The sequence below is a fragment of the Pseudomonas sp. P39-UII1 genome (genome assembly GCF_039672635.1).
GTDB lineage: Bacteria > Pseudomonadota > Gammaproteobacteria > Pseudomonadales > Pseudomonadaceae > Aquipseudomonas.
On record NZ_JBDFPP010000013.1, the window covers coordinates 113,272 to 164,028 of the forward strand.

The 50,757-nt window shown below is 62.6% G+C and carries 44 protein-coding genes, 2 tRNA genes and 1 riboswitch (1 of these 47 only partly in view); of the genes, 13 read left to right on the forward strand and 33 right to left on the reverse strand.

The features are described from left to right. On the reverse strand, positions 1 to 1,674 hold the 5' portion of the coding sequence (gene rnr, locus ABEH27_RS17595) for a ribonuclease R (protein ID WP_346614797.1). The gene continues 906 nt to the left of window position 1, outside the view; only the first 1,674 of its 2,580 coding nucleotides appear in the window; it begins with the start codon at positions 1,672 to 1,674; its stop codon lies off the left edge, out of view. Positions 1,675 to 1,945: 271 nt separating this feature from the next. Here rnr and ABEH27_RS17600 point away from each other — a divergent pair. From ABEH27_RS17600 to ABEH27_RS17615, 4 genes are all read left to right on the forward strand, one after another. Further along, a tRNA-Leu gene (locus ABEH27_RS17600) sits at positions 1,946 to 2,032 on the forward strand. Positions 2,033 to 2,120: 88 nt separating this feature from the next. After that, a tRNA-Leu gene (locus tag ABEH27_RS17605) sits at positions 2,121 to 2,207 on the forward strand. 182 nt (positions 2,208 to 2,389) lie between these two features. After that, on the forward strand, positions 2,390 to 3,403 hold the full coding sequence (locus ABEH27_RS17610) for an extracellular solute-binding protein (protein ID WP_346614798.1): 1,014 nt from the start codon (positions 2,390 to 2,392) through the stop codon (positions 3,401 to 3,403). Beyond that, on the forward strand, positions 3,403 to 4,968 hold the full coding sequence (locus tag ABEH27_RS17615) for an iron ABC transporter permease (RefSeq protein WP_346614799.1): 1,566 nt from the start codon (positions 3,403 to 3,405) through the stop codon (positions 4,966 to 4,968). Before ABEH27_RS17610 ends, ABEH27_RS17615 begins: the two co-directional genes overlap by 1 nt. Positions 4,969 to 5,008: 40 nt before the next feature. Here the strand turns inward: ABEH27_RS17615 and ABEH27_RS17620 are convergent, their stop codons facing one another. From ABEH27_RS17620 to ABEH27_RS17695, 16 genes are all read right to left on the reverse strand, one after another. After that, positions 5,009 to 5,383: a hypothetical protein gene (locus ABEH27_RS17620; protein WP_346614800.1), complete on the reverse strand. Its 375-nt coding sequence runs from the start codon at positions 5,381 to 5,383 to the stop codon at positions 5,009 to 5,011. 385 nt (positions 5,384 to 5,768) lie between these two features. Next, positions 5,769 to 6,146, reverse strand: coding sequence for a hypothetical protein (locus tag ABEH27_RS17625; RefSeq protein WP_346614801.1), 378 nt, complete (start codon positions 6,144 to 6,146; stop codon positions 5,769 to 5,771). Next, positions 6,143 to 7,117, reverse strand: coding sequence for a hypothetical protein (locus tag ABEH27_RS17630; RefSeq protein ID WP_346614802.1), 975 nt, complete (start codon positions 7,115 to 7,117; stop codon positions 6,143 to 6,145). Before ABEH27_RS17630 ends, ABEH27_RS17625 begins: the two co-directional genes overlap by 4 nt. Positions 7,118 to 7,126: 9 nt before the next feature. After that, positions 7,127 to 7,615, reverse strand: coding sequence for a type VI secretion system tube protein Hcp (locus tag ABEH27_RS17635; protein ID WP_346614803.1), 489 nt, complete (start codon positions 7,613 to 7,615; stop codon positions 7,127 to 7,129). 522 nt (positions 7,616 to 8,137) lie between these two features. Continuing rightward, positions 8,138 to 10,072 carry a methyl-accepting chemotaxis protein gene (locus tag ABEH27_RS17640; RefSeq protein WP_346614804.1) on the reverse strand — a complete coding sequence of 645 codons (1,935 nt, stop codon included), beginning with the start codon at positions 10,070 to 10,072 and terminating at the stop codon, positions 8,138 to 8,140. Positions 10,073 to 10,259: 187 nt separating this feature from the next. After that, complete coding sequence (locus ABEH27_RS17645) at positions 10,260 to 11,552, reverse strand: adenylosuccinate synthase (RefSeq protein WP_346614805.1); 1,293 nt, start codon at positions 11,550 to 11,552, stop codon at positions 10,260 to 10,262. Between the two features lie 56 nt (positions 11,553 to 11,608). After that, positions 11,609 to 12,796 carry an ATP phosphoribosyltransferase regulatory subunit gene (locus tag ABEH27_RS17650; protein ID WP_346614806.1) on the reverse strand — a complete coding sequence of 396 codons (1,188 nt, stop codon included), beginning with the start codon at positions 12,794 to 12,796 and terminating at the stop codon, positions 11,609 to 11,611. A 290-nt stretch (positions 12,797 to 13,086) separates the two neighbouring features. Beyond that, positions 13,087 to 13,956 carry a protease modulator HflC gene (gene hflC, locus ABEH27_RS17655; RefSeq protein ID WP_346614807.1) on the reverse strand — a complete coding sequence of 290 codons (870 nt, stop codon included), beginning with the start codon at positions 13,954 to 13,956 and terminating at the stop codon, positions 13,087 to 13,089. Further along, positions 13,956 to 15,137, reverse strand: a complete 1,182-nt coding sequence (gene hflK, locus ABEH27_RS17660) for an FtsH protease activity modulator HflK (RefSeq protein ID WP_346614808.1) — start codon at positions 15,135 to 15,137, stop codon at positions 13,956 to 13,958. Before hflK ends, hflC begins: the two co-directional genes overlap by 1 nt. 96 nt (positions 15,138 to 15,233) lie before the next feature. Continuing rightward, on the reverse strand, positions 15,234 to 16,535 hold the full coding sequence (gene hflX / locus ABEH27_RS17665; RefSeq protein ID WP_346614809.1) for a ribosome rescue GTPase HflX: 1,302 nt from the start codon (positions 16,533 to 16,535) through the stop codon (positions 15,234 to 15,236). Positions 16,536 to 16,547: 12 nt separating this feature from the next. Next, entirely contained in the window at positions 16,548 to 16,808 is a 261-nt protein-coding gene (gene hfq / locus ABEH27_RS17670; protein WP_003258160.1) for an RNA chaperone Hfq, read from the reverse strand. 94 nt (positions 16,809 to 16,902) lie between these two features. Beyond that, on the reverse strand, positions 16,903 to 17,874 hold the full coding sequence (miaA, locus tag ABEH27_RS17675) for a tRNA (adenosine(37)-N6)-dimethylallyltransferase MiaA (protein ID WP_346614810.1): 972 nt from the start codon (positions 17,872 to 17,874) through the stop codon (positions 16,903 to 16,905). Between the two features lies 1 nt (position 17,875). After that, complete coding sequence (gene mutL / locus ABEH27_RS17680) at positions 17,876 to 19,774, reverse strand: DNA mismatch repair endonuclease MutL (RefSeq protein ID WP_346614811.1); 1,899 nt, start codon at positions 19,772 to 19,774, stop codon at positions 17,876 to 17,878. Continuing rightward, positions 19,771 to 21,204 carry an N-acetylmuramoyl-L-alanine amidase gene (locus ABEH27_RS17685; protein ID WP_346614812.1) on the reverse strand — a complete coding sequence of 478 codons (1,434 nt, stop codon included), beginning with the start codon at positions 21,202 to 21,204 and terminating at the stop codon, positions 19,771 to 19,773. Before ABEH27_RS17685 ends, mutL begins: the two co-directional genes overlap by 4 nt. Positions 21,205 to 21,215: 11 nt before the next feature. Beyond that, positions 21,216 to 21,689 (reverse strand): tRNA (adenosine(37)-N6)-threonylcarbamoyltransferase complex ATPase subunit type 1 TsaE, encoded by a 474-nt coding sequence (gene tsaE / locus ABEH27_RS17690; RefSeq protein ID WP_346614813.1) that lies wholly within the window; start codon positions 21,687 to 21,689, stop codon positions 21,216 to 21,218. Continuing rightward, complete coding sequence (locus ABEH27_RS17695) at positions 21,677 to 22,537, reverse strand: NAD(P)H-hydrate dehydratase (RefSeq protein WP_346614814.1); 861 nt, start codon at positions 22,535 to 22,537, stop codon at positions 21,677 to 21,679. Before ABEH27_RS17695 ends, tsaE begins: the two co-directional genes overlap by 13 nt. Before the next feature lie 65 nt (positions 22,538 to 22,602). Between ABEH27_RS17695 and queG the strand changes: the two genes are divergently transcribed. Next, positions 22,603 to 23,667 carry a tRNA epoxyqueuosine(34) reductase QueG gene (gene queG / locus ABEH27_RS17700; RefSeq protein WP_346614815.1) on the forward strand — a complete coding sequence of 355 codons (1,065 nt, stop codon included), beginning with the start codon at positions 22,603 to 22,605 and terminating at the stop codon, positions 23,665 to 23,667. 49 nt (positions 23,668 to 23,716) lie between these two features. Here the strand turns inward: queG and ABEH27_RS17705 are convergent, their stop codons facing one another. Next, positions 23,717 to 24,328 (reverse strand): trimeric intracellular cation channel family protein, encoded by a 612-nt coding sequence (locus ABEH27_RS17705; protein WP_003249516.1) that lies wholly within the window; start codon positions 24,326 to 24,328, stop codon positions 23,717 to 23,719. A gap of 91 nt (positions 24,329 to 24,419) precedes the next feature. Continuing rightward, positions 24,420 to 24,962 (reverse strand): oligoribonuclease, encoded by a 543-nt coding sequence (orn, locus tag ABEH27_RS17710; RefSeq protein ID WP_346614816.1) that lies wholly within the window; start codon positions 24,960 to 24,962, stop codon positions 24,420 to 24,422. Positions 24,963 to 25,103: 141 nt separating this feature from the next. On the opposite strand from orn, the gene rsgA reads away from it, so the two are divergent. After that, positions 25,104 to 26,135 carry a small ribosomal subunit biogenesis GTPase RsgA gene (gene rsgA / locus ABEH27_RS17715; RefSeq protein WP_346614817.1) on the forward strand — a complete coding sequence of 344 codons (1,032 nt, stop codon included), beginning with the start codon at positions 25,104 to 25,106 and terminating at the stop codon, positions 26,133 to 26,135. A gap of 113 nt (positions 26,136 to 26,248) precedes the next feature. Further along, the gene (locus tag ABEH27_RS17720) at positions 26,249 to 26,728 is read left to right on the forward strand and encodes a molecular chaperone Tir (protein ID WP_346614818.1); all 480 of its coding nucleotides are present in this window, start codon (positions 26,249 to 26,251) and stop codon (positions 26,726 to 26,728) included. Positions 26,729 to 26,760: 32 nt separating this feature from the next. Here the strand turns inward: ABEH27_RS17720 and motB are convergent, their stop codons facing one another. Next, the gene (gene motB / locus ABEH27_RS17725) at positions 26,761 to 27,804 is read right to left on the reverse strand and encodes a flagellar motor protein MotB (protein ID WP_346614819.1); all 1,044 of its coding nucleotides are present in this window, start codon (positions 27,802 to 27,804) and stop codon (positions 26,761 to 26,763) included. Positions 27,805 to 27,807: 3 nt separating this feature from the next. Then, complete coding sequence (gene motA, locus ABEH27_RS17730; protein ID WP_346614820.1) at positions 27,808 to 28,659, reverse strand: flagellar motor stator protein MotA; 852 nt, start codon at positions 28,657 to 28,659, stop codon at positions 27,808 to 27,810. Positions 28,660 to 28,789: 130 nt separating this feature from the next. Here motA and ABEH27_RS17735 point away from each other — a divergent pair, with 130 nt between their 5' ends. From ABEH27_RS17735 to asd, 3 genes are read left to right on the forward strand one after another with little or no spacing between them, the layout of a single operon-like run. Further along, positions 28,790 to 30,325 carry an HDOD domain-containing protein gene (locus tag ABEH27_RS17735; RefSeq protein ID WP_346614821.1) on the forward strand — a complete coding sequence of 512 codons (1,536 nt, stop codon included), beginning with the start codon at positions 28,790 to 28,792 and terminating at the stop codon, positions 30,323 to 30,325. A gap of 44 nt (positions 30,326 to 30,369) precedes the next feature. After that, positions 30,370 to 31,179, forward strand: coding sequence for a rhodanese-like domain-containing protein (locus ABEH27_RS17740; protein WP_346614822.1), 810 nt, complete (start codon positions 30,370 to 30,372; stop codon positions 31,177 to 31,179). A 9-nt stretch (positions 31,180 to 31,188) separates the two neighbouring features. Next, positions 31,189 to 32,052 (forward strand): archaetidylserine decarboxylase, encoded by an 864-nt coding sequence (asd, locus tag ABEH27_RS17745; protein WP_346614823.1) that lies wholly within the window; start codon positions 31,189 to 31,191, stop codon positions 32,050 to 32,052. A 51-nt stretch (positions 32,053 to 32,103) separates the two neighbouring features. Here the strand turns inward: asd and serB are convergent, their stop codons facing one another. After that, positions 32,104 to 33,318: a phosphoserine phosphatase SerB gene (gene serB / locus ABEH27_RS17750; protein WP_346614824.1), complete on the reverse strand. Its 1,215-nt coding sequence runs from the start codon at positions 33,316 to 33,318 to the stop codon at positions 32,104 to 32,106. A gap of 135 nt (positions 33,319 to 33,453) precedes the next feature. Here serB and ABEH27_RS17755 point away from each other — a divergent pair, with 135 nt between their 5' ends. Beyond that, on the forward strand, positions 33,454 to 34,920 hold the full coding sequence (locus ABEH27_RS17755; RefSeq protein ID WP_346614825.1) for a histidine kinase: 1,467 nt from the start codon (positions 33,454 to 33,456) through the stop codon (positions 34,918 to 34,920). A 151-nt stretch (positions 34,921 to 35,071) separates the two neighbouring features. On the opposite strand, the gene ABEH27_RS17760 is transcribed toward ABEH27_RS17755, so the two are convergent. The 9 genes from ABEH27_RS17760 to ABEH27_RS17800 form a co-directional block, all read right to left on the reverse strand. Continuing rightward, on the reverse strand, positions 35,072 to 35,782 hold the full coding sequence (locus ABEH27_RS17760; protein WP_346614826.1) for an ABC-type transport auxiliary lipoprotein family protein: 711 nt from the start codon (positions 35,780 to 35,782) through the stop codon (positions 35,072 to 35,074). A gap of 175 nt (positions 35,783 to 35,957) precedes the next feature. Continuing rightward, entirely contained in the window at positions 35,958 to 38,216 is a 2,259-nt protein-coding gene (gene parC / locus ABEH27_RS17765; RefSeq protein WP_346614827.1) for a DNA topoisomerase IV subunit A, read from the reverse strand. Positions 38,217 to 38,226: 10 nt separating this feature from the next. Beyond that, positions 38,227 to 38,745: a TIGR02281 family clan AA aspartic protease gene (locus ABEH27_RS17770; RefSeq protein ID WP_346614828.1), complete on the reverse strand. Its 519-nt coding sequence runs from the start codon at positions 38,743 to 38,745 to the stop codon at positions 38,227 to 38,229. Continuing rightward, entirely contained in the window at positions 38,742 to 39,728 is a 987-nt protein-coding gene (locus ABEH27_RS17775) for an esterase-like activity of phytase family protein (protein ID WP_346614829.1), read from the reverse strand. Before ABEH27_RS17775 ends, ABEH27_RS17770 begins: the two co-directional genes overlap by 4 nt. After that, on the reverse strand, positions 39,725 to 41,629 hold the full coding sequence (parE, locus tag ABEH27_RS17780; RefSeq protein ID WP_346614830.1) for a DNA topoisomerase IV subunit B: 1,905 nt from the start codon (positions 41,627 to 41,629) through the stop codon (positions 39,725 to 39,727). Before parE ends, ABEH27_RS17775 begins: the two co-directional genes overlap by 4 nt. 35 nt (positions 41,630 to 41,664) lie before the next feature. After that, complete coding sequence (locus ABEH27_RS17785) at positions 41,665 to 42,273, reverse strand: YqiA/YcfP family alpha/beta fold hydrolase (protein WP_346614831.1); 609 nt, start codon at positions 42,271 to 42,273, stop codon at positions 41,665 to 41,667. A 200-nt stretch (positions 42,274 to 42,473) separates the two neighbouring features. Beyond that, entirely contained in the window at positions 42,474 to 43,277 is an 804-nt protein-coding gene (gene cpdA, locus ABEH27_RS17790; RefSeq protein WP_346614832.1) for a 3',5'-cyclic-AMP phosphodiesterase, read from the reverse strand. Positions 43,278 to 43,362: 85 nt separating this feature from the next. Next, on the reverse strand, positions 43,363 to 43,815 hold the full coding sequence (locus ABEH27_RS17795; protein ID WP_346614833.1) for a DUF1249 domain-containing protein: 453 nt from the start codon (positions 43,813 to 43,815) through the stop codon (positions 43,363 to 43,365). Beyond that, entirely contained in the window at positions 43,806 to 44,423 is a 618-nt protein-coding gene (locus ABEH27_RS17800; protein WP_346614834.1) for an NUDIX domain-containing protein, read from the reverse strand. Before ABEH27_RS17800 ends, ABEH27_RS17795 begins: the two co-directional genes overlap by 10 nt. Before the next feature lie 185 nt (positions 44,424 to 44,608). Here ABEH27_RS17800 and ABEH27_RS17805 point away from each other — a divergent pair, with 185 nt between their 5' ends. Further along, the gene (locus ABEH27_RS17805) at positions 44,609 to 45,355 is read left to right on the forward strand and encodes an RsiV family protein (protein ID WP_346614835.1); all 747 of its coding nucleotides are present in this window, start codon (positions 44,609 to 44,611) and stop codon (positions 45,353 to 45,355) included. Here ABEH27_RS17805 and cytX read toward each other — a convergent pair. After that, positions 45,324 to 46,607: a putative hydroxymethylpyrimidine transporter CytX gene (cytX, locus tag ABEH27_RS17810; protein WP_346614836.1), complete on the reverse strand. Its 1,284-nt coding sequence runs from the start codon at positions 46,605 to 46,607 to the stop codon at positions 45,324 to 45,326. The two genes, ABEH27_RS17805 and cytX, sit on opposite strands and share 32 nt — an antisense overlap. Before the next feature lie 201 nt (positions 46,608 to 46,808). Continuing rightward, the gene (gene thiC / locus ABEH27_RS17815; protein WP_346614837.1) at positions 46,809 to 48,695 is read right to left on the reverse strand and encodes a phosphomethylpyrimidine synthase ThiC; all 1,887 of its coding nucleotides are present in this window, start codon (positions 48,693 to 48,695) and stop codon (positions 46,809 to 46,811) included. A gap of 159 nt (positions 48,696 to 48,854) precedes the next feature. Beyond that, positions 48,855 to 48,961: riboswitch (TPP riboswitch) on the reverse strand. A gap of 162 nt (positions 48,962 to 49,123) precedes the next feature. Between thiC and ABEH27_RS17820 the strand changes: the two genes are divergently transcribed. Next, positions 49,124 to 50,557: a TolC family outer membrane protein gene (locus tag ABEH27_RS17820; protein WP_346614838.1), complete on the forward strand. Its 1,434-nt coding sequence runs from the start codon at positions 49,124 to 49,126 to the stop codon at positions 50,555 to 50,557. The last annotated feature ends 200 nt before the right edge of the window (positions 50,558 to 50,757 follow it).

Below are 50,757 nucleotides of genomic sequence, written 5' to 3' on the forward strand. Positions count from 1 at the left end.
GCTCAGCGAGCGCAGCATCACGGTCTGGATCAGGTGGAAGTCCGGGCGCCCGGCAATGCTCGCGAGCAGCGCCTGGTAGTCCTTGGGCGAAGGGTCCTTGCCCTTGTGCAGGCTCAGGCCCAGTTCGCCGAGGAAGGCACGCAGTTTTTCCAGACGCTCCGGTGGCGGGCCATCGTGGACGCGGTACAGCGCCGGCACACCATGCTTTTGCAGGAACTCGGCGGTGGCGACGTTGGCCGCCAGCATGCATTCCTCGATCAGCTTGTGGGCATCGTTGCGAACGGTCGGGCGGATTTCCGCGATCTTGCGCTCGTCACCAAAGATGATGCGGGTTTCCTGGGTTTCGAAGTCGATGGCGCCACGGGCGTGACGGGCTTCGACCAGCACCTTGTAGAGGCTGTACAGGCTCTTCAGGTCTGGCAGGACTTCCTTGTACTCCTCGCGCAGCGCCTTGCCCTCACGGGTACGGGAGTGCTCGAGCATGCTGCTGACCTTGTTGTAGGTCAGGCGGGCATGGGAGTGGATGACACCTTCGTAGAACTGGTAATCGACCATCTGGCCGGCTTTGTTCATGGTCATTTCGCAGACCATGGCCAGGCGATCAACGTGCGGGTTCAGCGAGCACAGGCCGTTGGACAGCTCTTCGGGGAGCATCGGCACCACGCGCTCGGGGAAGTACACCGAGTTGCCACGCTGCTGAGCCTCGACGTCCAGGGCCGAGCCCAGGCGTACGTAACTGGACACGTCGGCGATGGCCACATAAAGGCGCCAGCCGCCGGAGAACATGCGCAGCTTGCCCAGCGGCTCGCAGTAGACCGCATCGTCGAAGTCGCGGGCATCCTCGCCGTCGATGGTGACGAACGGCAGGTGGCGCAGGTCGACGCGCTTTTCCTTGTCCTTCTCTTCGACTTCGGAGCGGAACTTGCGCGCTTCCTTGATCACATCCTGAGGCCAGACGTGGGGGATATCGTAGCTGCGCAGGGCAACATCGATTTCCATGCCCGGCGCCATGTAGTTGCCGATCACTTCGACCACATCGCCTTGCGGCTGGAAGCGTGGGGTTGGCCAGTGAGTGATCTTGATCTCGACGAACTGGCCGATCTTGGCGCCGCCGTTGCGGCCCGCGGTCACCAGCACTTCCTGCTGGATCTTCGGGTTGTCCGGCGTCACGTAGCCGATGCCGCCTTCTTCGAAGTAGCGGCCGACGATGCTTTCGTGGGCGCGGGAGATGACTTCGACCAGCACGCCTTCACGGCGGCCACGGCGGTCTGTGCCCGAGACCCGCGCCAAAGCGCGATCGCCATCGAACACCAGGCGCATCTGCGACGGGCTGAGGAACAGGTCGTCGCTGCCATCGTCAGGGATAAGGAAGCCGAAACCATCGCGGTGGCCCGAGACACGGCCGCAGATCAGGTCGAGCTTGTCTACCGGGGCATAAGTGCCGCGCCGGGTATAGATAAGCTGGCCGTCACGCTCCATGGCCCGCAGGCGGCGACGCAGGGCTTCGATCTGATCTTCTTCATAAAGACCGAACTCGGCCGCCAGTTCCTCGCGCGCGGCCGGTTCGCCACGGTCGGCAAGGCGTTGCAGGATCAGCTCACGGCTGGGGATAGGGTTGTCGTATTTTTCCGCTTCGCGAGCGGCCTCGGGATCGAGGGATTGCCAATCGGCCATCAGAAGGGGTTCACCTTGGGGTATATAGATATGAATTCTGGCATAGGCCTATTGAAACCGGAAATGTCGGGCTTGGACAGCCCCTGCAGCATGTCCGGCGAACGGCAATAGGCGTGTGGAATCAACAAGTTGAATTTTTTGAATTTTTTTTTGATTGGGGGCTTTACAGCCCACGGGAGCGTCCGTATAGTGCGCACCACAACGACGGACAACCCCGCAGTTGTAGTAGAGATGAACGGCGCTGTAAAGCATCTTGTAATCTCGAATGTGTGCCCAGGTGGCGGAATTGGTAGACGCGCTGGTTTCAGGTATCAGTGACCGCAAGGTCGTGGAAGTTCGAGTCTTCTCCTGGGCACCAAATATTTTCAAGTAATAGATGACCAAGGATCTGTTACTACTGTGTGAAAGCGAACAATAGTCGCCTTCATCAGATGATGCAAAGCTTTGCCCAGGTGGCGGAATTGGTAGACGCGCTGGTTTCAGGTATCAGTGACCGCAAGGTCGTGGAAGTTCGAGTCTTCTCCTGGGCACCATACAAAAACCCACTAGCTTGCTAGTGGGTTTTTTCTTGCCTGCGTTTTTTGAAGCGCCCTCCCCGCATGGGCTACCGCTCGACAATGGTCTGACCATGAATTTCTCGTCACCCGGCCACTTGAGAAACGATTTCGTTTACCATTGTTTCCAAATATGTAGCCGTAAGCGAGGAAGTACCCGCATGACGATCCGTCCGCAACCGCTGATGCGCACCCTGGCCGCCGCTGTCCTGAGCCTGGTGATCGGCGCTCCGGCCGCCATGGCAGACGACCCGGTCAGCCTGACCATGTACAACGGTCAGCACAAGGAAATCGGCGAAGCCATCGCCAAGGCCTACGAGGCCAAGACCGGCATCCACATCAATATCCGCAAGGGCAGCAGCAATCAGCTGGCCAGCCAGATCATCGAGGAAGGCGACCGCTCGCCCGCCGACATCATCTACACCGAAGAATCGCCGCCGCTGAACAACCTGGGTGAGCTGGGCCTGCTGGCGAAGATCGACGACGCCACGCTGAACATGCTGCCCAAGGAATACGTTGCCGCCAACGGCACGTGGATGGGCGTCACCGCGCGCACCCGCGTGGTGGTGTTCAACCCGAAGAAGATCGACGAGAAAGACCTGCCGCAATCGGTCATGGATTTTGCCAACCCCGAGTGGGACGGCAAAGTCGGGTTTGTTCCGACCAGTGGTGCATTCCAGGAACAGGCCGTGGCCATCCTCAAGATGCACGGGCGTGATGCTGCCGAAGAGTGGCTGACCGGCCTGAAAGCCTTCGGCAAGACCTATACCAACAATATGGTCGCCCTGAAGGCGGTAGAAAAAGGCGAAGTCGCTGCGGTACTGGTGAACAACTACTACTGGTATGCCCTGGAGCGCGAGCGCGGCAAGCTGGATTCCAAGCTGTACTACCTGGCCGATGGTGATGCCGGTGGCCTGGTGACCATCTCCGGCGCCGCTGCGGTCAAGGCCAGCAAGCATCCGAAGGAAGCGCAGGCCCTGCTCAACTGGATGGCCAGCGAAGAAGGCCAGCGCGTGATCACCCAGACCACCGCCGAATACCCGCTGCATAAAGGCATGGTCTCCGACCGTGGCCTGAAGCCGTTCGATGAGCTGCGCCCACCGAAAATCTCGCCGGCCGACCTCGGTAATGCCGAGGAAGCGCTGGAGCTTGAACGCGAGGTCGGCTTGCTCTGATGACCGCCGCCCTGTCCGAGCCGGTGCCGGTACGCTTCGTACCGCGCCGCAAGCGCCCCTCCATCTGGGTAGTGCTGCCTGTGCTGTTCCTGGTGGCGATGAGCCTGTTGCCGCTGCTGTACGTCGCCATGAAAGCCTGGGAGGCCGGCTGGCGTGAAGCCTTGCACCTGCTTTGGCGCCCGTTCGTCTGGGGCTTGATGCGCAACACCCTGATGCTGATGGTCGGGGTGACGCTGGCATGCATGGTCGTTGGCCTGGCCCTGGCCTGGTTGCTGGAACGCAGCAACCTGCCGGGCCGCCGGCTGTGGGGCGTGGTGCTGTGCCTGCCCTTTGCCGTGCCCTCGTTCGTCAGCAGCTTCACCTGGGTGTCGCTGAGCTCGGACTTCGAAGGCCTGGGCGGCGCGATCCTGGTCATGGCGCTGTCCAAGTACCCGCTGATATTCCTGCCGGTGGCTGCCACCCTGCGCAACCTCGACACTTCGCTTGAAGAGTCGGCGCGTACGCTGGGCTGCAGCCGCTGGGGCGTATTCACCAAGGTCACCCTGCCGCTGCTGTGGCCGTCGATGCTCGGCGGCGCATTGCTGATCGCCCTGCACATGCTGGTGGAGTTCGGCGCCCTGTCGATCCTCGGCCTGCAGACCTTTACCACGGCCATCTACCAGCAGTTCGAGCTGGAGTTCAGCAACGCCAATGCCGCCATGCTGTCGGCGGTATTGCTGGCACTGTGCCTGGCGATGCTCTGGCTGGAATTGAAGGTGCGCGGCAAGGCTCGCCATGTGCGCATTGGCCAAGGCGTGGCACGCCGCGCGCAACCGGTACGCCTGCGTGGCTGGCTGCCCCTGGCGCAGCTGTTCTGCCTGGGCCTGGCGATACTGGGCAGCGGCATTCCGCTGGCGATGCTGGGTTATTGGCTGAGTGTCGGCTCCTCGGCGGCATTCCCGGTGGCAGCCATCAGCAAGGCGCTGCTCACCTCGCTGTCGGTATCGCTGGGTGGCGCAGGCTTCTGCGTGCTGCTGGCGTTGCCAGTGAGCTTCCTGGTGGTGCGCTACAAAGGCCGCCTGGCGATCTGGGCCGAGCGCCTGCCATATCTGCTGCATGCCCTGCCTGGCCTTGTGATCGCACTGACCCTGGTGGTGTTCGCGCTGCACTATGTGCCGGCGCTGTACCAGACCACTGCGCTGCTGCTGCTGGCCTATGCGCTGTTGTTCCTGCCACTGGCCCAGGCGCCGGTGCGTACCGCGCTGAACAAGGCCTCGCCGACACTGGAAGAAGCCGCTCGGACATTGGGTGCCAGCAGTTTCACAGCGTTCTGCCGGGTAACCCTGCCGATCATCTTCCCAGCGCTGGCCGCTGCGTTTGCCTTGGTATTCCTAGATGCCATGAAGGAACTGACCGCTACCCTGCTGCTCAGCCCGACCGGCATGACCACCCTGGCCACCGAGGTTTGGGCGCACACCGCCAACGTTGAGTTTGCCGCAGCGGCACCTTATGCCGCGTTGTTGATTGTGGTTTCCGGGTTGCCGGTGTATTTGCTGACCACGCGGATGTATTTGAACAAAGCCTGAGAGCTCCTCTAGGCCGCTAAGCGGCCTGGAGGAGCATTGGCTAACGCCAGAATACAATCCAAATGCAGAACAATGTGAGCATTACAAACAGCAAGACATGCGCAACCCATAAACGCACTAACAATTTCTTAAGGTCGTCAGGTGCCTTACGGATATCTTCACAATCCAGCATACCCTTACGAACGCTTAGCCCCTTCATAGCCAACATGGCGGAAACAGATCCAACCCGCATAACTTTTCCTACCATGCCGGCATGCACATATACTTCTCTATTACTTACGACCATCCGACTTTTTGAAAAAACCGACTCAATGTGATCAAGGTAACGGCACGCAACGAGTATCCACGCCGCGAACATAAAAAAAGGCGCAGCAAACAAAGACACACCGAGCACTGCCACTTGCAAGTTGGTCATCGAACTACCTCATATAAAACCTCTCCAAGTTCTACACCCGCCATTCCCCCCAACTCTCCACCAGCAATCCCGCCCACAGCCCCCCTATGACCGCACAGGCGATGGTCGCAGCGCCTCCGCGATCCGCTAATTCATCACTGCTCACAACGAGTATTCGGCCAAGCGGTTAAAAGAATAAGACGGCAGAGGCCATCATCAGCTTGGAACATATGGCAAAGGTGAGCGTGATGAAAAAAAGTTGACAAATTAAGCGACGAGCACAATAGCAACACAACCCATACGAACTAATAATATTCGCAGCACATTAGCGCTGCAACTACCGCACTCTCACCAAATAGGCGATCAGTATACTGACCACTGCACAGACTCGCATACCAAGCAGATATCAATTGCCGACCAATCTCAACCACCCCCACAGACCAATAAGTGACAAAAAAACAGCAGCTTGAAAAAACCACAACCCAACAAGTATACGCCGAAATCTTTCAGGGAAATCTTTCACATCCTCAGCATCCAGCACACCCTTACGCACACATAGTGCGCGCATTGATAACAAGAGAGATGCCGAACCGGTACGCATTATTTTACCCAGCAAGCCCGCATGACCAAAAATTTTTTTGTTACCCGAAATCATTGAGCTATTAGAAAGCAAGGACTCTATGTAATTCACATAGCGAACCGAAACATAGATCCATATAAATATTACTATAAACATGGCCGCCACCAAAGGAAGACCTAACCATCTGAGATCGAAGTCATTCATTGAATTACCTCATATAACAACTCACCTAACATCTCACCTATATCTCCCACGACCGAACCGCCTGCAGCCCCACCAATAGCACCTCCGATCACGGTGCACGCCAAGGCTCCAGGGCCGCCTGTAGTTACCCCGAGGAACATTACACATCCAGCCCCACCTAAAGACCCACCAATTGACCCTCCAACGAACGATCCGCCGGTACTACCAAGCAGAGAGCCACCCTCCACATACTTGGCCCTTCTGCAGTCTTCGGGACGCCCAAATGTACAGGCATGACGGATACTCAAACCCGTTGAGGCTACGTCAAGCCCCAAGCCAATGTAAGTACCCGACTTTATCAAATTTGCCGCTTTCGAAACCCCAGCAACTTTCTCCGCATACCCAGCAATTTCACCTGTATGAAGGTAGCTCTTGGTAGAAATCTCCAGAGTTCTTTTCATCGAGCCTTTATTGCGCAACCCTGAACCGTAAGCAGCCATCTTGTTCAGTTGCGCCTCCAATCTTACGAACAATGCCATCCTCTTGGCATAAAATTCATCGCGTGCTTTTATAGTTCCATTTTTGAGATATTCCCTATGCAATATCTCGATTTCTTCCAACGTCTTCTTGATCGCTTCAAGGTGCCTGTGCCATCCATCGCTCACAATTCCTACCCCCATCGACGCATGGGCGAGCAAGCTTTTCAACATCTCGTAGTTATCCAGAAAAAAGTCATCTACCCCTGCGCGATTGATTTCAAGCTGCTGATGTATCCCCGCGGCACTCGCCATTAGATATGCTTCATGGCTCGTACATGAAGGAGTACTCGGATCGCCTACAATCACCAGTTCCCCACCAACAACTACACCATTGGCGATATGTGCATTCAGCACATCAAACTTAGCCCGCTGATTGGCGGACATCGGGGTGTCGGCCCTCAGCGATTCATACGACTGCGCTTGTGGGTTAATAAAGCTACTCGCCTCAGACATGGTCGCACCTCACGCATACTTCTTGTTGTTGATGCGGTCCCAACCGCCCGTGACGTTGCCGCCGGCACTGCCGTCGAGGCGTTTCTGCCGTGTGTAGGTAGTCTTAATGCGTCCGTAGTTCAGCTGCACCACTTCCACTGGTGCCCCAGTGCTGGCACTCTGGGCATAGTCGGCGATGATCACTTCCTCTAGAACGATCTCGTAGTACTTGAGCTTGTCACCACCAGCACGACACAGCACCAGCTTCACTTCCTTCAGGTGCTGCCCGGCACAGCTAGCTTCAAGCAACTTGCAGCTGGCGCTGTCCAGGTATTTGGTGAAGGTAAAGTTGGTGAGTGTGGTGCGACCTGAAGAAGCGCCGCCGGCAGAGCTGGCGGTAGCGGAGGTGCTTTGGTTGGCACCGAATTTGTAGCCGAGGATCTCGATCCAGTTGGTGAATTGCTCGTCCAGTGCTTCGCCAGCGATGTCAGCGATCTGGATATAGGCGTCGAAAGCCATGTTTACCTGCTCCTTGGTAAAAATTGGGCTGATCGGGACGATGTTCGGACATCGCCTTTTTTTGGTTGTTCCTGGAGGTAAGCGGGAGAACTCGCTGTAGCGCTCAGGATCCGACTCACCCTAGTTCCATGGGATCGGCGGCGCAATGGTAGCGGGTCAAAATGGGTTGGATTCGGAAATTGCCTACAAGCATGGTGATGAAGTCGTATTGAGCGAGTATGAAAATGTTTTGGCAGGTGCTGGCCGCTTCGCGGTGCCTCGGGGTCAGGGGGCTGGTTGGCAGGCTGGCTGCGCAGCATCCTCGCACAATCAGGCCGCGGCCCAATGGTCGTGGATGGCACGGGCTTTCGCCCGTGTTCGCGGGGCAAGCCCGCTCCCACAGGGATCGCGCTAGCGCTTGGGTTTGGGCAAGACCGTTGCTTGCAGAGGCTCGGGGACCGCTTGCGGCCCAGTTCTCTGCCGACAGCGCATTCCAATGGGCTGGGCGATCTCCCAAAGGGATCACCCCAGCACCTTGATGTATCACGCCCTGAACTGACCAAGGCTGGCGCGGAGCTGCGCGGCCAGGTCGTCGAGCACCTTGCTGCTGGCGGTGGTCTGCATGACCACCTCTGCCGAACGCTCCGCCTGGGCGTGAATATTCTCAACCCGGCCGCGCACAGCCTGCGCCCCATGCGCCTGCTGCTCAGCCGCCCGGGTAGCCAGGCCGATGGCAGCATGCACCTGCTCCACCGCCGCCTGCACCGACTGTTGGCGGCGCTCGTTGTCGCGCAGCACCGACAGGCCTTCGCTGGCCTTGAGGCCAGCCTGGCCAATGGTTGCCACCGCTTCCTTGGCGCCCTTCTGCAAGGCCGCAATATGCGCCTGGATATCACCGGTCGAGCTTTGCGTCTTGCTCGCCAGCGCCCGCACCTCATCAGCCACTACGGCAAAACCGCGCCCGGTTTCGCCGGCACGTGCTGCCTCGATGGCCGCGTTGAGCGCCAGCAGGTTGGTCTGTTCGGCGATGCCGTGGATGACGGTCAATACCACCTCTATCTGCTCGCTCTGCCGGGCCAGGCGCTCGATGACCTGGGCGCCGGTCTCGACCTGACCCGCGAGGTTCTCGATCATGCCAGCCAGTTGCGTCGAAGCGCGGCTGTTCTCATCGGTGGCCTGACGGATGTCTACCACCTGCTGCAGCGCCGCCTGCATGGCGTGGCTCTCGGCCTGGGCTTCATCCGCCATGCTCGACAGGTCGCGCAGGCTGGCGGCCACTTCGTCGCGCTGCAGCGCGGCGGCTGCATCGGCCCCGGCATTGCGCTGCGCCATGGCACCAATCTCGACGCCGGTGCGCTGCGCCACTTCGCCTGCCTCGCGAACAATCGGCTGCAGCTTGTCGACGAAGCGGTTGACCGCCGATGCCATGTCGCCAATCTCGTCGCGGCTGTCGAGGTTGACGCGCTTGGTCAGGTCGCCTTCGCCGGCCGCCAGGTCATCCAGCGCAGCAATCAACAAGCGCAACTTGCTGAGCACGCGCCGGCCCAGCACCAAGGCAACCACCAACAATACGCCCAAGCCAACGACCACGAGGCCCAGGCCGATGCGCCAGCGCAGCTCGGCAGCAGACTCGCGCACGGTTTGCGCGGTGTTGGCTTGCATGGCAGTGGCACTGCCTTGAGCAGTTTCCAACCGCTCGCGCAGGGCCTTGCCGCTGTCTGCAGCTGCCGCAGCAAGGCTATCGCCCACCAGCTGTTCGCCGCTGGTGATCAAGGCGCTGAAGCGCTGATCCAGTGCTTTGAGCGCTTGATCGACACCGGCGGTGGAAACCCCCATCAAGACCTTGCCGATCTCGGCGCCATTAGGGCTGATCGAGGCTTCGACGAAGTACACTGACGGATCGCGGCGGGCGGCTTCCAATACCTTGTCCAGGGCCCTTTCACCTTGGCCTTTTTCCATCAGGGCCTGGTTGATCGGGTTTTGCCGGTTCAGGTAACGGGTCAGGTGCTGCCCCTGCGCGTCGTCGTAGATCACGAACAGCACATTCGGGTTGCGCTGAGCACGGCGGGCGAAGTCGGACAGGGTCGGCACGTCGTTGTCCCAGATTGCACGGGGCGCGACCGACGCCAGCAGTTCGGCCATATCGTTGGCCGAGTCTTTGAGGTTCTTTTCCAACGTGGTACGCAGCTGTTGCTGTTCGCTTTGCAGGCGCTCGGAGAGACCCGCACTGAGGCGCTGACGGGTGCTGCTGGAGAGGCTGTCGAGGCCTGAACGCACATCCTGCCCCGCCTGCTCAAGCTCGCTGGCAAGTTTGCGGCTGTCAGCGCCCAGGCGCTCGCCCAGGTCGGCCTCAAGGGCGGTGACCGTGCTTCGGGTCAGCGCAACGGCGACCAGCACCTGCACCAAAAGGGCGATACCAAGGGCAACAAACACAGGCCGCAACAGGCGGCTTCGTAACAGTGAGAGGATGGCAGACACGGTGAAACCCTCGTGCTTTCTGGCGCCACTATTTTGATGGCATCTACAGGAACTTCTTACAGCAAGGGTTATGCCGAAAACAGCAGGTATAAACGCCAAGGTAGAGCAGCCCGTATAGCCGGGCGGACAAACAAAAACGCCGCAGCCCCTTGCAGGGCCGCGGCGTCAGATCAGCCTGGAGGGCAGATCAGGCGAACGGATGACGCAGCACGATGGTCTCGTTGCGGTCCGGGCCGGTGGAGATGATGTCGATCGGCGCGCCGGTCAGCTCCTCGATACGCTTGATGTAAGCGCGGGCAGCTTCAGGCAGCTCTTCCAGGGTCTTGGCACCCAGGGTCGACTCGCTCCAGCCTGGCATCTCTTCGTACACCGGCTCCAGGCCGATGTAGCTGTCGGCATCGGACGGTGCGTCGATGACGGCGCCGTTCTCGTTCTTGTAGCCAACGCAGATGTTGATGGTTTCCAAGCCGTCCAATACGTCCAGCTTGGTCAGGCAGATGCCCGAGATGCTGTTGACGTCGATGGCGCGACGCAGGATGACGGCATCGAACCAGCCGCAGCGACGGGCACGGCCGGTGGTCGAACCGAATTCGTGGCCACGCTTGGCCAGGCCAGCGCCGGTCTCGTCGAACAGCTCGGTCGGGAACGGGCCGGAACCCACGCGAGTGGTGTAGGCCTTGGTGATGCCGAGGATGTAGTCCAGGTACATCGGGCCAACGCCGGAACCGGTGGAGATACCGCCAGCGGTGGTGTTGGAGCTGGTGACGTACGGGTAGGTACCGTGGTCGATGTCCAGCAGCGAGCCCTGGGCGCCTTCGAACATGATGTCTTTGCCAGCGCGGCGCAGGTTGTGCAGCTCGGCGGTGACGTCGAGCATCATCGGTTTCAGCAGCTCGGCGTATTCCATGCACTCATCGAGCGTCTGCTGGAAATCGATGGCCGGCTCTTTGTAGTAATTGACCAGCTGGAAGTTGTGGTAGTCCAGCAGCTCACCGAGCTTGGCGGCGAAACGCTCACGGTGGAACAGGTCACCGATACGCAGGCCACGGCGGGCGACTTTATCTTCGTACGCTGGGCCGATCCCACGGCCGGTGGTGCCGATCTTGGCTTCGCCACGGGCTTTCTCGCGGGCCTGGTCGAGGGCCACGTGGTACGACAGGATCAGCGGAGCAGCCGGGCTGATGCGCAGGCGCTCGCGCACCGGTACGCCCTTCTCTTCCAGCTTGGTGATTTCACGCATCAGAGCATCTGGAGCAACGACCACGCCGTTGCCGATCAGGCACTGAACGCCTTCACGCAGGATGCCGGACGGAATCAGGTGCAGAACGGTTTTTTCACCGTTGATCACCAGGGTGTGGCCCGCGTTGTGGCCACCCTGATAGCGCACTACGGCGGCAGCATGTTCGGTCAGCAGATCGACGATCTTGCCTTTGCCCTCATCACCCCACTGGGTGCCCAGGACGACGACATTCTTACCCATTACATTGGTCCTCATTCACGCAAACTTGGTTGCCGGCCTACTGCCGACGCAGAAACTCAATGGGTCAGCGGCAGAACCTGCCAGCGCCCGTCTTGCTGAATCAATTGCCGATCACAATCCGCCTCGAGAGCAGCACTCAACGGCTGGCCAGGCAAAGCCTGGACCACACGCTGGCCCTCGTTGCGCAACTGGCAGACCTGCTGCCAGAGGGCCGCGTCACCACTGTCGGGCATCCAGATGCCGCCAGTTGGCAATACGACCTCCGCTCGCCCCAGTGTGACCAGGGTCTTCAAATCCGTGGAGAAACCTGTGGCCGGGCGGGCCCGGCCAAAATCTGCGCCGATGTCGTCGTAGCGACCGCCCTGGGCGATCGATTGACCTTCGCCGGGCACGAACACGGCGAACACCACACCGGTGTGGTAGTTGTAGCCACGCAGCTCGCCGAGGTCGAAGTACAGCGGCAACTGCGGGAAGCGCGACGCCAGGCGATCGGCGATCGCCAACAGGTCGTCCAGCGCGGCCAGCACGCTGGCCGGGGCACGGCCCAGGCGCACGCGGGCTTCAGCCAGCACTTCACGGCCACCACACAGCTCGACCAGGGCGCGCAGCATGTTGCCCAGGTCTTTCGGCAGGTCCGCGGTCAGTGCTTGCACTTCATCCACCGACTTGCGCTGCAGGGCGTCGAACAACTGCTGCTCGACGGCGCCCGACAGGCCGGCGGCGCGCGCCAGGCCACGGTAGATGCCGACATGGCCGAGGTCCATGTGCACATCTGCAACGTCGGTCAGTTGCAAGGTGGCGAGCATCAGGCTGATGACTTCAACATCGCTGGTGGGGCTGGCGTCGCCGTACAGCTCGGCACCCAACTGGATCGGGCTGCGCGAGGTGGACAGTGCACGCGGCTGGGCGTGCAGCACGCTGCCGGCATAGCACAGGCGGCTCGGGCCTTCGCGGCGCAGGGTGTGGGCGTCGATGCGCGCCACCTGCGGCGTGAAGTCGGCGCGGAAGCCCATCAGGCGACCGGACTGCGGGTCGACCACCTTGAAGGTGCGCTGATCCAGGTCCTGGCCGGCGCCGGTCAGCAGCGACTCCAGGTACTCGATATGCGGGGTGACGACCAGTTCGTAACCCCAACTCTGGAACAGGTCCAACACCTGGCGACGCGCAATCTCGATGCGCGCAGCTTCAGGTGGCAGTACTTCCTCGATGCCATCTGGCAGCAGCCAGCGGTCTACCGTTGCCATTACGCCATTTCCCCTCTGGTCCGGGCGGCTTGCCAACAGGCGAGCCGTCAGTAAAGCAGGCATTGGCGCACAGCAGCAGGCAGCACTGATCCCAGCGCCACCACCGTACCCAATACCCTCGAATTGCCTTGCGAGCTGACCAAACCGTCAACTGGCGCTTTGCCAATCAACCATGCAGACGCAAAAAAGCCGGGAAATTTCCCGGCTGCCTCATCATACACCCCTTTTGATTCAGGATGCACCCCGCCTGGAATTTTAGCTGCCAGGCGGGGCGATCCCGATTCAGAGCATCAGGGTTTGCTCTTGTCCAGGAAGCGGAAGAACTCGTTCTTCGGATCCAGGACCAGCACGTCGCTCTTGCTCGAGAAGCTCTCGCGGTATGCCTGCAGGCTACGGTAGAACGCGTAGAAATCGGCGTCCTGGGTGTAAGCCTTGGCATAGATGGAGGCCGACTGGGCGTCGCCATCACCGCGGGTTTCTTCAGCTTCGCGATAGGCTTCGGCCAGCAGTACACGGCGCTGACGGTCGGCATCCGCACGGATACCCTCGGCCAGCTCGTTACCTTTGGCGCGATGCTCGCGGGCTTCACGCTCCCGCTCGGTGCTCATGCGGTCGAACACGCTGCGGTTGACTTCCTTCGGCAGGTCGATGGCCTTGACGCGCACATCGACCACTTCGATACCCAGCTCCTTGTTGGCCATGCGGTTCAGCGAGGCGGTGATGTCAGCCATCAGCGCGTCACGTTCACCGGAAACCACTTCGTGCAGGGTGCGTTTACCGAACTGGTCGCGCAGGCCGCTTTCCAGACGACGCGACAGGCGTTCGTCGGCGATCTGCTTGAGGCCAGACGTCGCGGTGTAGAAACGCTCGGCATCCTTGACGCGCCACTTGGCGTAGGCGTCGACCATCACCGCTTTCTTCTCCAGGGTCAGGAACCGCTGGGTCGGGGCGTCGAGGGTCATCAGGCGGGCGTCGAACTTGCGCACCTGGTTCACATACGGAACCTTCACATGCAGGCCGGGCTGAACATCCGCCTGGACCACACGGCCGAACTGCAGAAGTACCGCGCGTTCGGTCTGGGCCACGATGTAGAAGCTGTTCCAGGCCACGACGGCCAGCACCACAGCGGCGATCAGGGCGATCAGCGATTTATTGCTCATCAGCGGCTCTCCCTAGTACGCAACTGCTGCTGTTGCTGTTGCAGGTCCTGCGCCGCACGTGCGGCCGCATCGTTCGCCGATGGCGACACGCTGGTAGTCGGTGCCGACGTGTTGCGGCTGCCTTCGACCATTTTGTCCAGCGGCAGGTAGAGCAGGTTGTTCTGCCCGTCCTTGGTTGCCACCATGACTTTGCTGGTATTGCTGTAGACCTCTTGCATGGTCTCCAGGTACAGGCGCTGACGCGTTACGTCAGGTGCCTTGCGGTACTCGGCAACCAGCTTGGTGAAGCGGTCTGCCTCACCCTTGGCACGGGCGATGACTTCGTCGCGATAACCGTTGGCGTCCTCGATGATGCGCTGGGCCTGACCGCGGGCTTCGGGTACCACGCCATTGGCGTAGGACTCGGCCTGGTTGCGGGCACGCTGCTCGTCTTCACGGGCGCGGATCACGTCGTCGAAGGCTTCCTGCACTTCACGCGGGGCTGCCGCGCTCTGTACGTTGACCTGGGTGACGGTGATACCGGTACGGTAGTTGTCGAGGAAGCGCTGCAGGCGTTCGCGGATGTCCACGGCCATCTGCTCACGGCCTTCGGTCAGCACCTGGTCCATCGAGGTGGAACCCACCACGTGGCGCAGGGCGCTGTCGGTCGCATGCTGCAGGCTCACTTCCGGCTGGTCGACGTTGAGCACGAAGTCCTGCAGGTTGGTGATCTTGTACTGAACGGTCAGTGGCACTTCAACGATGTTCTCGTCTTCGGTGAGCATCTGGCCCTGCTTGGTGTAGGCACGCTCGCGCGTGACGTTTTCCATGTACTTGCGATCGATTGGCGGGAAGTAGATGTTCAGGCCGGGACCGACCGTCTCATAGTACTTGCCGAAGCGCAGCACAACGGCCTGCTCCTGTTCGTCGACCACGTACACGGCGCTGTACAGCCAGATTGCAGCGAGCACCGCCAGGCCAATGCCCAGCAGGCCGTAGCCGCCACCCTTGCCGACATTGCGGTCACCGCCGCCACGTTTCTTGCCGCTGCCGAACATGCCGTTCAGGCTGTCCTGCAGTTTGCGGAAGGCCTCGTCCAGATCCGGCGGGCCTTTTTTATCGCCACCACCGCCGCCGCCACCACGGCGACCGCCCCAGGGATCCTGATTGTTCGAGTTGCCACCCGGCTCGTTCCAAGCCATAGCGCTCTCCATCTGATAAAGCAAAGACGCGCCCACGGCGCGCCGTCCAATGCTACAGAATGCCTGCCACTGCTGCCCGACGACCTCGGCGGGCATTTATTGCAAAGTGTGTTGCTCGACAAACACTTGCGGCTCCATGCCTTCACGACTGACCAGGCGATTCAATTCGACCATGGGCAGTCGCACACTCAGCAGGCTGCGCCCTTCTTCGTCATGCGCTTCACTCTGCACGGCACCCAGGGCAAAGAATTGCGCGCGCAAGCGGGCAAAACGCTGCTCCAGACACAGGGTACCGACAAACAGATCATCCCCCAGCAACTCGGCAATCGCCTGACCGACCAGCTCCAGGCCACGTCCATCTCGTGCCGATACCCAGACCCGCTCCGGCTTGCCGTCGGCGTTGCGCTGGATCTGTGGCTCGACATCTTCAAGCAGGTCGAGTTTGTTATAGACCTCAAGGATCGGCAAGCCTTCTGCACCGATCTCGGTCAATACTGCCAGCACCTGCTCGATCTGCTCCATGCGCTCTGGCTCATGGGCGTCGATCACATGCAGCAGCAGGTCGGAGTTGCTCGACTCTTCGAGCGTAGCCCGAAATGCCTCGACCAGCTTGTGCGGCAGGTGGCGAATGAAGCCTACGGTATCCGCCAGCACGATCGGCCCAAGGTCGTTGAGCTCGAGCCGGCGCAGGGTCGGGTCGAGGGTGGCGAACAATTGGTCGGCGGCGTACACCTCGGATTCGGTCAAGGCATTGAACAGCGTGGACTTGCCGGCGTTGGTGTAGCCCACCAGCGATACCGACGGGATATCCGCACGGCGACGGCCCCGACGAGCCTGTTCGCGCTGGCTGCGGACCTTCTCCAGGCGTGACTTGATCTGACGCAGGCGTACCCGCAGCAGGCGGCGGTCGGTTTCCAGCTGGGTTTCACCCGGGCCGCGCATGCCGATACCGCCTTTTTGACGCTCAAGGTGGGTCCAGCCGCGCACCAGCCGCGTGCTCATGTGCTCGAGCTGGGCCAGTTCGACCTGCAGCTTGCCTTCATGGGTACGCGCCCGTTGGGCGAAGATATCGAGGATCAGCCCGGTACGGTCAAGCACGCGGCACTCGAAGACACGTTCGAGGTTGCGTTCCTGACTGGGCGTGAGGGTGTGATTGAAAATTACCAGGTCTACCTGTTCGGCTTTGACCAGGTCGCGCAGTTCCTCGACCTTGCCGCTGCCAATCAGGTATTTGGCGGTAGGCTGATGCCTTGCCACCGTGACCAGCGAGACGATATCGGCTCCGGCCGACAATGCCAGCTCCTGAAACTCCTGCGGGTCTTCGCGCGCCTCAGGGTTCTGACCTTCCAAGTGAACGAGCAGCGCTCGCTCACCACCACCGTGGCGCTCAAAGAACAATGCAGGCTCCTATCAGGCGTTGCCTGGCTCGCTGTCGCCGTGTTCGGAATCGGACGGGCTTGGCAGGCGAACCGGACGGGCAGGAACCACGGTCGAAATCGCGTGCTTGTAGACCATCTGGCTGACAGTGTTCTTCAGCAGTACCACGAACTGGTCGAACGATTCGATCGAACCCTGCAGCTTGATGCCGTTGACCAGATAGATCGAAACCGGGACCTTTTCTTTTCTCAAGGTGTTCAAGTAAGGGTCTTGTAGCGAATGCCCTTTTGACATATGCCGCACTCCTGTAAGGATAAATAGTAGTAAATCAAAGAAATCGATAAGTTTGGCCGCCCCTTCGCAAGAATAGACGGCAATCAGCAGGGACTCAGCTCAATATGGAGACGGCCCCAAGGTATTTCAAGGTGCGGGACAGATTGTCGCAGGCCAGGCTGTCGAGCCAGTGCACGTCGGACCAACCGCGCAACCAGGTGAACTGCCGCTTGGCCAGCTGGCGAGTGGCAATGATACCGCGTTCTCGCATCTCATTCTCAGTCAGCTTGCCGTCGAGGTAATCCCAGACTTGCCTGTACCCCACTGCCCGTATAGACGGCAGCCCGGCGTGCAAGTCACTTCTGGCTCGCAGCGATCGGACCTCATCGACGAAGCCCTGTTCCAGCATCTGCGAAAATCGTAGCGCAATTCGCTGATGCAAAATGTGACGATCTGTAGGAGCAATCGCCAAACTCGCGACAGTATAGGGCAAATGCCCGCCAGCGCCTGCGTCTGCGCCGCTACTTTCCGCGAATTGACGCTGGCGATGGGCTGTCATGCTCTCGCCGCTCACCCGGTAGACCTCCAGGGCACGAATCAGCCGTTGCGGGTCGTTAGGGTGTATGCGCGCGGCCGACACCGGGTCCACTTCGGCAAGCTGGCGGTGCAACTCGGCCAGGCCAAGGGCCTCGGCCTGGGCCTCCAGTTCGGCGCGCACCCCGGCATCGGCGGCTGGCATGTCGGCCAGGCCGTCGAGCAAGGCCTTGTAGTAGAGCATGGTGCCGCCGACCAGCAGCGGGATCTTGCCGCGCGCGGTGATGTCGGCCATCGCCTCCAGGGCGTCGCTGCGAAACTGCGCAGCAGAGTAGCTTTCGGCCGGGTCGCGGATGTCGATCAGCCGGTGCGGGTGGGCCGCCAGTACCTCCTTGGAGGGTTTGGCACTGCCGATGTCCATGCCGCGGTACACCAGCGCCGAGTCGACGCTGATCAGCTCGCAGGGCAGCACCTTGGTCAGCTCGATGGCAAGGTCGGTCTTGCCGGCCGCCGTCGGGCCCATGAGGAATATTGCTGGGGGCTTGCCGCTCATGTCATCGACCGCGCAGGAAAAGTTTGTCCAGGTCGTCCAGGCCCATCTGGGTCCAGGTCGGTCGGCCATGGTTGCACTGGCCGCTGCGTTCGGTGTTTTCCATGTCGCGCAGCAGGGCGTTCATCTCGGGGATGGCCAGGCGCCGGTTGGCGCGCACGGCGCCGTGGCAGGCCATGGTACCGAGCAGTTCGTTCAGGTGCGCCTGAATGCGATCGCTGGTGCCGTATTCCATCAGGTCGGCGAGCACGTCCTGCACCAGGCGATTGGCTTCGGCCTGCTTCAACAACGCCGGAATCTGCCGGATCGCCAGGGTCTCGGGGCCCAGACGCTGAAGTTCGAAGCCCAGGCGCTGGAACCACTGGGCGTGCTCCTCGGCGCAATCGGCCTCGCGCTGGCTCAGCGCCAGCGATTCGGGCACCAATAACGGCTGGCCGCTCAAGCCCTCGCTGGCCATCGCCACCTTGAGCCGCTCATACATGATGCGCTCGTGAGCGGCGTGCATGTCCACCAGCACCAGGCCGATAGCATTCTCGGCAAGGATGTAGATGCCCTTGAGCTGGGCCAGCGCATACCCCAGTGGCGGGATGTCGCCCTGGCTCTCCGGCAATGCGGAAGCTACAGCCGCGCCATCATTCAGCGGCTTGTAGAACTCGCGATAGACTGCCTGCGTTTCGGCCGCCGGCAGTGGCTGCGACGGGCGTGGGGTGTACTGATACTGGTACCCCGCGCCGCTACCGCCGTTGGAAATCGAATGCTGGGGCGCGCGGGGCTGTTCGAGCACCGGCGAGGCCAGGCGCATTTCACCTTGCGGGCCAAATTCACCAGCCTGTTGCCCGGTCGGGCGGACGATCTCGGTTGCCGCGGCGGGCGCGGCCTGATGGTCTTCCGGGCGGACGTCGGCCAGGGCACGGTGCAGGGTGCCATACAGAAAGTCGTGAACCGAACGGCCTTCACGGAAACGCACTTCGTGCTTGGTCGGGTGCACGTTGACGTCGACACCATTGGGTTCGAGTTCGAGGAACAGCACGAAGGTCGGGTGACGGCCGTTGAACAGCACATCGCGGTAGGCCTGACGCACGGCATGAGCGACCAGTTTGTCGCGCACTGCACGGCCGTTGACGAAGAAGTACTGCAGGTCTGCCTGGCTGCGCGAGAACGTCGGCAGGCCGACCCAACCCCACAGGCGCAGGCCGTTGCGTTCAACGTCGATCGGCAGTGCCTGCTCCATGAAGCCTGCACCGCAAATGGCGCCGACGCGCCGCGCGCGTGCCATTTCGTCGTGGGCTTCGTGCAGGCTGAGGATGCTCTTGCCGTTGTGGCGCAGGTGGAAGCCGACATCGAAACGGGCCAGGGCCAAGCGCCGGATGACTTCCTGCAGGTGATCGAATTCGGTTTTTTCGGCCTTGAGGAACTTGCGCCGGGCCGGGGTATTGAAGAACAGGTCACGCACTTCCACCGAAGTACCGACCGGATGCGCCGCAGGCTGCACACGCGGGGTCATGTCGCGGCCTTCGGTTTCCACCTGCCAGGCCTCGCCGGCACTGGCAGTGCGCGAGGTCAGAGTGAGGCGCGCCACCGAGCTGATCGAGGCCAGTGCCTCACCGCGAAAGCCCAGGCTCAGTACGCCTTCGAGGTCTTCCAGTTCACGGATCTTGCTGGTGGCGTGACGGGCCAGGGCCAATGGCAGGTCGTCGGCGGAAATGCCGCTGCCATCGTCACGCACCCGCAGCAGCTTGACGCCACCCTGCTCCACTTCGACATCGATGCGCCGGGCGCCGGAGTCGAGGCTGTTCTCCAGCAACTCCTTGGCCACCGAAGCCGGGCGCTCGACCACCTCACCGGCGGCAATCTGGTTGGCCAGCCGCGGGCTGAGCAGCTGGATGCGCGAACCACCACTCATTGTTGCGAGGCCAGGGTGGTGGCGGGAATATCGAGGTGCTGGCCGACTTTCAGCTCATCGGTCTTGAGGCTGTTGGTGTTGCGCAGGCTGGCCACGCTCACCTGGTAGCGCACGGCAAGCATCGCCAGGGTCTCGCCTGGGCGCACGGTGTGTTCACGCGGGCCCTGGGCGATCTTGCCGCTGTCGCGCAGCCAGGCGATGTAGGTGCCAGGCGGCGGGTTCTGCTGGAAGTATTGGCGCACACCGGTGTGGATCGAGCGGGCCAAGGCCTGCTGGTGGCTGCGGGTGGCCAGCTTGGCAGCTTCACTGTTGTTGGAAATGAACCCGGTTTCGACGAGGATCGACGGAATGTCCGGCGACTTGAGCACCATGAAGCCTGCCTGCTCGACACGCTGCTTGTGCAGCGACGTGACGCGGCCCATGTTGCCCAGCACTTTTTGCCCGACATTGAGGCTGGAACTGAGCGTCGCGGTCATCGACAGGTCGAGCAACACGCCCGCGAGCATGCGGTCCTTGTCGTCGAGGCTGACGTTACCGGCACCACCGATCAGGTCGGAACGGTTTTCGGTGTCGGCCAGCCAGCGCGCGGTCTCGGAGGTCGCGCCACGGTCGGACAAGGCAAACACCGAGGCGCCAAAGGCGGCCCGCGACGGCGCGGCGTCAGCGTGAATGGAGATGAACAGGTCTGCACCCTTCTTGCGGGCGATCTCGGTGCGCTTGCGCAGCGGAATGAAGTAGTCACCGGTCCGCGTCAGCTCGGCACGGTAGCCCTTCTCGGCACTGATCTGGCGCTGCAGTTCCTTGGCGATCTGCAGCACGATGTCTTTTTCGTGCTGGCCGCGCGAGCCCGAGGCACCAGGGTCCTCGCCGCCATGACCGGCGTCGATGGCGACGACGATGTCACGCTTGCCGCTCGGCACAGGTGGCAGCTTGATCGCTGGCTGGGCCGGTGAGACCGGCACCGCAGGTGTGGTCGCCGGGGTTTGCACAGGCGTTGGTGGTGCTACCGGCGCCGTGGCCGCAATGGCGTCGGCCTCCTGGTCGTACAAATCGACCACCAGGCGATTGCCGTATTGGGCATTGGGCGCCAGGGTGAAGCTCTTCGGCGTAACCGACTTTTTCAGGTCGACCACCACGCGCAGGTCGGTGGGCGTGCGCTGGGCGGAGCGCACGCTGCTGATTGGCGTGTTGGAGGTGGACACGTTCAGCGGCGCGCCCAGGGTCGCGCCATTGATGTCGATGACCAGGCGATCGGGTGCGCTGAGGGTGAAAACACTATGCTGCACGGGGCCAGACAGGTCGAAGACCAGCCGCGTGTTGTCCGGTGCGCGCCACAGGCGCACGCTCTTGACTTGAGTGACGGCCAGAGCGTCAACGGTCACCGCTGTCAGCAGCAGCCCAACGACAGCGACCAGTGCGCGTATGCGCATACCTACCCCACTTACTGTTTATAGTGTTTGGCCAATGCAGTGCACCAGGCCTCGCCGCGAGCCCCCTGCGGCGAAAGGATCAGCGAGCGTCCGCCCGCTTGGGGGCTTATGGTAATGGTCAGGTCAGGCTTTGGCAAAACGCCCGCGCCCTTTTCTGGCCACTCGAACAAGCACAGCGGGTCGCCCTCGAAGTAGTCACGAATCCCCATGAACTCCAACTCCTCCGGATCGACCAGGCGATACAGGTCGAAATGGTAGGCGCGCACCTCGCCGATTTCGTAGGGTTCGACCACGGTGAAGGTCGGGCTTTTCACCGCACCGGTATGGCCAAGGCCACGAATCAGCCCTCGGGAAAGCGTAGTCTTGCCCGCGCCCAGGTCACCTTCGAGAAAGATCACGCCGCGACCGCCGGTCACTTCGGCCAGTGATGCACCGAATTTCACCGTGGCGTCTTCATCGGCCAGAAACAGGGTTATGCCAGACACGCAGAATGCTCCTCCAACAACTCACGAATGACCGGCGCCAGATCACTGGCCGCCAAGCCTCTACCTTTGACTCCCAGCCGCTCGCCCGCACAGGCGTGCAACCACACCCCAAGGCCAGCGGCTTGCCAGGCATCCAGCCCCTGGGCCAACAACGCTGCCAGCACACCGGTAAGCACATCGCCGAACCCGGCCCCGGCCATTGCCGGGTGGCCGCGTTGGCACAGCGCCAGCTGGCCGGCCGGGTCGGCAACCAGCGTACCGGCCCCCTTGAGCACGCAAACACTGGCATAGCGGCGCGCCAGCTTGCGCGCGGCGCCCGGCCGATCAGCCTGTACTGCCTCGGTGGAAATGCCCAGCAACCGCGCGGCCTCTCCCGGGTGCGGGGTGAGGATACTGCCGCTGGGCAAGGCCAATGGGGCACGCGCCAGCAGGTTGAGTGCATCGGCATCCCACACCTGTGGCCGCTCGGCATTGGCCACCGCGGACAACAGGCTACGCCCCCAGGCGGCCTGGCCCAGGCCAGGGCCGACCACCAGCACCGAGGCACGCTCCAGCACGCCCATCAGCTGGTTGGCCGAATTCACGCCCAGGCACATGCTTTCGGGCAGTCGCGTCAAGCCCGCAGCAACGTGCTCGGGGCGGGTCGCCACGCTGACCAGCCCAGCGCCGCAGCGCAACGCGGCCTCTGCGCTGAGCAGTACCGCGCCACCGGTACCCAGGTCGCCACCCACCACCAGCACATGGCCGAAGTCGCCTTTGTGGGCGTGCGGATGGCGGGCAGGCAGGCGCGCGACGGTGACGCTGCTGAGCAGTTGCGGGTTTTGGCTTGGGTGTTTGGTCTGCGGCATGGGGTCAAAGGCTCCAATGTCTGGCAGAATTATACGCACCTGAGCCCGTATTGCCTTGCCCATCCATGTCTGCTTGCACACTTGACCTCGCCGCACTGGCCCAATCGATCAAGATCTGGGGCCAAGAACTCGGTTTTGCCCACGTCGGCATCGCCGGGGTGGACCTTGGCGAGCACGAAAAACATCTGCAGCGGTGGTTGGCTGCCGGCTACCAGGGCGAAATGGAATACCTCGCCGCCCATGATGGCAAACGTGCGCACCCCGACCAGTTGATCCCCGGCACGGTACGGGTGGTTTCGCTGCGCATGGACTACCTGCCGGGCGACACGCAGATGGCGCAACGCCTGGCCCAGCCAGAAAAAGCCTACGTGTCGCGCTACGCCCTCGGCCGCGATTACCACAAGCTGGTGCGTAAACGCGTGCAGCACCTGGCCGATCGCATCCAGGAAGATATCGGCCCATTCGGTTACCGCGCCTTCGTCGACAGCGCCCCGGTGCTGGAGAAAGCGATTGCCGAGCAGGCCGGGCTGGGCTGGATCGGCAAGAACACCCTGCTGCTCAATCGCAAGGCCGGCAGTTACTTTTTCCTGGCCGAACTGTTTGTCGACTTGCCGCTGCCGGTGGACGAAGCACATACCAGCGAGCACTGCGGGCGCTGTGAGGCCTGCCTGGACATCTGCCCGACCAAGGCATTCGTCGGGCCCTACGTGCTCGATGCCAGGCGCTGTATTTCCTACCTGACCATCGAGCTCAAGGGCGCGATTCCCGTCGAGCTGCGCGGCATGATGGGCAATCGGGTGTTCGGCTGCGACGACTGCCAGATCGTCTGCCCGTGGAACCGCTTCGCCCGCCCGACCCAGGAGGGTGACTTCCAGCCGCGGCACGGGCTGGAAAATGCTGAACTGGCCGAGATGTTCCTGTGGGACGAGAAGACCTTCCTGCGCAAGACCGAGGGTGGGCCGTTGCGGCGGGCGGGGTATGAGCGGTGGTTACGCAACCTGGCCGTAGGCTTGGGCAATGCGCCCTCGACCATTCCGGTGCTGGAGGCCTTGAAGGCGCGGCGGGAAGACCCGTCGGAGCTGGTGCGCGAGCATGTCGAGTGGGCGCTGGCCAGGCACGGGGTTGATTAACGACTTCACACGCTGAAGCCGCTCCTACAGGCTATCGGGCGCCTGAATGCTACTGCTGGTCGTTGTAGTGAAACTTTGGCATTTCCCAATGGAAGCGAATCGCCAGCAAGCGCACCAGAAACCCGCCAAACAGGGTCAGCAGCATGGCCTGCTCGGCCGGCACCTTGAAGTACACGCACCCCAGGTAGAACCACGCCGCCGCAAACGATACGCTGGCATACAGCTCACGGCGGAACACCAACGGGATGTCGTTACAGAAGATGTCCCGCAGGATCCCGCCGAACACCCCGGTGATCACGCCGCTGATCGACGCCACCAGCATGCCCTGCCCCATCTCCAGCGCAGTCATGCAGCCGATCAGGGTAAACGCCACCAGCCCCAGGGCATCCAGCACCAGGAACAGCGAGCGCAGGCGGCGCATCATGGGTGCGATGAAAATCGTCAACAGCGCAGCGAAGCTGGTCAGCACCAGGTATTCCGGGTGCTTAACCCAGGTCAGCGGGTAGTGCCCGAGCAGCACGTCGCGCACCGAGCCGCCCCCAAGGGCGGTGACGCAGGCAATCAGCACCACGCCAAACCAGTCCATGCCGCGACGGCCGGCAGACAAGGCGCCGGTCATGGCTTCGGCGGTAATGGCGATAAGGTAGAGCATCAACAACATGGCGCGGGTCCGTGCGAGAAAGGCGCGCAGTCTAACCAGTTGCCCCAGGCACCAAAAGAGGGCGCCACGACAATATCTGCGCGCTTTCGGCTCACACCTTGATGAAGTGCTCGCGGTAGTGGCGCAGTTCGGCGATCGACTCGCGGATATCGTCCAGCGCCAGGTGGGTGCTGCCCTTCTTGAAGCTGTCACGCACGTCCGGCGCCCAGCGCGCAGCCAACTCCTTCACGGTGGAGACGTCGAGGTTGCGGTAGTGGAAGTAGTTTTCCAGGTTACGCATGTGGCGATAGAGGAAGCGGCGGTCCTGGCAGATGCTGTTGCCACAGATCGGCGACTTGCCTTTCGGTACCCATTGCTCCAGGAACGCGATGGTCTGCGCTTCGGCCTCGGCCATGCTCACCTGGCTTTCGCGCACACGCTGGGTGAGCCCCGAACCGCCGTGGGTGCGGGTGTTCCACTCGTCCATGCGGGCCAGCACTTCGTCACTGTGGTGAATGGCGATCACCGGCCCCTCGGCCAAGGTGTTCAGTTCGCTGTCGGTGACGATGGTGGCCATCTCGATGATGACGTCGTTGTCCGGGTCCAGGCCGGTCATTTCCAGATCGATCCAGATCAGGTTCTGTGGGTTCTGCATGAAGAGGCTCCTCGTATAGGCCGTCATAGTAGCCTAGCGGCAGAGTGCCGCGCATTCCCGGCGCGAAGGTAACCAGAATGGTCAGCCGCCCACCGTGCTAAACTGCCTGCCGATTTCATTCTGCCCCACCACGGAACATTCATGGCCAAACGCCAGCTCAACCGCCGCCAGAACTGGCGCATCGAAAAGATCCAGAACGAACGCGCCGCGCGCGCCGCCAAACGCGAGCAGCATGCGCTGCAGGAGCTGGAGGGTGGTGACCTGGGGCCCGAACAACTGGGCCTGGTGATCGCGCACTTTGGTGTGCAGGTCGAGGTCGAAGCTCAGGACGGCGACGTTGCAGGCCAGGTGTTCCGCTGCCACCTGCGCGCCAACCTGCCGGCGCTGGTTACCGGCGATCGTGTGGTCTGGCGGGCCGGCAACCAAGGCATCGGCGTGATCGTCGCGCAGATGCCACGCACCACAGAGCTGTGCCGGCCGAACAACCACGGCCAGCTCAAGCCGGTGGCGGCCAACGTCGACCTGATCGTGATCGTCTTCGCACCGGCGCCCGAACCGCACCCGAACCTGATCGACCGCTACCTGGTTGCTGCCGAGCACGCTGGCATTCGCCCGCTGCTGCTGCTGAACAAGGCCGACCTGATCAACGACGAGAATGGCCCGGCCCTGCAGGCGCTGCTCGAGGTCTATCGCGACCTTGGATATCCGCTGCTGGAAGTTTCTGCTCACCACGGTGATGGCATGCAACGCCTGCAACAGATGCTGGACGGCCACATCAGCGTGTTCGTCGGCCAGTCCGGTGTGGGCAAGTCGTCCCTGGTCAATAGTCTGCTGCCTGCCGCCGACACCCGGGTCGGCGACCTGTCCGAATGGTCGGGCCAGGGCACGCACACCACCACCACCGCACGCCTGTACCACTTCCCCAACGGCGGCGACCTGATCGACTCGCCGGGTATCCGCGAATTCGGGCTCGGCCACGTCAGCCGTGATGACGTCGAGGGTGGCTTCATCGAGTTCCGCGACCTGTTCGGCACATGCCGCTTCCGCGACTGCAAGCATGATCGCGAGCCAGGTTGCGCGCTGCTCAAGGCACTGGAAGACGGCCGCATCAAGCAACAGCGCATGAACAGCTACCGCTCGATCATCGCCAGCCTGCCAGAAGACGCCTACTGATCTGTAGGAAACATTACCGGGGCGCGTAGGATCGCTCCGGTTTCACCGTCGTCTATTGCCCCGCCTGCTGCTTTCCCTGATGGTCATTACATCTATCAGGGAGGGCAACCGCGATGCCGGTTTTCATCAGCTACCGCCACGAGCAGCGGCTTGACGCCTTCATCCTCAATGAGCGCCTGCTGCTCGAAGGCATTCCCGCCCAGCTGGTCCTGTTCGACAGCCCAGGGCAGACCAGCGAAGACTTGTATGGCAGCTTCTGCCAACAGATGGGTAATGCGACCCACTGGATCGGCCTGCTCCCAGCCTGCATTGCGGCAGACTGGTGGACGCCCTGGCTGCTGGGCACCGCGGTCATGGCCACCCGGCGCGTGGTCTTCTACCAGGGCGATGGCGGCACGTTACCCGAATGGTTTGGCAAATGGCCGGTGATGCGCGAGCGCGCACATATCGACCTGTTCGTGCGGGCTTATCACGATGAGTGCACGTTCGAGCGGGCGATGGTGTTGCCGACAGGGCGTGGAAGCTGCACCGACAGGGACAATGCAGACTTCTTCCATGCCGACCTGAAGGCCAAGATCCGGCGGGGGTTTTGAATGCATCGGGGCCGCAAAGCGGCCCCGAGCGGTTACTGGTCCTTGGCCTCGTCCATCTTCAAGGTACCGTCCTCGAAGATGTTCAGCTTCTGGCGCAGTTCACGCGGCTGCATCGGTGCATCGCCCGCACCGGGGGCCGCCGAACCCCCTGGGGCAGCAGCACCAGGTGCGCCACCGGCAGGCGGCGCAGCCTGGCTCGGCTGAGCAGCCGGGGCCTCCGGCGTGCCCTGTTCGCCCTCGATGTTGCGCTGGGCCTTCTTGGTCAGGACGATGATATCGATACGGCGGTTGACCGGGTTGAACGGGTTCTTGCGGTCGAACAGCGACGACGAGGCATAACCCACCACCCGCGCCACCTGGTCGTCCGGGTAGCCCCCGGCAACCAGCGCACGGCGCGCAGCGTTGGCGCGGTTGGCCGACAGCTCCCAGTTACCGAACTCACCACTGCCCGAATAGGGTTTGGCGTCGGTATGGCCACTGATGCTGACCTTGTTCGGCACCGCCTTGATGGTGTCGGCCATGGCCAGCAGGATGTCCTCGAAGTACGGCTGCAGGCGAGCACTGCCGATGTCGAACATCGGCCGGTTCTCGGCGTCCATGATCTGGATGCGCAGGCCGTCCTGGGTGATCTCGAACAGAATCTGGTCCTTGAACTTCTGCAGTTGCGGGTTTTCGTCGACCTTGTTCTGCAGCTCCTGCAGCAGCAATTCGAGGCGCTCGCGCTCAACCTGCTCGGCCATGGTCTCGACCTGATCCTTGTTCAGCTGGATGCTGGTATCAGGTTTTTGCTCGGACTGCTGCTCCGGGTTGATGGTCTTCTCCGGGGCGAGCTCTGGCGAGCCACCCAGGTCGATCACATAGGGGGTTCCGCTCTCGGAGAAGCCGATCGGGTCCTTGAAGTAGCCGGCAATGGCGATCTTCTGCTCAGGCGTGGCAGTGGACATCAACCACAGCACCAGGAAGAACGCCATCATCGCCGTGGCGAAGTCGGCGAAGGCGATCTTCCAGGCGCCGCCATGGTGCCCGCCACCGAAGCGCTTGACGCGCTTGATGATTATCGGCTGGTTGTTTTCCATGGCTTAGCGACCGCGAACTGCTTGTTCCAGCTCGGCAAAGCTCGGGCGGTGCTTCGGATACAGCACCTTGCGCCCGAACTCGACGGCCAGCGAAGGCGGCATGCCGGAGGCCGAGGCTACCAGCGAAGCCTTGATCGACTCGTAAAGGTTGATTTCTTCCTTGGCGTCGTGCTCCAGGCACTTGGCCAACGGGCCGAAGAAGCCATACGCCGCAAGAATACCGAAGAAGGTACCGACCAGGGCCGCACCTACGTGCATGCCGATGGCCGCCTGGTCGCCCTCACCCAGCGAAGCCATGGTCACCACGATACCGAGTACTGCCGCGACAATACCGAAACCGGGCATGCCGTCGGCAATGCCCGTGACCGCGTGCGACGGGTGCTCGAGCTCTTCCTTCATGCTCAGCAGTTCCATGTCGAACAGGCCTTCGAGCTCGTGGGGCGCCATGTTGCCGGTGGACATGATGCGCAGGTAATCGCAGATGAATGCGGTCATGCGCTCATCGCCCAGCACGGCAGGGTATTTAGCGAAGATCGGGCTGGCCGCAGCGTCTTCGATATCGCTCTCGATCGCCATCATGCCTTCACGACGGCTTTTGTTGAGGATCTCGTAAACCAGGCCCAGTACTTCGAGGTAGAAGGTATGGGTGAAGCGCGAGCCGAACATCTTCATCGACTTCTTGATTACATGCATAGTCATGTAACCAGGGTTGGCCTGCATGAAAGCGCCAAAGGCTGCACCGCCGATGATCAGCACTTCAAACGGCTGAATCAGTGCCGCGATCTTGCCGTGGGAGAGCACATATCCGCCGAGCACGCTCGCGAATACGACGATGATGCCGATAATTTTAGCCATAGGTTCAAAGCACTTGCTGTCGTGGTCAGGGTGAGGGACGGGAGCTTTAAAACTCTTCTTCTACTTATCGGCAGATCTGCGCCAGACTATAGCCACTCAATGCGAAAAGCCAGTTCGGACTGATGTCAAAATGCCAATGGAATCCAAGGTGCCCACTCAGAATCCGCGTACGCTAGAGGCCTGGGTAAAGCTGCTCGACGGTATTCGCGTACCGGTGCCGAAGCAGAGTTACGACCGGGTCATGAGCGCCATCAACGATAGCCGCCGCTCACTGCGGGACATCGCCGAACTGATGCAGGACAGCCCAGCACTGGTGCTGTCGGTGATGCGCGAGGCCAATCACCCGGCCAATGCCAGCCAGGCCGAACCCGCCGAAAGCCTGGAAATCGCCCTCAATCGCCTGGGCCTGGCGCGCACCCGCGAACTGCTTACCCGCTTGCCAGCCCTGCCGGACCACGATATCCCGCCGGTGCTGCGCCAGTTCCTGTTGATCAGCCAGCACGCTTCGCAGCAGGCCAGCGGCCTGTTCGCCAGCCGCCTGGCGCGGCTGTGGCAGGAAATTCACTGGGGCAGCCTGCTGTTCCTGTCGCCGTTGTGGCCGATGGCGCTGGCCTATCCGAAGCTGCTCGACGCCTGGGAGCTGCGTGTCATCCACAAGGGCGAAGAGGCCGCAGAGGTGGAGCTGGAACTGTTCGGCGTGCGCATCATGGCGCTGTGCCAAGCCATGGCCGAACACTGGCGCCTGTCGCAATGGGTCACCCAGGGCTACCGCCTGTTGCTGGAAGAACGTGAACAGCTGGGCCAGATCCTCAGCATCGCCCGTGACGGTGACCTGCTGAGCCAGCAGCACCGCCTGGACGAAGCCCCCGCCCTGAGCCGCTGGTTCAACCAGCCAGCCAATACCGTGCTGCTGGCCAACAACCTGGCCCTGGCGGCCCAGGTGGGCTGGGACAACCCGCACCTGCTGCGCTGGCAACTGCTCACCGCGCTGTACCTGCAGACCTCGCTGGAGGACGTGCAACAGCAGGTCCACCAGCAGGCTGCCGCCAGTGCCCGACGCCACGCCAGGCACGCCCTGTTCCACCCCGCCGAAGCCTTGATCTGGCCCTGGCACCAGCGCCGCCCGCACCCCGACATGATCACCCCACCACCACCCTCCAGCGAGGCGCTGGGCCAGTGGCGCAAGCTGTGCCAGGAACTGCTGGCCAAGCCCAGCCCCTTTACCAATACCGTGCACCTGGCTACCCAGGCCCGCGAGGCGTTGCTGGCCTGTGGCATGCAGCGCATCATGCTGCTGACGCTGGACAGGGCCAACGACGCCCTGCGCGTACAGCAAACCGCCGGCCTGCCCAAGGAAGCCGAAGCCATCGCCTTGCCCATCCCGCAGAACAAGCTGCTGCAGAAGCTGGTAGGCCAAGCCGCGCAATTGCGCCTGACGCCAGAAAACCATGCCCAACTTTCGGCCTTGATGCCGGCCCCGCTGCGCGCTTTCTTCCGCAGCGAACACCTGCTGTTGCGCTCAATGGCAGTAGGTGACCAGGTGCTGATGCTGGCGGTGGCCGACCAGGGCGGCAAGCCGCTGGCCGATGTCAGCGTGCAAGCGTTTGGCAAAACCGCGCAATGTATCGAGCGTGCGCTCGCTGTGTTTGCCAACCGCAATGCCTGACCCTTGCGCTACAATCGCACCTCTTTCCACACTGGAGACCGTGGATGACTGATTTTGCCGGACTGCCGCTGGTGATCGAGCCTGCGGACCTGCTGCCGCGCCTGGGTTCGCCCCAGCTGATCCTGGTCGACCTGAGCAGCGCCAACCGCTATGTCAGCGGGCATATTGCGGGCGCGCGCTTCGTCGAGGGCAAACGCACCCAGCTGGGCCTGCCTCCAGCGCCTGGGCTGCTGCCGGCGCTGGCTGACCTGGAAAAACTGTTCAGCGAGCTCGGTCACCGCGACGACGCCGTCTACGTAGTCTACGACGATGAAGGCGGCGGCTGGGCCGGGCGCTTCATCTGGATGCTCGATGTCATCGGTCACCCGCACTACCACTACCTCAATGGCGGTATCCAGGCCTGGCCGGCAGACAAGCTGGTGACCGAAGTACCAGCGCCAGCCAATACGCCTGTGCGCTTGCACCTGCACGGCGAGCCGACCGCCACCCGCGAATACCTGCAAAGCCGCCTGGGCGCCGACGACCTGGTGATCTGGGATGCCCGTGGCCCACAGGAATTCAACGGTGAAAAAGTCCTGGCCGCCAAAGGCGGGCATATTCCCGGCGCGATCAACTTCGAGTGGACCGCTGGCATGGACCTCAACGACCACCTGCGCATCCGCCAGGACATCCAGCAAGTCCTCCTGCAACTGGGCATCACCCCCGACAAGGAAGTGATCACCCATTGCCAGTCACACCGCCGCTCCGGTTTCACTTACCTGGTGGCCAAGGCCCTCGGCTACCCACGCGTCAAGGCTTACGCCGGCTCGTGGAGCGAATGGGGCAACCACCCGGACACGCCTGTAGAAGTCTAAGGAACCTGCATGAAATCCCGTTTGTTCATCATCAGCCAGTACCTGCTGCCGCACCACCTGCTGTCGCGGCTCGCCGGCTGCGTTGCCGAGTGCCGCGCACGCTGGTTCAAAAACGCCTTCACCGCCTGGTTCGCCAAGCGCTACCAGGTGAACATGAACGAGGCACTGGTCGAAGACCTGACCGCCTACGAGCACTTCAACGCGTTCTTCACCCGCGCCCTGAAGCCAGGCGCGCGCCCGCTGGACGAAACCCCGGGCGCCATCCTCTGCCCGGCCGACGGTGCCGTGAGCCAGCTGGGCCCGATCGAGCACGGTCGTATCTTCCAGGCCAAGGGCCACAGCTTCAGTGCCCTGGAGCTGCTCGGCGGCGACCCGGCCCTGGCTGCACCGTTCATGGGCGGCGAGTTCGCCACCATCTACCTGTCGCCGAAAGATTACCACCGCGTGCACATGCCGCTGGCCGGCACCCTGCGTGAGATGGTCTACGTGCCTGGGCGGCTGTTCTCGGTCAACCAGACCACGGCGGAAAACGTCCCTGAGCTGTTTGCCCGCAACGAGCGCGTGGTGTGCCTGTTCGACACCGAGCGTGGCCCGATGGCTGTTGTACTGGTCGGCGCGATGATCGTGGCCTCGATCGAGACCGTGTGGGCTGGCCTGGTCACGCCGCCGAAGCGTGAGCTGAAAACCTTCCGCTACGACGAAGGCAGCCGTGCACCCATTCACCTGGAAAAAGGTGCGGAGCTGGGCCGCTTCAAGCTGGGCTCCACGGCCATCGTGCTGTTCGGGCCGGAGCAAGTGAAGTGGGCTGAAAACCTGGGTGCAGGTTCGGCAACCCGCATGGGTGAGCTGCTGGCGGTGCCTGCGCAGGCCTGATTGCCTGGTAGAGACAGTTGGGGCCGCTATCGCGGCCCCTTTTGTTTCAGCTCAACCGCGGGCGTCGCGGTCGCGCAGCCCCAGCAGATACAACACACCATCCAGGCCCAAGGTCGAAATGGCCTGCTTGGCCGACTGGCGTACCAGCGGCTTGGCACGGAATGCCACACCCAGGCCGGCCAGCGAGAGCATCGGCAGGTCGTTGGCACCATCACCCACGGCAATGGTCTGCTCCAGCTGCAGCCCCTCCTCATTCGCCAGCTGCTGCAGCAGCTCAGCCTTGCGCTGGGCGTCGACGATTGGCTCGATGGCCACGCCGGTCACCTTGCCGTCGACCACTTCCAGCTCGTTGGCGAACACATAATCGATGCCCAGGCGCGCCTGTACCTGCTTGGCAAAGTAGGTGAAGCCACCGGACAGGATTGCCGTCTTGTAGCCCATGCGCTTGAGTTCGGCGAACAGGTTTTCGGCACCTTCGGTCAGGCGCAAGGAAGCACCGATCTGGTCCAGCACGCCGACATCCAGGCCTTTGAGCAGCGCCATGCGTTCCTTGAAGCTGGCGCGGAAGTCGAGCTCGCCGCGCATCGCCCGCTCGGTAATGGCCGACACCTGCTCGCCGACACCCGCCGCCTTGGCCAGCTCATCGATCACCTCAGCCTCGATCAGCGTCGAGTCCATATCGAACACGGCCAGGCGGCGATTGCGACGGAACAGGTCGTCTTTCTGGAAGGCGATGTCGATGTTCAGCGCTTCGGACAACGCGAAGAAGTCGGCGCGCAGCGCCTGGGCATCGCTTGGCTCGCCGCGCACGGAAATTTCCAGCGCCGCCTTGCCTTTGTCACCCTGGGCATCCAAGGCAACACGGGCAGACAGACGCTCGATACGCTCGATGGTCAAACCATACTCGCTGATGACCGCGCTCACGCGCTGCAGCTGCTCGGGGGTGATCTTGCGGCTGAGCAAGGTGGCGATGTAGCGCGGGTCACCCTGGCCATCGGCCCAGTGCTGGTAGTCCGCTTCGGAAATCGGCGTGTAGCGGGCCTGCAAATTCAGCTCGTGGGCCTTGGATTGCACGCTTTGCAGCAGGCTGGTGGCCACTTCGTTATCCGGGATATCGACCAGAATGCCGAACGACAAAGTGCCGTGCATGACCGCCAGGCCGATGTCGAGGATGTTCACACCGCCCTGGAGCAGGACGCCGGTAATTGCGGCAGTGAGACCGGGGCGGTCCTCACCGGTGATGTTGATCAGGACGATTTCGCGCACAACCTGGCTCCGACTTCGATGAAAAATGCGCATTCTACCGATTTTCCGTGACCATCGGGCGCCAACGATACTTTGCCGACAAAACTCTGATCGCTATACTGCGCAACACTTTCATGCCATTAAGAGCCGCGCTCTGTGAACCGGCCCACGCCCGTCAAACCAGACAACTTCTTCCTCATGATCTTCCGTGCCCTGCGCCAACGTCGCGTTCCACTGGCACTGCGCATCGCCAGCACCAATATATTCCTGGTGGCGCTGGCGCTGGTGATCTATGCCTGCGTAATGGGCCTGCAGTTCAAGCAGGCCATGCACGAGCAGGCGGATGCCCTTGGCCAGAGCCTGACCACCCAGACCGCCACCTCGGCGACCGAGCTGCTGGTGTCCAACGACATCCTCAGCCTCAACGTGCTGCTGGGCAACCTGGTGAAGAACCCGCTGGTGGCCCATGCGGCCATCTACAGCGTGGATAACCGCATCCTGGCCGAGGCCGGGCAGCGGCCGCGCAATAGCCTGCTGGGGGAAGCTGAAGGTCTGTACCAGACCAAGATCACCTTCCAGGACGTGACTGCCGGGCAACTGCGCATCAGCCTGGACATGAGCCAGTTCCAGCAGCCGATGCTGATCAGCCTGCAAAGCATGGGCATTCTTGCCGCGATCCTGCTGGCACTGGCGTTGAGCCTGAGCCTGCGCCAGGGCCGCCACATCACCCTGCCGCTGCTGCAGCTGCGGGTATGGCTGCGTGATCCGCACCCGTACACCCCGGCGACTGATCGCCAGGATGAGATCGGCGATATCGCTCGCCAGCTGCATGCCCGCCTGGCCCCGCCGCCGCCCCCGGAGCCTGAGCCGGAGGAAGAACACGAAGAGGACGAATTCGACGACCTGCACGAGGTTGCGGCGCCCGTTAAAGCTGCGCCACGCGCCAAGGTTACCGCCCTGGCCGAAGATGAAGACGACGACGAGGCTTTTGCCGGCCTGCTGGACAACGAAGAACCCGCGCCTAAAGCAGCTGTGGTCGAGTCCGACGAACCTCAGCACTCTGCAGTGCTGGCCGTGCAGCTGGGCTCCCAGGAACAACTGCGCCGCCTGCCGCGCACCCGCCTGACCGAGCTGCTAGAGCGTTACCGCGACTGCCTGGAACAGGCCGCATCGCTGTATGAAGGCGAGACCTACACGCTCAACGATGGCAGCACACTGGTGTTGTTCCACAGCCGCGACTGCGGCGAGGACTACCTGACCAATGCGATCTGCTGCGGCGAGCTGTTGCGCGCCCTGGGCCATGCCCTGCAGATCGAGGTGGCGGACAGCGGCATCACCCTGCAACTGCAACTGGGCCTGGCTTTGGGTGGCGACCTGCATGGCTTGGAGCAGGTTGACCTGCTGATGACGGAAAAGGCCCAGGATGCCCTGGCGCTGTCCCAGCACAGCCGCAATCTGTTGCTGGTGGAGCGGCAGATCAGCGATGACGCACTGATTCGTCAGCGCGCTCGCATTCGGCCGATTGCCAGCCCTGAGGGGGCCTGCTGTGTGGAGCGGTTGATGGAGCCTTACCCGTCAATGCTGGAGCGGCAGCTGGCGCGCATGCACGAGCGCCGGGCCTAGCCCCGAGCTGCCCTCAATGCCGGCAAGCCGGCTCCTACAAGAATCTGCAGCGCTGCAGACATGGTGGGAGCCGGCTTGCCGGCGATGAGGCCACCACAAGCCCACAAAAAAGCCCGCACATGTGCGGGCTTTTTCTTATCTGGACTAACCGTCAGAACCGATAGACTTCCATATCGGTACGGATCGGTGAAGCCATCGGGATCTTCGACTTCTCTGGCGCTTTCTTGACCTGAACCGGTGCAGCGGGCTTCTTGGGTGCCTCATCGGCAATCGCAGGCTGATTGGCGAGCGGCTTGACCGCACTGCTCAACTGCTCTGCCAGCTTCTGCAGCAGCTTGCCTTGGGCCTGCACCTGCGACGACTCGCTACCTTCATGCGGTTGCTCGAGGTGAACGATGCGGTTGTCACGCACATGGCCGCGGCGGTCGAGCAAACGCCATTGGGCGTCTAGAATGGCCGGCTGGTTCTTGCCCGAGTCCAGGCGGGTGATCGACAGCAATACCTGCACGTCAGGCGAGAAGCCGGTGCTGGCGGGGGCCAGGACTACGCGCTGGCTGTCCAGCCGCCAGGCCAGCTGGCGAACCAGCAGCTGGTCGATGTCTGCCGACAGGCTACCCGCCCAACGACCGTCCGTCGCTGAACTCAGGCTGCCATCAGTCTGACGCTGCAAAAAGGTTTCGCGCTGAAGGTAATCGGCGACCGACACCGGGCCGAGCACCACGGCCATGCCCGCACTCTGTGAAGGCTGGCCAGGATCACCGCTGTCGAGCTGATACAGGGCAACCGGCTGATGCATGCTGCATCCGCTCAGCCCCAGCAAGCCCGTCATCAACAGCGCAAATGGAAGGCGCAGAAATTTCATTCATCCCATCCAGGCGGTCGCCACCAGGCTAACCGCAGTGATACTGATATAGATTCAATCGGGCACACAGCCACGCTGGCTCCGAAGGGGCACTATCATCCGCGAAATATCGGTCCGACTCCAGCATTTCTGCCTGGAACGGCGCTGAAATTGCCGTTCCAGACATTTCACTCGGTTACGCCGGACCTTCCACCTGCAACCCGTCGACGCGCTGGAACCCGCGTGGCAGCTTGCTGCCGCGCCGGCCGCGCTCACCTTTGTAATGCTCAAGGTCGTCTGGTTTCAGAGACAGGGTACGCTTGCCAGCTTGCAAAACAAGTGTCGCGCCCTCGGCGATTACGGCCAAATCTGTAACATATTCTTCACGACTGGCGACCCGATCACCGGGCACACCGATGATCTTGTTGCCCTTGCCTTTACCCAGCTGTGGCAGGTCGGCCACCTTGAACACCAACAAGCGGCCTTCGGTGGTCACTGCCGCCAGCCAGTCCTGTTCACGGTTGGCCACAGGCCTCGGGCTGATGACTTTGGCGCCGTTCGGCAGGCTGAGCAGCCCTTTGCCGGCCTTGTTCTTGGCCTGCAGGTCCTCACCTTTGACCACGAAGCCGTAACCGGCGTCGGAAGCCACCACATACAACGCATCATCCTCAGGCAGCAGCACGCACTCGAAGGTCGCCCCCGGTGGCGGCGTCAAGCGCCCGGTCAGCGGCTCGCCCTGGCCACGTGCCGACGGCAGCGTGTGCGCTGCCACCGAATAGCTGCGGCCGGTGGAGTCGATCAGCACGGCGAACTGGTTGGAACGCCCAGCTGCTGCCGCTTTGAAACCATCCCCCGCTTTGTAGGAAAGGCCTGTGGCATCGATGTCATGGCCTTTGGCACAGCGTACCCAGCCTTTTTCCGACAGCACGACAGTGACCGGCTCGGTCGGCATCAGCTCGTTTTCTGACAATGCCTTGGCTTCGCTGCGCTCGACGATCGGCGAACGGCGGTCGTCGCCGTAAGTCTCGGCGTCCTTGATCAGTTCGCTGCGTACCAGCTTGCGCAGCTTGGCATCGCTGCCGAGCAGGGCCAGCAGTTTGGCCTGCTCCTTGAGCAGCTCGTCCTGCTCGCCGCGGATTTTCATCTCCTCCAGGCGGGCCAACTGACGCAAACGCGTTTCAAGAATGTAATCGGCCTGGATTTCGGTCAGGTCGAAACGGGCGATCAGGGCCTGCTTGGGGTGTTCCTCAGTGCGGATGATGTGGATCACTTCATCCAGGTTGAGGAATGCGGTGAGCAAGCCTTCCAACAGGTGCAGGCGCTTCTCGACCTTTTCCAGGCGGTGCTGCAGGCGACGACGAACGGTACCAATCCGGTACTGCAGCCACTCCAGCAGCAAGGCGCGCAGGTTTTTCAGCTGCGGCCGACCATCCAGGCCGATGATGTTGACGTTGACCCGGTACGTGCTTTCCAGCTCGGTGGTGGCGAACAGGTGCTGCATCAGCTCGTCGGCATCCACCCGGTTGGAGCGCGGAATGATGACGATGCGGCAGGGGTTTTCGTGGTCCGATTCATCACGCAGGTCGGCGACCATCGGCAGCTTCTTGGCCTGCATCTGCGCGGCAATCTGCTCCAGCACCTTGGCCCCGGAGACCTGGTGTGGCAAAGCAGTAACGACGATGTCGCCATCTTCCACCCGGTACACGGCGCGCATGCGGATCGAACCACGGCCGCTTTCGTAGATCTTGAGGATCTCGGCCCGCGGCGTGATGATCTCGGCTTCGGTCGGGTAGTCCGGCCCCTGAATATGCTCGCACAACTGCTCGAGGGTGGCCTTGGGCTCGTCGAGCAGGCGCACGCAGGCGCTGGCGACCTCACGCAGGTTGTGCGGTGGCACGTCGGTAGCCATGCCCACAGCGATGCCAGTGGTACCGTTGAGCAGGATGTTCGGCAGGCGCGCCGGCAACACTGCAGGCTCCTGCAGCGTGCCATCGAAGTTCGGCACCCAGTCCACGGTGCCCTGGCCCACTTCGCTCAGCAGCACTTCGGAATAGCGAGACAAGCGCGCTTCGGTGTAACGCATGGCGGCGAACGACTTCGGGTCGTCCGGCGCACCCCAGTTACCCTGGCCGTCCACCAGGGTGTAGCGGTAGCTGAACGGCTGCGCCATCAGCACCATGGCTTCGTAGCAGGCCGAATCGCCGTGGGGGTGGAATTTACCAAGCACGTCACCGACGGTACGCGCCGACTTCTTGTGCTTGGCATCGGCATCGAGCCCCAACTCACTCATGGCATAGACGATGCGTCGCTGCACAGGCTTCAGGCCGTCGCCGATATGCGGCAGGGCCCGGTCCATGATCACGTACATGGAGTAGTTGAGGTAGGCCTGTTCGGTGAAGTCAGCCAGCGAACGGCGTTCGACGCCGTCGAGGCTGAGTTCCAGTGGGTCGCTCATGCGGGCCTCGTTATTTCAGGTTCTGGCGCAGCAGCATGGTGCCGCCGCGCTGGGTAAATTCAAGTTGTTTCAGCGCGCTCATGCCGAGCAGCACGGTCTGCCCATCCAGCCCCGGCACCACCAGCGCACGCACGCCCTGCAGGCGAATGTCGCCCAGTTGCAGGCTGTCCAGCCGGGTGCGGTAGCCTTCGGTACGGCCGTTGGCGGTACTGAGGATGACCGGGCTGCCACGTTGCAGGTCGAGCTCACGGGCCAGCACCTCGGGGATCGCCACATCGGTGGCGCCGGTGTCGAGCATGAAGTGCACAGCCTTGCCATTGATCGCACCGTCAGCCACGAAGTGGCCTTGGCCATTGCTCAACAGCCGCACCTCGATGAAGCCTTCGCCGTGTGCCGACTGCACCTGGGTATTGGGGTTGCGTTCACGCGCCTCCCACTCACCGAAAAAGCGCGTGGCCAGGAACATCGCCGCTGCCCAGGCAAGGACCATCAGTACCCTGCCCGCACGCTTGCCCGGCGGCTGGCTCATGGCTTGGCGCTCCAGCCGCCTTCGGGCGCTGTGAAGCGCCAGACCACCGGCCGGCTTTCGCCATCGGCCCGGTCACCGTTATTGTTGTCCAGGCCGATCCAGGCACCCTTGGCATCGATGACCAGCGCTTCGGCGAGGCCGAACGGCTGATCGTAGCGGCGCTCGGGCACCAGCGCTTCGGCGGCAAACGACCAGCAGCGCTCGACCTTGCCGCTGTCGGCATCACGCCGGCAAATGCGGTAGGCATTGCGTTCGAGGGTGAACAGCTTGCCTTCGAACCAGGCCAGGTCGGCAAAATCACGCGAAAGCGCACGGGCATTGGGCATTTGCGGCGGTTGCATTTCGACGCCGGCCTCGCTCAGCAGCACGCAACTGCGCCCGCAGGTCCACACCGATTGCTGGCGCTCTATCTTCACCAGGCCGCGACGCTCGCGCTCGGCCGCCAGCCACAGGCGGTCACCCTGCGGGTTGATCGCCAGGCCTTCGAACAAGGCGTTGAAGTGCAGCAGCATGCCGCTGGCACGGGCCTGGCGAATCATCGCCGGGTCGATTTTCAGCCAGTCCGGCTCGCCGTCTACCGGCAGTTGCAGCACCGCCGCATGGGCCTCGCTGACCAAGTAGATAGTGCCGGCCTGGTCGCAGGTAATGCCTTCATAATCCAGCTCGCCGCCGCGGATGTACGACACCGCCCAGTTGCGCGACTTCAGCCCCCAGGGCAAGCCGCTTTCCGGCACCGGTGGCGGGGTGAAGGTCAGAGGCTGGGCGCGCCATACCCCGTTCTGCTGATCAAAGCGGTAGATACGGTCGTCATCACGGTCGGAAACACCCCACAAGGCGCCCCGGCACAAGGCCAGGCCCGAGAGGTTACCGCCGCGCATGCCATCGATCGGGTGCCCGGACGCCAGCTTCAGCTCCGGCCAGTTGCCTGCCAGGCTCGGCAGGGCAACCAGCGCAAGGAAAAAGGCGGCAAGCAGACGAATCAAACCATGACCTCAGCCAGGTTACCTTTAGTCTCCAGCCAGCTCTTGCGGTCACCGGCGCGTTTCTTGGCGAGCAGCTTGTCCATCAGCTCGCAGGTGGCTTCGACGTCTTCCAGGGTCAGCTGGACCAGGCGCCGCGTGTTCGGGTCCATGGTGGTTTCGCGCAGCTGCGGCGGGTTCATCTCGCCCAGGCCTTTGAATCGGGTGACCTGTGGCTTGCCGCGCTTCTTCTCGGCCACCAGGCGGTCGAGGATGCCGTCACGCTCCGGCTCGTCCAGGGCGTAGTAGATTTCCTTGCCCAGGTCGATGCGGTACAGCGGCGGCATGGCGACGTAGACGTGGCCGGCCTCGACCAACGGGCGGAAGTGCTGAACGAACAGCGCGCACAGCAAGGTCGCGATGTGCAGGCCGTCGGAGTCGGCGTCGGCGAGGATGCAGATCTTGCCGTAGCGCAGCTGCGACAGGTCGACAGCGCCTGGGTCGACGCCGATGGCCACGGCGATGTTGTGCACCTCTTGGCTGGCCAGAACTTCGCCACCGTCCACTTCCCAGGTGTTGAGGATCTTGCCGCGCAGCGGCAGGATTGCCTGGAATTCCTTGTCCCGCGCCTGCTTGGCCGAACCACCGGCAGAATCGCCCTCGACCAGGAACAGCTCGGCGCGCATCGGGTCTTGCCCGGCGCAGTCGGCCAGCTTGCCCGGCAGTGCCGGGCCCTGGGTGACGCGCTTGCGCTCGACCTTCTTGCTGGCCTTGAGGCGACGGCCGGCGTTGCTGATGGCCAGTTCCGCCAACTGCATGCCCAGTTCAGGGTGCGCGTTGAGCCACAAGCTGAAAGCGTCCTTGACCACACCGGAAACGAACGCCGCGGCCTCGCGGGAGGACAGGCGCTCTTTGGTCTGCCCGGAGAACTGCGGCTCCTGCATCTTCATAGAAAGGACGAAGGTAATGCGTTCCCAGACGTCTTCCGGCGCCAGCTTGACCCCGCGCGGCAACAGGTTGCGGAACTCGCAGAACTCGCGCATGGCATCGAGCAGGCCTTGGCGCAGGCCGTTGACGTGAGTACCACCCTGGGCGGTGGGGATCAGGTTGACGTAGCTTTCCTGAACACTGTCGCCGCCTTCGGGCAGCCACAGCAGGGCCCAGTCCACGGCCTCCTTGTTACCGGCCAGGCTGCCGCAGAACGGCTCGTCAGGCAGGCGCAGGTATTCACTGACCGAGTCGACCAGGTAGGAACGCAGGCCGTCCTCATAATGCCACTCGACTTTCTCGCCGCTGGCCTTGTCCTCGAAGCTGACCAGCAGGCCCGGGCACAATACGGCCTTGGCTTTGAGCACATGCTTGAGGCGGCTGATGGAAAACTTCGGCGAATCGAAATACTTGGGGTCGGGGCTGAAGTACACGCTGGTACCGGTGTTGCGCTTGCCGACCGTGCCGACCACTTCCAGTTCACTGGCCTTGAAGCCGTCGGCGAAGGTCATCTGGTACTCGTTGCCGTCACGTTTGACGCGCACGCGCACCTGGGTCGACAGGGCATTGACCACCGAAATGCCAACACCGTGCAGGCCGCCGGAGAACTGGTAGTTCTTGTTGGAGAACTTGCCGCCGGCGTGCAGTTTGGTGAGGATCAGCTCGACGCCCGACACGCCCTCTTCGGGGTGGATATCCACCGGCATGCCGCGGCCGTCGTCGCTGACCTCCAGCGAGTGGTCGGCATGCAGGATGACCTGCACCGAACGCGCGTGGCCAGCCAGGGCTTCGTCGACACTGTTGTCGATGACTTCCTGGGCCAGGTGGTTCGGCCGGCTGGTATCGGTGTACATGCCCGGCCGTTTGCGGACCGGGTCAAGGCCGGAGAGGACTTCGATGGCGTCTGCGTTATAGGCGCTAGCGCTGGGATTGGCCATGGGTTCTCGTCGTCAGTCTGGTGAATGCAAAAAGATCAAAATACAGAAAAGTCGAGCGCTGCATACTGCCCCCGGGCAACCCCGGCAAAGGCCAGCAGCGCGGGAATCTGCCGTGCAAAGCCCTGGTAGCTGTGGTCGCCTCCGGCCTGGATGCGCAGCGCGCAGGCACGGTAGTAATGCTCGGCGTGGCGATAGTCCAGGGTTTCATCGGCCGTCTGCAACCATACTTGATATCGGCCGGCATCCGTGGGGGCGGGCACTTCCAGCTCGGCCAGGGCCTGGACGTGGTCGTGGGTCAGCTCCCAGGTTTCGTCGGTGTAGTGGTTGCGCTGCGTGCCCAGGTAACCGTCGAACAGCTTGTGCGGCGTGACCGCCGGGTTGATCAGCAGCGCCTTCAGGCCATGGCGCTCGGCCAGCCAGGTGGCATAGTAGCCGCCGAGCGAACTGCCCACCAGCAAGGGGGCGCCCAACTCGGCGATGGCTGCTTCAAGCTGTGCGATGGCCTGGCGCGGGTGATGGTGCAGGGCGGGGACGCGCAACTGGTCCGCAAGGCCTAGCTGCTGCATCACAGCTTCGAGCTGACGCGCCTTGGTGGAGAGCGGTGAGCTGTTCAAGCCATGGATATAGAGGATGGAACCCGACATGCTGCCCCCGAAATCTGTGGCTTCGCGCCCAATGGTGCGGGCGCAGGGATGCGCAGTGTAGCGCGTTCGCCGTGTTTTGGCGTAGCGGTGGGATTTTCGCAACAATTTCTCAGCTACGGCGGCGCGCTGTGCGCGCCATCGCCCGCAAGCCGGCTGCCACCAGGAGCGCATCGATTCAAACCTTGTGCAGTATCTCCACTTCAATAGCCCGGGCTGTCGAAGTCGAGCTTCACCTCGAAGTCCAATGCCCGCTCCACCCCCGTCTCCAGCCGCCCGTCAGCGTACAGGCGCAACCAGCGGTAGCCCGGCTGCTCCTCGCTCACCTTGAAGTCCTCGCTGCGCGGGGCGAACTGGATGCAGGTCGACGGTGTGGCCAGCAGGCGCAAACCGCCGCGCAGCGCGTCCCATTCCTGGTGGATATGCCCCCAGAGCAACGCTTTCACTTGTGGACGACCCTCAAGCCGACGCAGCAATTCATCGGCATTGCGCAGGCCGATCGGTGCGATCCATGCACAACCGATATCCACGGGTTGATGGTGGCAACAGACCAGGCAGTAGCGCTCACCTGCTGATTCAAGCGCGTCATCGAGCAACGACAGCTGGTCCGGCCCGAGCAGCCCATGGGTAGCACCGAGCACGGCCGAATTGAGCATTACCACGCGCCAGGCGCCCACATCGGTAACCGCCTGCACCAGGTCCGGGGCTACCTCGGCCATGACCCTGGCTTCATCATGGTTGCCCGGCAACCAGCGAGTGGGCACGGCGAACTCGGCGGTAAGCTCGCGAAACGCCTGATACGACGCAACGCTGCCATCCTGAGACAAGTCACCGGTGCACAACAGCAGGTCGATGCGCGGCTGTTCACGCCGCACCTGGCCGATCACGTGGCGCAGGCTGTCGCGGGTCCGCAGGCCCAGCAGCGTGCCCGCAGGGTCTGCGAACAGGTGAGCGTCGGTCAGTTGCACCACGTATACGGGTGCCTGGGAAGGGTCTGGGTGCGGCACCGGCCGTCTCCTCGTGCGGATTCAGCAGGAATTATGGCGGGGGAATGGTTGCGAGCAAACACCCGAAACCAACCGCCATCACATTTCAGCGCACACTTGCCAGTTCGTGGCCGCAGGCCAGGCAGTGGCTTAGCCATTCGCCGAGGAACAGGTTGAGCTGGGCCTTCTCATCCGGTTGGTGCATGGCATCGTTAGGATACGGGTAGATGCTGCGCAGGCGCCGGGTATGTTCGGCGCTGATCACCTCGGCCATGCGCGCATCGTGGTACACCTGCACCTCCAGGTGCGGCACCGGTAGCCAAGGCAGGCTGTGCTCCTGGCGTACCCGCAGGGTTGTGGTGTAGGGGCAGGCAAGCACCACGTCGAGCACCAGCACGCCCAGCATCTGGTCGCCCTGGGTCATGCCGATGCGCCGCGAGCTCTGGGTGGTGCGCATGTCGGGCAGCAGGCGCATGAGCCGGGCGTAGTTGGCCTCGCAGGCTGCCTGCAGCCCGGCCAGATCGACCCGATAACGCTCACGCAGCAGGTTCACTTCCACATACCTCGTACTTCATCGCGGTTGAGCGCCAGCCATTGCAGGCCGATGATGGTCGCCGCATTGCAGATGCGCCCGTCGCGCACAGCCTGCAAGGCATCTTCGAACGACCAGACACGCACGCGGATATCCTCGCCCTCTTCTTCCAGGCCGTGCAAGCCACCGGCGCCTTCGCTGCTGCAATGGCCGAGGAACAGGTGCACGTATTCATCGCTGCCACCCGGTGACGGGAAATAGCGCGTCATTGGCCACAGCGCGCTGAAAGTCAGGCCGGCTTCTTCTTCGGCTTCGCGGTGGGCGACTTCTTCTGGCTGTTCGTCCTTGTCGATCAGGCCGGCAACCAGCTCGATCAGCCAAGGGTTGTCGGTTTTGCCCAGCGCGCCAACGCGGAACTGCTCGATCAGCACCACTTCGTCGCGCTGGGGATCGTAGGGCAGCACGCACACGGCATCGTGGCGCACGAACAGTTCGCGGCTGATTTCGCGGCCCATGCCCCCGGCAAACAGTTCATGGCGCAAGCGGAGCTTGTCGAGCTTGTAGAAGCCCTGGAAGCAATTGGCCCGCTCGATGACCTCGAAGCCCTTGGGCACTGAATTCAACACGTCTGACATGGAAATCCTCATTACCTCAAATACTGCTTCGCGCCATCCTACTCTGCACGACTGCCCGTTTCACCCCCTTCCGGCAACCGTTCGCGCGGTCGGGACAGCGGGCCTGCTCTCTGTTAGCTTAGTGGCGAACTGAAGGCCGCGCAGGCGGTCAAAGGCCGACTTTTCCCTGTACTGCAAGGATCATCATGACACTTGTCAAACTGACCTCCGTGGCTGTGCTGGCCTTGGCCCTGGGTGCCTGCCAGAGTCTGTTCACGCCCAATTACCGGGCCCCGCTTGAGGTCAAGCGTGACGCCTGGGAGCATGTGAAACCCGGGTGCAGCGCCAGTGACTGCCCGCTGGTGAACATCGACACCATTCACTTCCCGGACCTGCCCAAGCTCGACGGCATCGTCGAAAAACGCCTGTTGCAACTGACCGAAGACAACCAGCATGGCACCGCGCCCAGCACTTTGCAGGCGTATGAGCAGCAATACCTGGCCAACGCCGACAAACGTAACAGCAGCTACCTGCAAGCCAAGGTACGCGAACAGCATGACGGGCTGGTGATCATCGAATTGTCGAGCTACCTCGACAGCGGTGGTGCCCACGGCATGCCCGGCCGCGGCTTCATCAACTACTCGCGCAAGCTGGACAAGGTGCTGACCCTGCAGGACATGCTGCTGCCAGGCCAGGAAGACGCCTTCTGGAAGACGGTCGAGGAATCGCACCGCGCCTGGCTGATCAGCGTGGGCATGGACAAGGACGCCGAGTTCGTCAAAACCTGGCCATTCAAGAAGTCGCCGCACATCGCCCTGACGTACGGCGCGGTGGTGGTCAAGTACGAGGTCTACTCCATCGCGCCCTATTCCATGGGCCACGTGGAACTGAAGCTGCCCTACCCTCGCCTCAATGGCGTGCTCAAGCCTGAGCTGTTTCCCGGCCGCGGCTGAAGCTCAACAGCAGGTGCAGCCCACCTGCCAGCAGCAATGCTGGCAGGGTCGCACCTAGCTCCGGGGCTTGCGCGGCGATGATGTGATAAGCCGCAACGCCCACCGCCCAGGCCAGCAGTGCCTGCCAATGCCAGCCATCAACCTGTGCAGGCAAGCGGCGGCGGCGGATCACGTAGTGGTCCACCAGTACCACGCCGAACAGCGGTGCGAACACCGAACCAATCAAGAGCAGGAAGTTCTCGTACTGGGCCAGTGGCGCCAGCAAGGCGATCAGGGTGCACAGCACACCGATGGCCAGCGCCAGGTGCTCGACCTTCACGCGAACCAGCAAGCCGGTCGATACGGCTGCCGAGTGGATATCGGCAAAGGCCTTCTCCGATTCGTCCAGCAGAATCAACAGCAACGGAATCCCCATCCCGGCACCCGCCAGGGCCAGCAGCAGTGCGTTTGCTTCACCGCTTGGTGCAAAAGCCAGGGTGTAGGCCACGCCCAGGCTCATCAGCCAGGTATTGCCGATGAAGTAACCGAGCACGGTGCCACCGAACACATGCTTGCCGTTGCGGGCGAACCGCGAGTAGTCGGCAATCAGGGGTAACCATGACAGCGGCATGGCGATGACGATGTCGAAGCCGACAGCCAGCGACATCGAGCCGTCACCTGCACGGTTCCACAACTCGCCCATGTCGGCCTTGGCCAACAGGTTCCAGGTCAGCCACAAGCAGGCGCCCAGCAGCACCCAGATGCCCCACTTGCGCAGCACCTTGCGCACGAACGCCAGCGGCCCGCTGACCGCGAGCAGGGTCGCCAGGCCACCGAAGCACAGGGTCCAGAACATCGGGCTGTTCCACAGGCTGCCTTCGCCGAAGGTGCGCGCCCCCAGCAGGCTGGCGGCGTCACGCATGACGATGATCTCGAACGCGCCCCAGCCCACCAGTTGCAGCAGGTTGAGCAAAGCCGGCAGACGCGCCCCGTGGCTACCCAGGCCAAGCCGCAGGGTGGCCATGGCGGACAAGCCGGTGTCGCTGCCGATGACGCCAGCGGCCCCCAGCAACAGCACGCCCACACCGGTGCCGAGGGCGATGGCCAGTACTGCGCCGGCCAGGCCAAGGCCCGGGGCGAGCATGGCGCCCACTTGCAGGACCATCAGGCCGATGCCCAGGGAGAACCACAGCGAGAACAGGTCGCGGCCGCCGAACGGGCGCTGGTGGGTGGGGACCGGGTGGTCGGGGGAGAAATGGCTGGGGGTTGTCATTGTTGTATCGCCGAAAGAGTTAAGTGAGCCAAACCCGTGAATCGGGCCAGTTGGGCTGCTTAGCAGCCCATCGCCGGCAAGCCGGCTTCCACTGCGCAGCCCGGGCATTGCGCTAATCCTGTAGGAGCCGGCTTGCCGGCGATGGGCCGCACAGCGGCCCCGATGTAGCAAGCAGCGACAAACGCCGCTGCACCTGAAGCCTTACACCTTGTGATACAGCTGGCTGCCTTCCTGGCGGAACCGCTCGGCCTGTTCGCGCATGCCCTCCTCGACCGATACATCCACCGCGTCGATCCGCAGGTTGGCGGCGTATTCACGCACCTCCTGGGTGATTTTCATCGAGCAGAACTTCGGCCCGCACATCGAGCAGAAGTGCGCGACCTTGGCCGATTCCTTCGGCAGGGTCTCGTCATGGAAGGCGCGCGCGGTGTCTGGGTCCAGGCCCAGGTTAAACTGGTCTTCCCAGCGGAACTCGAAGCGCGCCTTGGACAAGGCGTTGTCACGGATCTGAGCGCCAGGGTGGCCCTTGGCAAGGTCGGCGGCGTGCGCGGCAATCTTGTAGGTGATGATGCCGGTCTTCACGTCATCCTTGTTCGGCAACCCCAGGTGTTCCTTGGGCGTGACGTAGCAGAGCATGGCACAGCCGAACCAGCCGATCATCGCCGCGCCGATGCCCGACGTGATGTGGTCGTAGCCGGGAGCGATGTCGGTGGTCAGCGGGCCGAGGGTGTAGAACGGTGCTTCGTCGCAGCATTCCAGCTGCTTGTCCATGTTCTCCTTGATCAGTTGCATCGGCACGTGGCCCGGGCCTTCGATCATGCATTGCACGTCGTGCTTCCAGGCGATCTTGGTCAGCTCGCCGAGGGTTTCCAGCTCACCGAATTGCGCCGCATCGTTGGCATCTGCGATCGAGCCTGGGCGCAGCCCGTCGCCCAGCGAGAAGCTCACGTCGTAGGCCTTCATGATTTCGCAGATCTCGTCGAAATGCGTGTACAGGAAGTTCTCCTGGTGATGCGCCAGGCACCACTTGGCCATGATCGAACCACCACGGCTGACAATGCCGGTGACCCGCTTGGCGGTCAGCGGCACGTAGCGCAGCAGCACGCCGGCATGGATGGTGAAGTAGTCCACGCCCTGCTCGGCCTGCTCGATCAGGGTGTCGCGGAACAGCTCCCAGGTCAGGTCCTCGGCCACGCCGTTGACCTTCTCCAGGGCCTGGTAGATCGGCACGGTACCGATCGGCACCGGCGAGTTGCGGATGATCCACTCGCGGGTTTCGTGGATGTGCTTGCCGGTGGACAGGTCCATGACCGTGTCCGAGCCCCAGCGAATGCCCCAGGTCAGCTTGGCCACTTCTTCCTCGATCGAGGAGCCCAAGGCGCTGTTGCCGATGTTGCCGTTGATCTTCACCAGGAAGTTGCGGCCGATGATCATCGGCTCAAGTTCGGTGTGGTTGATGTTGGCCGGAATGATCGCGCGGCCGCGGGCGATTTCTTCGCGCACGAACTCGGCGGTGATCTCTTTCGGGATGTTGGCGCCGAAGCTGTGGCCGGCGTGCTGCTGCTTGAGCAGGCCAGCGGCACGGGCCTCCTGCAGCTTCATGTTTTCGCGGATGGCGACGTATTCCATCTCGGCGGTGATGATGCCCTGGCGGGCGTAGTGCATCTGCGAGACGTTGGCGCCAGCCTTGGCACGACGCGGGTTGCGCACGTGGTTGAAGCGCAGCTTGGCCAGCTCCGCATCGTTCAGGCGCTGCTGGCCGAAGTTCGAGCTCAGGCCACCCAGGCGTTCGGTGTCGCCGCGCGCGTCAATCCACGCCGAACGCACATCAGCCAGGCCCTTGCGCACGTCGATGATGACGTTGGGGTCGGTGTACGGGCCGGAAGTGTCATAGACCAGCACGGGGGCGTTGGTTTCGCCGCCGAAGTCGGTAGGGGTATCGTGCAGGCTGATTTCACGCATCGGCACGCGGATATCCGGGCGCGAGCCTTCGACATACACCTTGCGCGAACGCGGGAACGGTTGCACGGACTGCTGATCGACTTGCGCCGACTCGCTGAGGTTGATCGTTTTTTCTTGTTTGCTCATCACAGGCTCTCCAGACAGCTTCCTAGCGGTGGAATGTCGGGGAGAACCTGAAAGACGCGGACGCACCCCTTGATGGGTGTGCAGTGCCGGATACATGGGGGTGCCGTGAGCTGCGCGCAGCTGTGACATTCCCGGACCTGGCACAAGAGGCTCCCCGGGAAGGCGAGCAATCTTGTTCCCTACGCAGGCGCTAACCTGATCAGGTTCAACGGGATCCGCACCTCTGCGATCTCAGCCTTTGCTTCAAGGCACCCCGACAAGAACATGCGCAGTCTAGACTGGAGTGGCCGGCAAAGCCAAGCGCGTAAATCGTAGCGATGATGAAAGGCGCATTCGGCGATTGTTGCCAGTTGCGCAGGGCCTTACACTGGCCCGTCATTCGATACTCAACAGTTCAGAAATTACAATTTCGTACAAGGATTGCCTCTATGCTGCGCAAACTCTCACTGGCGATAGCCGTGTCTTGTGCGTCCAACGGAGTGGTCTGGGCAGCGGATGTGCCCACAACGGTGAAGACCGACCTGGTCAGCGTTTATCAGGAAGCGGTCGACAACAACGCCGATCTTGCCGCCGCCCGCGCCGATTATGGCGCCCGCCGCGAAGTGGTGCCCCAGGCCCGCGCCGGCCTGTTGCCGAACCTGTCGGCGGGTGCCGAGATGCTGAACACCCGCACCAAGCTCGATGAACCTTCGATCACCTCCAACCGCAGCGGCAATTCCTGGAGTGCTACCCTGGCGCAGCCGGTGTTCCGTGCCGACCGCTGGTTCCAGTTGCAGGCCGCCGAGGCGGTCAACGAGCAGGCGGCGCTGGAGTTGTCGGCCACCGAGCAGAACCTGATCCTGCAGACCGCGCAAAACTACTTCGCCGTGCTGCGTGCCCAGGACAACCTGGCCGCGACCAAGGCCGAAGAGTCCGCCTTCAAGCGCCAGCTCGACCAGTCCAACGAGCGCTTCGACGTGGGCCTGTCCGACAAGACCGACGTGCTGCAGTCCCAGGCCAGCTATGACACGGCCCGGGCCAACCGGATCATCGCCGAGCGCCAGGTACAGGACGCCTTCGAAGCCCTGGTAACCTTGACCAACCGGGAGTACTCGTCGATCCAGGGTGTGGTCCACACCTTGCCGATTCAGGTGCCCACGCCAAACGACGCCAAAGCCTGGGTCGAGACTGCCGGCCGCCAGAACCTCAACCTGCTGGCGACCAACTACGCCGTCAATGCCGCCGAAGAAACCCTGCGCCAGCGCAAGGCCGGCCATGCCCCGACCCTGGATGCGGTGGCCAAGTACCAGAAAGGCGACAACGACAACCTTGGCTTCACCAACCCCTCGCAACTGGGCGTGCGCTACAGCGGCGACGTGGAGCAGACCAGCATCGGCCTGCAGTTGAACATCCCGATCTACAGCGGCGGCCTGACCAGCTCGCAGGTGCGCGAGGCCTACCAGCGCCTGAGCCAGAGCGAGCAGCAACGCGAAAGCCTGCGCCGCCAGGTGGTGGAAAACACCCGCAACCTGCACCGCGCGGTAAACACCGATGTAGAACAGGTGCAGGCGCGCAAGCAGTCGATCATTTCCAACCAGAGCGCGCTGGAAGCCACCGAAATCGGCTACCAGGTGGGTACCCGCAACATCGTCGACGTGCTCGACGCGCAGCGCCAGCTGTACACCTCGGTGCGCGACTACAACAACAGCCGCTATGACTACATTCTCGACAACCTGAGCCTGAAGCAAGCTGCCGGCACCTTGAGCCCGCAAGACCTGGTAGACCTGAGGCGGTACCTGAAACCGGACTACAACCCGGACAAGGACTTCCTGCCGCCGGACCTGGCTGCGGCTGCGGCGAAGAACTTCGAACGCAGGCCTTGAGACAGGTGTCGCGCCACTCGCGGGTGAACCCGCTCTCATGGAATAAACGCTGACTCACTGATTTGGCGGGGATCCTGTAGATACCGTCTTGACCCTCACCCTGCAAGAGCGATTTTGGGGTCAAACGGTATCCCCGACTTCACCACCCCGTAAACCAGGTGCAGCAGCTTGCGCATCGCCGCGCAAACGATCTGTTTGTA

Coding starts and splice junctions, on each gene's coding strand:
- ABEH27_RS17740 (WP_346614822.1), top strand. CDS start 30,370: ATGACTGATTTTGCCGGACTGCCGCTGGTGATCGAGCCTGCGGACCTG.
- ABEH27_RS17760 (WP_346614826.1), bottom strand. CDS start 35,782: ATGAAATTTCTGCGCCTTCCATTTGCGCTGTTGATGACGGGCTTGCTG.
- ABEH27_RS17630 (WP_346614802.1), bottom strand. CDS start 7,117: ATGTCTGAGGCGAGTAGCTTTATTAACCCACAAGCGCAGTCGTATGAA.
- ABEH27_RS17820 (WP_346614838.1), top strand. CDS start 49,124: ATGCTGCGCAAACTCTCACTGGCGATAGCCGTGTCTTGTGCGTCCAAC.
- ABEH27_RS17635 (WP_346614803.1), bottom strand. CDS start 7,615: ATGGCTTTCGACGCCTATATCCAGATCGCTGACATCGCTGGCGAAGCA.
- cytX (WP_346614836.1), bottom strand. CDS start 46,607: ATGACAACCCCCAGCCATTTCTCCCCCGACCACCCGGTCCCCACCCAC.
- mutL (WP_346614811.1), bottom strand. CDS start 19,774: ATGAGTGGTGGTTCGCGCATCCAGCTGCTCAGCCCGCGGCTGGCCAAC.
- ABEH27_RS17695 (WP_346614814.1), bottom strand. CDS start 22,537: ATGCCGCAGACCAAACACCCAAGCCAAAACCCGCAACTGCTCAGCAGC.
- orn (WP_346614816.1), bottom strand. CDS start 24,962: ATGCAGAACCCACAGAACCTGATCTGGATCGATCTGGAAATGACCGGC.
- parC (WP_346614827.1), bottom strand. CDS start 38,216: ATGAGCGACCCACTGGAACTCAGCCTCGACGGCGTCGAACGCCGTTCG.
- parE (WP_346614830.1), bottom strand. CDS start 41,629: ATGGCCAATCCCAGCGCTAGCGCCTATAACGCAGACGCCATCGAAGTC.
- rsgA (WP_346614817.1), top strand. CDS start 25,104: ATGGCCAAACGCCAGCTCAACCGCCGCCAGAACTGGCGCATCGAAAAG.
- ABEH27_RS17785 (WP_346614831.1), bottom strand. CDS start 42,273: ATGTCGGGTTCCATCCTCTATATCCATGGCTTGAACAGCTCACCGCTC.
- miaA (WP_346614810.1), bottom strand. CDS start 17,874: ATGAGCGGCAAGCCCCCAGCAATATTCCTCATGGGCCCGACGGCGGCC.
- ABEH27_RS17720 (WP_346614818.1), top strand. CDS start 26,249: ATGCCGGTTTTCATCAGCTACCGCCACGAGCAGCGGCTTGACGCCTTC.
- ABEH27_RS17735 (WP_346614821.1), top strand. CDS start 28,790: ATGCCAATGGAATCCAAGGTGCCCACTCAGAATCCGCGTACGCTAGAG.
- ABEH27_RS17645 (WP_346614805.1), bottom strand. CDS start 11,552: ATGGGTAAGAATGTCGTCGTCCTGGGCACCCAGTGGGGTGATGAGGGC.
- ABEH27_RS17705 (WP_003249516.1), bottom strand. CDS start 24,328: ATGTTGTTGATGCTCTACCTTATCGCCATTACCGCCGAAGCCATGACC.
- hflC (WP_346614807.1), bottom strand. CDS start 13,956: ATGAGCAATAAATCGCTGATCGCCCTGATCGCCGCTGTGGTGCTGGCC.
- ABEH27_RS17805 (WP_346614835.1), top strand. CDS start 44,609: ATGACACTTGTCAAACTGACCTCCGTGGCTGTGCTGGCCTTGGCCCTG.
- ABEH27_RS17625 (WP_346614801.1), bottom strand. CDS start 6,146: ATGAATGACTTCGATCTCAGATGGTTAGGTCTTCCTTTGGTGGCGGCC.
- motA (WP_346614820.1), bottom strand. CDS start 28,659: ATGGCTAAAATTATCGGCATCATCGTCGTATTCGCGAGCGTGCTCGGC.
- motB (WP_346614819.1), bottom strand. CDS start 27,804: ATGGAAAACAACCAGCCGATAATCATCAAGCGCGTCAAGCGCTTCGGT.
- ABEH27_RS17620 (WP_346614800.1), bottom strand. CDS start 5,383: ATGACCAACTTGCAAGTGGCAGTGCTCGGTGTGTCTTTGTTTGCTGCG.
- ABEH27_RS17770 (WP_346614828.1), bottom strand. CDS start 38,745: ATGAGCCAGCCGCCGGGCAAGCGTGCGGGCAGGGTACTGATGGTCCTT.
- ABEH27_RS17800 (WP_346614834.1), bottom strand. CDS start 44,423: ATGTCAGACGTGTTGAATTCAGTGCCCAAGGGCTTCGAGGTCATCGAG.
- asd (WP_346614823.1), top strand. CDS start 31,189: ATGAAATCCCGTTTGTTCATCATCAGCCAGTACCTGCTGCCGCACCAC.
- thiC (WP_346614837.1), bottom strand. CDS start 48,695: ATGAGCAAACAAGAAAAAACGATCAACCTCAGCGAGTCGGCGCAAGTC.
- hflK (WP_346614808.1), bottom strand. CDS start 15,137: ATGGCTTGGAACGAGCCGGGTGGCAACTCGAACAATCAGGATCCCTGG.
- ABEH27_RS17615 (WP_346614799.1), top strand. CDS start 3,403: ATGACCGCCGCCCTGTCCGAGCCGGTGCCGGTACGCTTCGTACCGCGC.
- ABEH27_RS17650 (WP_346614806.1), bottom strand. CDS start 12,796: ATGGCAACGGTAGACCGCTGGCTGCTGCCAGATGGCATCGAGGAAGTA.
- ABEH27_RS17610 (WP_346614798.1), top strand. CDS start 2,390: ATGACGATCCGTCCGCAACCGCTGATGCGCACCCTGGCCGCCGCTGTC.
- ABEH27_RS17685 (WP_346614812.1), bottom strand. CDS start 21,204: ATGCGCATACGCGCACTGGTCGCTGTCGTTGGGCTGCTGCTGACAGCG.
- queG (WP_346614815.1), top strand. CDS start 22,603: ATGTCTGCTTGCACACTTGACCTCGCCGCACTGGCCCAATCGATCAAG.
- hfq (WP_003258160.1), bottom strand. CDS start 16,808: ATGTCAAAAGGGCATTCGCTACAAGACCCTTACTTGAACACCTTGAGA.